The sequence below is a fragment of the Bradyrhizobium sp. SZCCHNRI20481 genome, from assembly GCF_032485055.1.
Lineage (GTDB): Bacteria > Pseudomonadota > Alphaproteobacteria > Rhizobiales > Xanthobacteraceae > Bradyrhizobium.
Map to the genome: position 1 here is coordinate 57,672 of NZ_JAUEUE010000014.1, position 56,798 is coordinate 114,469.

Annotated in this window: 55 protein-coding genes (1 of these 55 only partly in view); 24 read left to right on the forward strand and 31 right to left on the reverse strand. The window is 65.3% G+C overall.

Annotated features, from left to right (window positions below; translation table 11 throughout):
- Positions 1–959, reverse strand: partial view of a S10 family serine carboxypeptidase-like protein gene (locus QX132_RS22675; RefSeq protein WP_316162946.1) — the 5' portion only. Its footprint begins 631 nt before the window's first position; only the first 959 of its 1,590 coding nucleotides appear in the window; its start codon is at positions 957–959; the stop codon falls past the left edge of the window.
- A gap of 251 nt (positions 960–1,210) precedes the next feature.
- On the opposite strand from QX132_RS22675, the gene QX132_RS22680 reads away from it, so the two are divergent.
- From QX132_RS22680 to QX132_RS22700, 5 genes are all read left to right on the forward strand, one after another.
- Positions 1,211–1,894 carry a hypothetical protein gene (locus QX132_RS22680; protein ID WP_316162947.1) on the forward strand — a complete coding sequence of 228 codons (684 nt, stop codon included), beginning with the start codon at positions 1,211–1,213 and terminating at the stop codon, positions 1,892–1,894.
- 18 nt (positions 1,895–1,912) lie between these two features.
- Positions 1,913–4,060, forward strand: coding sequence for an adenylate/guanylate cyclase domain-containing protein (locus QX132_RS22685; RefSeq protein WP_316162948.1), 2,148 nt, complete (start codon positions 1,913–1,915; stop codon positions 4,058–4,060).
- Between the two features lie 161 nt (positions 4,061–4,221).
- The gene (locus QX132_RS22690; protein ID WP_315714654.1) at positions 4,222–5,001 is read left to right on the forward strand and encodes an NAD kinase; all 780 of its coding nucleotides are present in this window, start codon (positions 4,222–4,224) and stop codon (positions 4,999–5,001) included.
- A gap of 123 nt (positions 5,002–5,124) precedes the next feature.
- Positions 5,125–5,670, forward strand: coding sequence for a response regulator (locus QX132_RS22695; RefSeq protein ID WP_172107934.1), 546 nt, complete (start codon positions 5,125–5,127; stop codon positions 5,668–5,670).
- 124 nt (positions 5,671–5,794) lie between these two features.
- A complete protein-coding gene (locus tag QX132_RS22700) occupies positions 5,795–6,379 on the forward strand; it encodes an Hpt domain-containing protein (RefSeq protein ID WP_315754073.1) in 585 nt (194 codons plus the stop codon).
- Positions 6,380–6,550: 171 nt separating this feature from the next.
- Here QX132_RS22700 and QX132_RS22705 read toward each other — a convergent pair whose 3' ends face one another.
- The 4 genes from QX132_RS22705 to folE form a co-directional block, all read right to left on the reverse strand.
- Positions 6,551–7,726: a DUF2336 domain-containing protein gene (locus QX132_RS22705; RefSeq protein ID WP_315776675.1), complete on the reverse strand. Its 1,176-nt coding sequence runs from the start codon at positions 7,724–7,726 to the stop codon at positions 6,551–6,553.
- Between the two features lie 290 nt (positions 7,727–8,016).
- Positions 8,017–9,048: a lytic transglycosylase domain-containing protein gene (locus QX132_RS22710; protein ID WP_316162949.1), complete on the reverse strand. Its 1,032-nt coding sequence runs from the start codon at positions 9,046–9,048 to the stop codon at positions 8,017–8,019.
- Between the two features lie 149 nt (positions 9,049–9,197).
- Positions 9,198–9,626, reverse strand: coding sequence for a phosphoribosyl-AMP cyclohydrolase (hisI, locus tag QX132_RS22715; protein ID WP_315749472.1), 429 nt, complete (start codon positions 9,624–9,626; stop codon positions 9,198–9,200).
- A gap of 29 nt (positions 9,627–9,655) precedes the next feature.
- Positions 9,656–10,363: a GTP cyclohydrolase I FolE gene (gene folE, locus QX132_RS22720; protein WP_315737519.1), complete on the reverse strand. Its 708-nt coding sequence runs from the start codon at positions 10,361–10,363 to the stop codon at positions 9,656–9,658.
- Between the two features lie 227 nt (positions 10,364–10,590).
- Between folE and QX132_RS22725 the strand changes: the two genes are divergently transcribed.
- Positions 10,591–11,052 (forward strand): iron-sulfur cluster assembly scaffold protein, encoded by a 462-nt coding sequence (locus tag QX132_RS22725; protein WP_315798710.1) that lies wholly within the window; start codon positions 10,591–10,593, stop codon positions 11,050–11,052.
- Positions 11,053–11,187: 135 nt separating this feature from the next.
- On the opposite strand, the gene QX132_RS22730 is transcribed toward QX132_RS22725, so the two are convergent.
- Entirely contained in the window at positions 11,188–12,087 is a 900-nt protein-coding gene (locus QX132_RS22730; RefSeq protein ID WP_315780744.1) for a hypothetical protein, read from the reverse strand.
- A 262-nt stretch (positions 12,088–12,349) separates the two neighbouring features.
- Here QX132_RS22730 and yidD point away from each other — a divergent pair, with 262 nt between their 5' ends.
- Complete coding sequence (yidD, locus tag QX132_RS22735; RefSeq protein ID WP_315780742.1) at positions 12,350–12,700, forward strand: membrane protein insertion efficiency factor YidD; 351 nt, start codon at positions 12,350–12,352, stop codon at positions 12,698–12,700.
- Positions 12,701–12,864: 164 nt separating this feature from the next.
- On the forward strand, positions 12,865–13,077 hold the full coding sequence (locus tag QX132_RS22740; protein ID WP_315737515.1) for a hypothetical protein: 213 nt from the start codon (positions 12,865–12,867) through the stop codon (positions 13,075–13,077).
- A 10-nt stretch (positions 13,078–13,087) separates the two neighbouring features.
- Here QX132_RS22740 and QX132_RS22745 read toward each other — a convergent pair whose 3' ends face one another.
- Positions 13,088–14,326, reverse strand: coding sequence for a hypothetical protein (locus tag QX132_RS22745; protein WP_410052879.1), 1,239 nt, complete (start codon positions 14,324–14,326; stop codon positions 13,088–13,090).
- 1 nt (position 14,327) lies between these two features.
- The gene (locus QX132_RS22750; protein ID WP_315776787.1) at positions 14,328–15,701 is read right to left on the reverse strand and encodes an APC family permease; all 1,374 of its coding nucleotides are present in this window, start codon (positions 15,699–15,701) and stop codon (positions 14,328–14,330) included.
- A 316-nt stretch (positions 15,702–16,017) separates the two neighbouring features.
- On the opposite strand from QX132_RS22750, the gene QX132_RS22755 reads away from it, so the two are divergent.
- Positions 16,018–17,253 carry an alpha/beta hydrolase gene (locus QX132_RS22755; RefSeq protein ID WP_410052880.1) on the forward strand — a complete coding sequence of 412 codons (1,236 nt, stop codon included), beginning with the start codon at positions 16,018–16,020 and terminating at the stop codon, positions 17,251–17,253.
- A gap of 21 nt (positions 17,254–17,274) precedes the next feature.
- Here QX132_RS22755 and QX132_RS22760 read toward each other — a convergent pair whose 3' ends face one another.
- From QX132_RS22760 to QX132_RS22770, 3 genes are all read right to left on the reverse strand, one after another.
- Entirely contained in the window at positions 17,275–17,625 is a 351-nt protein-coding gene (locus tag QX132_RS22760) for a hypothetical protein (RefSeq protein WP_315737513.1), read from the reverse strand.
- 147 nt (positions 17,626–17,772) lie between these two features.
- Positions 17,773–18,948: an MFS transporter gene (locus tag QX132_RS22765; protein WP_316162951.1), complete on the reverse strand. Its 1,176-nt coding sequence runs from the start codon at positions 18,946–18,948 to the stop codon at positions 17,773–17,775.
- Positions 18,949–19,050: 102 nt separating this feature from the next.
- Positions 19,051–20,328, reverse strand: coding sequence for a hypothetical protein (locus QX132_RS22770; protein ID WP_316162952.1), 1,278 nt, complete (start codon positions 20,326–20,328; stop codon positions 19,051–19,053).
- A gap of 381 nt (positions 20,329–20,709) precedes the next feature.
- Here QX132_RS22770 and thrS point away from each other — a divergent pair, with 381 nt between their 5' ends.
- Positions 20,710–22,776, forward strand: a complete 2,067-nt coding sequence (gene thrS / locus QX132_RS22775; protein WP_316162953.1) for a threonine--tRNA ligase — start codon at positions 20,710–20,712, stop codon at positions 22,774–22,776.
- Between the two features lie 91 nt (positions 22,777–22,867).
- Here the strand turns inward: thrS and QX132_RS22780 are convergent, their stop codons facing one another.
- Positions 22,868–23,770 (reverse strand): hypothetical protein, encoded by a 903-nt coding sequence (locus tag QX132_RS22780; RefSeq protein WP_410052882.1) that lies wholly within the window; start codon positions 23,768–23,770, stop codon positions 22,868–22,870.
- A gap of 322 nt (positions 23,771–24,092) precedes the next feature.
- Here QX132_RS22780 and QX132_RS22785 point away from each other — a divergent pair, with 322 nt between their 5' ends.
- Entirely contained in the window at positions 24,093–24,656 is a 564-nt protein-coding gene (locus QX132_RS22785; RefSeq protein ID WP_316162955.1) for a nitroreductase, read from the forward strand.
- 203 nt (positions 24,657–24,859) lie between these two features.
- On the opposite strand, the gene QX132_RS22790 is transcribed toward QX132_RS22785, so the two are convergent.
- The 3 genes from QX132_RS22790 to QX132_RS22800 form a co-directional block, all read right to left on the reverse strand.
- Entirely contained in the window at positions 24,860–27,334 is a 2,475-nt protein-coding gene (locus QX132_RS22790; protein ID WP_316162956.1) for a putative bifunctional diguanylate cyclase/phosphodiesterase, read from the reverse strand.
- 927 nt (positions 27,335–28,261) lie between these two features.
- Positions 28,262–28,432, reverse strand: a complete 171-nt coding sequence (locus QX132_RS22795) for an RNA polymerase sigma factor region1.1 domain-containing protein (RefSeq protein ID WP_316162957.1) — start codon at positions 28,430–28,432, stop codon at positions 28,262–28,264.
- 81 nt (positions 28,433–28,513) lie between these two features.
- The gene (locus QX132_RS22800; protein WP_316162958.1) at positions 28,514–29,578 is read right to left on the reverse strand and encodes a hypothetical protein; all 1,065 of its coding nucleotides are present in this window, start codon (positions 29,576–29,578) and stop codon (positions 28,514–28,516) included.
- A gap of 273 nt (positions 29,579–29,851) precedes the next feature.
- Between QX132_RS22800 and QX132_RS22805 the strand changes: the two genes are divergently transcribed.
- Complete coding sequence (locus QX132_RS22805; RefSeq protein WP_316162959.1) at positions 29,852–30,886, forward strand: patatin-like phospholipase family protein; 1,035 nt, start codon at positions 29,852–29,854, stop codon at positions 30,884–30,886.
- On the opposite strand, the gene QX132_RS22810 is transcribed toward QX132_RS22805, so the two are convergent.
- Together QX132_RS22810 and QX132_RS22815 are read right to left on the reverse strand one after the other, a co-directional pair.
- Complete coding sequence (locus QX132_RS22810; protein WP_315737503.1) at positions 30,873–31,301, reverse strand: CBS domain-containing protein; 429 nt, start codon at positions 31,299–31,301, stop codon at positions 30,873–30,875. The genes QX132_RS22805 and QX132_RS22810 overlap by 14 nt on opposite strands.
- Before the next feature lie 276 nt (positions 31,302–31,577).
- Positions 31,578–32,375: a rhomboid family intramembrane serine protease gene (locus tag QX132_RS22815; RefSeq protein WP_315737726.1), complete on the reverse strand. Its 798-nt coding sequence runs from the start codon at positions 32,373–32,375 to the stop codon at positions 31,578–31,580.
- 523 nt (positions 32,376–32,898) lie between these two features.
- Between QX132_RS22815 and QX132_RS22820 the strand changes: the two genes are divergently transcribed.
- Complete coding sequence (locus QX132_RS22820; RefSeq protein WP_315798719.1) at positions 32,899–33,456, forward strand: PAS domain-containing protein; 558 nt, start codon at positions 32,899–32,901, stop codon at positions 33,454–33,456.
- Positions 33,457–33,514: 58 nt separating this feature from the next.
- Here the strand turns inward: QX132_RS22820 and QX132_RS22825 are convergent, their stop codons facing one another.
- The 4 genes from QX132_RS22825 to QX132_RS22840 form a co-directional block, all read right to left on the reverse strand.
- On the reverse strand, positions 33,515–36,652 hold the full coding sequence (locus tag QX132_RS22825; protein ID WP_316162960.1) for a tetratricopeptide repeat protein: 3,138 nt from the start codon (positions 36,650–36,652) through the stop codon (positions 33,515–33,517).
- 3 nt (positions 36,653–36,655) lie between these two features.
- Positions 36,656–37,930: a hypothetical protein gene (locus tag QX132_RS22830; protein ID WP_315771090.1), complete on the reverse strand. Its 1,275-nt coding sequence runs from the start codon at positions 37,928–37,930 to the stop codon at positions 36,656–36,658.
- Positions 37,931–38,021: 91 nt separating this feature from the next.
- Positions 38,022–39,185: a trypsin-like peptidase domain-containing protein gene (locus QX132_RS22835; protein WP_315737499.1), complete on the reverse strand. Its 1,164-nt coding sequence runs from the start codon at positions 39,183–39,185 to the stop codon at positions 38,022–38,024.
- A 237-nt stretch (positions 39,186–39,422) separates the two neighbouring features.
- On the reverse strand, positions 39,423–40,406 hold the full coding sequence (locus QX132_RS22840; RefSeq protein WP_316162961.1) for an MBL fold metallo-hydrolase: 984 nt from the start codon (positions 40,404–40,406) through the stop codon (positions 39,423–39,425).
- Positions 40,407–40,589: 183 nt separating this feature from the next.
- On the opposite strand from QX132_RS22840, the gene QX132_RS22845 reads away from it, so the two are divergent.
- From QX132_RS22845 to QX132_RS22855, 3 genes are all read left to right on the forward strand, one after another.
- Complete coding sequence (locus QX132_RS22845; protein ID WP_315737497.1) at positions 40,590–41,204, forward strand: PilZ domain-containing protein; 615 nt, start codon at positions 40,590–40,592, stop codon at positions 41,202–41,204.
- A gap of 334 nt (positions 41,205–41,538) precedes the next feature.
- Positions 41,539–42,165: a transglutaminase-like cysteine peptidase gene (locus tag QX132_RS22850; RefSeq protein WP_315737496.1), complete on the forward strand. Its 627-nt coding sequence runs from the start codon at positions 41,539–41,541 to the stop codon at positions 42,163–42,165.
- A gap of 447 nt (positions 42,166–42,612) precedes the next feature.
- Positions 42,613–43,524: a methyltransferase domain-containing protein gene (locus QX132_RS22855; RefSeq protein WP_315776692.1), complete on the forward strand. Its 912-nt coding sequence runs from the start codon at positions 42,613–42,615 to the stop codon at positions 43,522–43,524.
- 247 nt (positions 43,525–43,771) lie between these two features.
- Here the strand turns inward: QX132_RS22855 and QX132_RS22860 are convergent, their stop codons facing one another.
- On the reverse strand, positions 43,772–44,752 hold the full coding sequence (locus QX132_RS22860; protein WP_316162962.1) for a hypothetical protein: 981 nt from the start codon (positions 44,750–44,752) through the stop codon (positions 43,772–43,774).
- Between the two features lie 403 nt (positions 44,753–45,155).
- On the opposite strand from QX132_RS22860, the gene QX132_RS22865 reads away from it, so the two are divergent.
- The 3 genes from QX132_RS22865 to QX132_RS22875 all read left to right on the forward strand — a co-directional run bounded on the left by QX132_RS22865 (position 45,156) and on the right by QX132_RS22875 (position 47,557).
- Positions 45,156–45,578: a hypothetical protein gene (locus QX132_RS22865; RefSeq protein ID WP_315776694.1), complete on the forward strand. Its 423-nt coding sequence runs from the start codon at positions 45,156–45,158 to the stop codon at positions 45,576–45,578.
- A gap of 253 nt (positions 45,579–45,831) precedes the next feature.
- Entirely contained in the window at positions 45,832–46,347 is a 516-nt protein-coding gene (locus QX132_RS22870; protein ID WP_315754017.1) for a hypothetical protein, read from the forward strand.
- Between the two features lie 397 nt (positions 46,348–46,744).
- Positions 46,745–47,557, forward strand: coding sequence for a dienelactone hydrolase family protein (locus tag QX132_RS22875; RefSeq protein WP_410052883.1), 813 nt, complete (start codon positions 46,745–46,747; stop codon positions 47,555–47,557).
- Positions 47,558–47,652: 95 nt separating this feature from the next.
- Here QX132_RS22875 and QX132_RS22880 read toward each other — a convergent pair whose 3' ends face one another.
- The 3 genes from QX132_RS22880 to QX132_RS22890 form a co-directional block, all read right to left on the reverse strand.
- Positions 47,653–47,805 (reverse strand): hypothetical protein, encoded by a 153-nt coding sequence (locus QX132_RS22880; RefSeq protein ID WP_315737739.1) that lies wholly within the window; start codon positions 47,803–47,805, stop codon positions 47,653–47,655.
- 129 nt (positions 47,806–47,934) lie between these two features.
- Positions 47,935–48,246 (reverse strand): hypothetical protein, encoded by a 312-nt coding sequence (locus QX132_RS22885; RefSeq protein WP_315754014.1) that lies wholly within the window; start codon positions 48,244–48,246, stop codon positions 47,935–47,937.
- Positions 48,247–48,404: 158 nt separating this feature from the next.
- The gene (locus QX132_RS22890) at positions 48,405–48,875 is read right to left on the reverse strand and encodes a hypothetical protein (protein ID WP_316162964.1); all 471 of its coding nucleotides are present in this window, start codon (positions 48,873–48,875) and stop codon (positions 48,405–48,407) included.
- A gap of 98 nt (positions 48,876–48,973) precedes the next feature.
- On the opposite strand from QX132_RS22890, the gene QX132_RS22895 reads away from it, so the two are divergent.
- Positions 48,974–49,255, forward strand: coding sequence for a hypothetical protein (locus tag QX132_RS22895; RefSeq protein ID WP_316162965.1), 282 nt, complete (start codon positions 48,974–48,976; stop codon positions 49,253–49,255).
- Positions 49,252–49,410 carry a hypothetical protein gene (locus QX132_RS22900; RefSeq protein ID WP_316162966.1) on the forward strand — a complete coding sequence of 53 codons (159 nt, stop codon included), beginning with the start codon at positions 49,252–49,254 and terminating at the stop codon, positions 49,408–49,410. The genes QX132_RS22895 and QX132_RS22900 overlap by 4 nt, the downstream gene beginning before the upstream one ends.
- A 39-nt stretch (positions 49,411–49,449) precedes the next feature.
- Here the strand turns inward: QX132_RS22900 and QX132_RS22905 are convergent, their stop codons facing one another.
- Positions 49,450–49,980 (reverse strand): gamma carbonic anhydrase family protein, encoded by a 531-nt coding sequence (locus QX132_RS22905; RefSeq protein ID WP_315737487.1) that lies wholly within the window; start codon positions 49,978–49,980, stop codon positions 49,450–49,452.
- Positions 49,981–50,063: 83 nt separating this feature from the next.
- Positions 50,064–50,393, reverse strand: a complete 330-nt coding sequence (locus QX132_RS22910; protein ID WP_172115419.1) for a DUF6949 family protein — start codon at positions 50,391–50,393, stop codon at positions 50,064–50,066.
- Positions 50,394–50,587: 194 nt separating this feature from the next.
- On the opposite strand from QX132_RS22910, the gene QX132_RS22915 reads away from it, so the two are divergent.
- The gene (locus QX132_RS22915; protein WP_316162967.1) at positions 50,588–51,286 is read left to right on the forward strand and encodes a hypothetical protein; all 699 of its coding nucleotides are present in this window, start codon (positions 50,588–50,590) and stop codon (positions 51,284–51,286) included.
- Positions 51,287–51,395: 109 nt separating this feature from the next.
- Here the strand turns inward: QX132_RS22915 and QX132_RS22920 are convergent, their stop codons facing one another.
- Together QX132_RS22920 and cysE are read right to left on the reverse strand one after the other, a co-directional pair.
- On the reverse strand, positions 51,396–51,608 hold the full coding sequence (locus QX132_RS22920) for a DUF3126 family protein (protein WP_006611186.1): 213 nt from the start codon (positions 51,606–51,608) through the stop codon (positions 51,396–51,398).
- A 280-nt stretch (positions 51,609–51,888) separates the two neighbouring features.
- Positions 51,889–52,719 (reverse strand): serine O-acetyltransferase, encoded by an 831-nt coding sequence (gene cysE / locus QX132_RS22925; RefSeq protein ID WP_315737485.1) that lies wholly within the window; start codon positions 52,717–52,719, stop codon positions 51,889–51,891.
- Positions 52,720–52,889: 170 nt separating this feature from the next.
- Here cysE and QX132_RS22930 point away from each other — a divergent pair, with 170 nt between their 5' ends.
- Together QX132_RS22930 and QX132_RS22935 are read left to right on the forward strand one after the other, a co-directional pair.
- Positions 52,890–53,072 (forward strand): hypothetical protein, encoded by a 183-nt coding sequence (locus tag QX132_RS22930; protein WP_315811538.1) that lies wholly within the window; start codon positions 52,890–52,892, stop codon positions 53,070–53,072.
- Positions 53,073–53,297: 225 nt separating this feature from the next.
- Positions 53,298–54,494, forward strand: a complete 1,197-nt coding sequence (locus QX132_RS22935) for a hypothetical protein (RefSeq protein WP_316162968.1) — start codon at positions 53,298–53,300, stop codon at positions 54,492–54,494.
- 121 nt (positions 54,495–54,615) lie between these two features.
- On the opposite strand, the gene QX132_RS22940 is transcribed toward QX132_RS22935, so the two are convergent.
- Both QX132_RS22940 and QX132_RS22945 read right to left on the reverse strand, forming a co-directional pair.
- Positions 54,616–55,365 (reverse strand): alpha/beta hydrolase, encoded by a 750-nt coding sequence (locus tag QX132_RS22940; protein WP_315737482.1) that lies wholly within the window; start codon positions 55,363–55,365, stop codon positions 54,616–54,618.
- Positions 55,366–55,411: 46 nt separating this feature from the next.
- The gene (locus QX132_RS22945; RefSeq protein ID WP_410052881.1) at positions 55,412–56,563 is read right to left on the reverse strand and encodes a hypothetical protein; all 1,152 of its coding nucleotides are present in this window, start codon (positions 56,561–56,563) and stop codon (positions 55,412–55,414) included.
- Positions 56,564–56,798 lie beyond the last annotated feature (235 nt).

Consider the following 56,798-nt stretch of genomic DNA (forward strand, 5'->3'; position numbering starts at 1 on the left):
TTGACGAGGTCGAGCAGGAAGTCGCCGCTGGCGTAGCGCTCGACGTCGGCAAGATCGGCGCGGGTGACCGGCCCCTTCACCTGCTTAGCGACGGCGGCATAGCTTGGCAGGCTCGCGACATATTGCATCAGGCTCGAGCCGGAATAATCGCGAAAGTCCATCAATGGTGAGAGCAGGATCAGGCCGCTGACGCCGATCCCCTGGTCATGTTGAAGGTTGTTGACGATCTTCGGACCGCGAATGCCGCCATAGCTCTCGGCCGTGATGAATTTGGGCGAGGCGAGCCGGTCGTGCTTCTCCAGCCAGCGACGCACCACGAGCGACAGCGAGCGCACGTCGCCGTCGACCGAGAAGAACCGTTTGCGCACCTCGTCGCCGGTCGCGACGAAACGGCTGTAGCCGGTCCCGACAGGATCGATGAACACGAGATCGGTAAAGTCGAGCCAGGTGTCGGCATTGGGCATCAGCTCCGGCTTCGACGAGGGCGTCACGCTGGCCGCATCGATTCCGATCCGCCACGGACCGGCATTGCCGAGCTGCAGATAGGCGGACGAGGCACCCGGCCCGCCGTTGAAGAAGAAGGTCACCGGGCGGCTGGCGCGATCGGCCCCATCGAGCTGATAGGAGGTGTAGGCGATGTCGACCTGCGGCTCACTCTTGTCGTCGAACAGGCGGATCGAACCGGCAGTCGCCGTGAACGACAGCGTGCGATCGGGCAGCTCGAGCTTTTGGGTCGTGGTGGAGTCCGCCGGGAGCTTGTGCTGCTCGGCTGCCGATGGCGAGCTCGGCGGGCTTGCGGCGCGATTGCCGGCCGATCCGGTTCGGTGCGCGCCGGGAGCCGTGGTGTCCTGCGCCGCCGGCGGCGCGTCCTGCGCGTATACGGCTTGGCCGGCGAGCAGCGCCGTCAAGGTCAGGGCCATCACACGTGACCACACGACGGACGATCTCGAACCTGCCATCAACTCACTCCCTGGACGATGGATTGGCGCAACGCGCTACCCTTTATCGCTTGCTTTACAGACGCATGAACCGCGGCTTGGGACCAAGCTCAACCAACTCTTCCGTGATCCAGGTCACATCCGGAGCAGTGCCCGTTCTTCGTAAGGTGTGTTATGGGCTCGAACCTCTCCATCGCCTCCGGCGTCCCACCACTGGGACACCCAGGTTTGGGCCAAGAGGCGCGCCGCCGATTGCGATCACGGAGTTCATCATGAAGTTGCCGACGCTCATCATCGCAGCCCTCACCGGGCTCGCCGGACCGGCCATGATTGGACCGCCGGCGGCCTGGGCCGGTCCGCCGGCGGCGCTGGTCGAGGACGTCCAGGGGGATGTGGCCGGCGCCGAGCTGATGGACTATGTCGCGCCCGGCCAGGTGATCAAGCTCGGCCCGGATGGCGCCGTGGTGATGAGCTACCTCAAATCGTGCCGGCGCGAGACGGTCAACGGCGCCGGCAGTGTCACCGTCGGCCCCGGCGAAAGCACGGTCGACGGCGCGACGCTCAAGAGCGACATCGTCAATTGCGACGCCAGCCATGCGCAGGCCACCTCGCGTGAGACCAGCGAGGTCGCGGCCACGATCGTGCGCAGCGTCGGGCCGGACAGCGTGCCGGTGGCGCAGGCGATCATCTACAGCGCGTCGCCTATCTTCGAGGCCAAGGGGCGCGGCACGCTGATCGTCGAGCGGCTCGACCAGCCCGGCGAGCGCCAGCAGGTCGAGCTCTCGGGCCGGCAGTACAAGGGACGATTCTACGATTTCGCCGGCACCAGTCACCCGCTCACGCCCGGCGGCACCTATGTCGCGAGCTTCAGCAACTTGCGCATCGTGTTCAAGGTCGACGCACAGGCCAAGGCGGGCCCAGGCCCTGCGGTCGGGCGATTGATCCGGTTCAACTGAGACCGAAGGCTCCCGTCGGTGGCGATCGGACGCCGGACGCGCGACGCGCTTGCCGTCATCGCCATCGCGCTGGCGTGCGCGGGCCTGTTCGTGTCGCCCCTCTTCGAGCGCGGCCGCGGCCTGTCGCTGGATGCGCTGACATGGCTGCGCTTCGAGACCTTCGGCAACCGCCACGATGCAGCAGCGAGTCCGGCGGTGGTGATCGCGGTCGACGAGGAGAGCTACCAGGCGCCCCCCTTCAAGGGCGCGCCGCTGTTGACCTGGACCGGCGAGATCGGGCGCGTGCTGACGGCCGTCCTCGACGGCGGCGCCAAGGTGGTCGGCTTCGACATCGTGTTCCAGACTTCGATCGAGCAGTCGGAGATTCCGCTCGGCGACAGCACTCTCGGCGAGAAGACGCGCGGCTTCGATCGCGACTTCCTGCGCGCGCTCGCTGCCGCGGCCGCCGGCGGCAAGGTGGTGCTGGGCGAGATTTTTGCCGAGCCGCCGATCCTGCCCGCGCCCGGCCAGCGCATCGCGGTGCGCCAGCAGCAGAACCTTCGTCCGCTCAACACCTATACCGACAGCGATGATGTCGTCCGCCGCCATCCGCTGACGCTGTCGGTCGATGGCAAGGCAGTTCCGAGCATGGCGCTGGAATTGGCGGGGCGCGCAACCGGCACCGCGCCGGTCATTGCCGCTGATGGCGTCACACTCGGTGAGTACAAGGTGCCCGGCAGCGTGCCGGGCACCATGACCCTGAATTTCGCCGGCGGCGCCCAGGACATCCCGACGTACTCGTTCGCCGATTTGCGCGCCTGCGCGCTCAAGGGCGACAAGGACTATTTCCGCCGCGAGTTCGCCGGCAAGGTCGTCCTGCTTGGCACCGTCGGGATCGAGGATCGGCGGCTCACCTCGAAGCGCTTCGCGACCCGCGCCGAGGGCGCGCGCCGGCCGCGCTGCGTGCTGGACGAGCGCAGGATCACCGAGACGTTCGCCCGCAGCACCATTGCCGGCGTCTACATCCACGCCACGGCGGTGAACAATCTGGTGCGGCAGGACGCAGCCACCGAGCTCGGACGCCCAGCTATCTTCGCCATCGCCGCAACCATCGCCCTGTTGGCTGCGCTGCTCGCGCGATTGCTGCGCCCCGCCTCTGCAGCGGCCATCCTGGCAGGGCTCGCGCTGCTCTACACCGCGCTCGCCACCGCCCTCTTCGACCATGCCTACGCGCTGCCCTTGGTGGAGCCGCTCGCGGCCGGCGTGCTCGCGCTGGCTGCGACCACCGGCTATCGCTTCATGGTCACCGACAAGGACCGCAGGCTGCTGCAGAAGAGCTTTGCCTATTATCTCGCACCGCACGAGATCGACCGCATGCTGGCCTCGCGCCGGCTGCCGCAGCTCGGCGGCGAGACCCGCGAGGTCACCGTATTCTTCTCCGACATCGAGGGCTTCTCGCGCCTCGCCGAGCAGATGACGCCGGAGCAGCTCATGGCGCTCACCAATGAATATCTCTCGGCCATGACCGACGTCATCGAAAGCCACGACGGCTATGTCGACAAATACATCGGCGACTCCGTGGTCGCCGTGTTCGGCGCTCCGCTCGACGATCCCGACCATGCACGCAGCGCGGCGCGTGCGGCGCTCGACTGCAAGGCGAAGCTCGCCGAGCTCAACCTGATGTCGACGGCATTCCAGGGCATCAAGGTGGCGCAGCGCATCGGCATCAACAGCGGCGCCGCGCTGGTCGGCAATTTCGGCTCGCAACGTCGCTTCAACTATTCCGTCATGAGCGACGCCGTGAACGTGGCCTCGCGGCTCGAGGGCGCCAACAAATTCTACGGCACCACGATCATTGCCTCCGAGAGCACGGTGACGCTCGCCGGAAACGAGTTTACCTGGCGCGAGCTCGACACGATCCGGGTCAAGGGTCGCGAGCAGTCGCTGAAGATCTACGAGCTGCATGGCCGCGCAGCCGAGCTCACGCCGGAGGAACAGGCCCTCCTCACCGGCTATGCCGCAGGCCTCGCGCATTGGCGCGCCGGCGAGCTGCCGCAAGCGGTCGACTGCTTCGCGCGGGGCGCACGGAGCGATGCTCCAAGCCACTTCTTCGCGGAGCGCGTGAAATCAACCTTGGGGACCGGCTCCTTGGCCTGGGACCCCGTGCGCAGCCTGCAGGAAAAATGACGCGGCGATGACGGCCGCGCGTGCGCGCACTTCCGGGCCATATCAGCCTCATCCCGGCCCCATTGCCCCAGGATACCGGCCGCGATGGACAAGCACGGGCAAGGTCGGCTAGACGACACGGCGCCTGTCACCGGCCAACCGACCAGCGAGCCCTGCGACGCATGACCACGTCCAAGCGATATGAGCGGATCGCCTTCGTCGCGAGTCCGAGTGCCGAAGCCCAGGCCGCACTGACGCAGCTCTCCGCGCTGTACGGCAACTCCGATCCGGACCTGGCGGACGTCGTGGTCGCGCTCGGCGGCGACGGCCTGATGCTCCAGACGCTGCACGACCACATGCGGTCGGGAAAGCCGATCTACGGCATGCATCGCGGCACCGTCGGCTTCCTGATGAACGAGTTCAGCACGATCGATCTGCACGGACGGCTCGAAGCGGCGCAGGAATCGGTGATCCATCCGCTGCTGATGCGGGCGACCGATGCCGCGGGCGTCGTTCACATCCACCACGCCATCAACGAGGTCTACCTGTTTCGCCAGACGGCGCAGACCGCGCGGCTGCGCATCCTGATCGATGAGCGCGAGCGCATGCCGGAGCTGATCGCCGACGGCGTGCTGGTGGCGACGCCCGCCGGCTCCACGGCCTATAATCTCTCGGTGCAGGGCCCGATCCTGCCGATCAACGCCGCGCTGCTGGCGCTGACGCCGATCAGCGCCTTCCGGCCGCGGCGCTGGCGCGGCGCCCTGCTTCCGAACACGGCCTATGTGATCATCGAGGTGCTCGAAGGCGACAAGCGCCCAGTCGCGGCGGTGGCGGATCATGACGAGGTCCGCAACGTCCAGCGAGTCGAGGTGCTCTCGGACAAGACGATCTCGATGCGGATGCTGTTCGACGCCGGCCACAGCCTGGAAGAGCGGATCCTGAGCGAGCAGTTCGGCTACTGACATCGGGCGCTTTTCCCGCCTTTTTCCTCCTTCGCCGCCCTGGGCAACGCTTTGTTAACCCGCGGCTCCGTATGGTTAATGCGGGTATACCGCCATCACCGGTGATCCTTTCAGGCCGGCCAAATGTACCGCATCGACTTCAACAAGCTGCGCTTTCTCGTCTGCGACGACAATCCGCACATGCGCCGCATCCTGCGCACGCTGCTGCATTCGTTCGGCGCCCGCGAGGTCAACGAGGCCGAGGACGGCGCGACCGCACTCGAGATGTATACTCATTTCTCCCCCGACATCGTCATCACCGACTGGGCGATGCCGATCTTCGACGGGCTCGAGCTTGCGCAGATGATCCGGCAGCCCGAAGCCAAGGGCAACCCCTACGCGCCGATCATCATGCTGACGGGACATTCGGAGAAGCGCCGCGTCACCGTCGCGCGCGATGCCGGCGTGACGGAATTCCTTGCCAAGCCGATCTCGGCGAAGGGACTGTATCAGCGCATCCTCAACGTGGTTGCCAATCCGCGTCCGTTCATCAAGACCAAGACCTACTTCGGTCCGGACCGGCGCCGCAACACCAACACCGCTTATATCGGGCCGGAGCGTCGGATCGGCGGCGAGGCCGAGATCTTCCAGCAGCCGTCACTTCTGGATAAGGCGCGCTCCGCAGTTTAGGAGCGCGGCAGTGAGCCCGCGTTAACGCAATCCGGGGATCGACGCCCAGAGCGCCCAGTTCCTCGGCTATGAATCGGGGCAATGAGTCGATTTGCGTTGGTCGGCATCATCAGGGGATATCGAGATGGCGAAAGACAAGGCCCCGGCGATCCAGGTCAAGACCTACGCCTCGCATCACGTCATCACCCAGCCCAATCCGCTGAAGCAGGTGCTGCGCCGCGCCGAGGAGAAGGATCTCGACGATCCGATCGCGCGCGCGGAAGCCGCGCTTGCCGGGCTATCCGGCGAGTTCAAGTCGTGGATGGACACCGAGGCCGATCGCCTGACAAAGGCTTACGGTGCCGTTCTGAACAATGGCTTCGACGACGACGCCTGCGAGGAAATGTTCCGCGCCGCCCACGACATCAAGGGCGATGCCGCGACCTTCGGCTATCCCGCGGCCGCCGAGGTCGCCGACAGCCTGTGCCGGATCATCGAGCACGCGCCCGATCTCGAAAAGGTCCCCGTCGAGCTGTTCGAGCATCACGTCAACGCCATTCAGGCGATCGTGCATGATCATACGAAGTACCACAGCCCGACCGTCGCTGCCGAATTGAGCCGCCGGCTGCGCCGCGTCGCCGACGACTACCTGCTCCAGGTCAACCGCAACCGGCCGGAGCATCTCGAAGCGATCCTGGCGCCGAGCCTGGTGCCGAGCGATCAGCCGTAATCGGATGGCGATCACGTAGGGTGGGCAAAGCCGCCGCCGCAAAGCGGCGGCAGCGTGCCCACCATGGATCAGCAATCTCTGCGGCAAGTCGGTTGGCACGGCGCCACCGCGCGCTCGAACGTGGCGATATCTGCGACGCGCCTTTGCCCACCCTACGGCAGCGGACGCGCCTCACGCCGCGATCAGTCCGAACTCCAGCCCGGCCACGAAATCCTCCGCCATCACCTCGTCGCAGAACTCGCGGGCCTCGTCGCGGGCGGATTCGGTGGCGAAGCGGCGCAGCAGGATCAGCAACGGCTCGGCGGCATCACGGTCGGTGGCGCAATGGGTGAGCACGCGCTCCACCATCTTGCGGCGCAGGATCGCTGCTCCGCTCAAGGTGTCGGCAAATCCGTTCTCGCGGCAGACTTCGAGCGCGATGCTGAAGGCGTCGAAGGTGGTGTCGGGAATGCCCGCCTTGCGCAGCAGCCCCTGCAGGCTGGCGCGGCCGCGATCGTTGAGCAGCGCCGACACCCGGGCCCGCGGCATGTCGGCGAGCTCCGACAGCGCGATCTCGAACAATTCGACGTTGCCGGAGAGAAGTGCGCGCAGGATCAGGCCCGCGGTGAGTTGCGAGGTTGCACGCAGATGCTGGACCAGCCCGCGCAGCTCCTCGCCGCGCGACCGCGCCGCGATGGTAATGGTCGAGCGGTCGCGCGCCTCATTGGTGATGCGCCCTGCTTTGTCGGCACTGAGCCAATTCCTGGCGACGACGAACTGCGCCAGTGTCTCGGAGAGCTTGTCGACCAGCGCCGCCCGCGTCGCGGCCGGCAGGTCGTCCAGCACCAGCATCGCTTCGCGGATGGCGGCGAGATGGCCGTGGCGCTCGACGATGCGGTCCCAGGAGAACGGCGCTAGCTCGGCATAGGCGTTCTCGATCAGCTCGAGTGCGGCGGCGGCGCTTCCGACTTCGGCGATCGCGGCGCAGACCGGCGCCGGCAGGCCGACGCGCCGCGCGATCGCGCATTGTGTGTCGGAGTTGCCGGTCGCGACGATGTCGACGAGGTCGGCATCGATCAGCAGCGGCGAATGTTCGAGGATGATGGCGGCGACAGAAGCCTGGTCCGTGGCGAGCGCCTGGACGATGGCGGCCGGCGCCTCCTCCGAGCGGGCGAACACCTCCGCCATGGCCTGACGCACCAACGGCGACGGATCGTCCAGCAGCATGAGGAGCGCGCCCTCCGCGGCGCCGCGATCCTCATCGCAGAGATCCGACAACAACCACGCCCGCGCGAGCGCCCTGGTGGCCTCTGCCCGCTCACCGGCGGGTGCGGTTCTGACCCAACTGAGAAACTGCCGAACGATCATGGTCTTTCCGGCTTACGCAACTTGCAGACAAAGGCCACGAGGGCCTCAACAGCACCGAAAATAAACCACGACGCTTAACAAAGCGTTCACCATAAGTAGCTGGTTTTGTTGATGTTTTGTTAAGGAGGTAAATCAAAGCTATATTATATTACCTCTGAATGTCTCATTTGGCCGTAATCCAACGGGCGAAATGCGGCCGCCGCCGGCAGCGCAAGCCGTGGCGAAAGGTCGAAAATAGTTCTTTTTGATCAATGGTTCAGCGACGAGTGCGGACCGCCTTAGCCGGCACATCAGCCCGAAAAGGTGCCGTGGGGATCGCTGAACAGGTCGAGTCTGCGCTGGCCATTGCCGCCGCCATCGTTACCGCCGCCCTCCGACGAGGCCGCGCTAGCGACCGATGAGCGGCCCCACAATTCGCGGACGGTCGGCGAGACCGCCTGGCTCGACTGGCCGTCAACCTGGAATAGCGAGCGAAACATCGGGTCCGCCGGCCGGTTGGCGGCCGATGCGTCGGCCGTCGTCGAAGATGCGGCTTGCGACGAGCCGCGCGCATCCGGAAACATCGACAGGAAGGTGGCGGTGTCCGTCGTCGGCAGCGCACCACCGCCGGCCGCATTGGCCGCGACGTTCGCCGATGCCCCTCCATAAAGGGCGAGCGCCCCGCGCGTCGCCGAGGAGTTGGCGGCGCCGGCATAGCGCGTGTTCAGCACCGCATAGACCTGGGACACGCTGCGGGCTTGTCCGTCGCGATCGTAGAAGATCGGCCGGTTGGCCGCGGCGGCGCTGGGAAACATCCGCGCGGCCGACGCATTCGGCGTCTCCTGGGTGCTGGTGATCAGCTTCGCGGCGCCGCCGACACCCATGAAGTGCGCCATGTAGAGCTCGGCATCGGTCGGCCGACGGCCGATCTTGCCGGCGAGCTGGAAGCTGTTCGATTGCGTGAGCGCAGCGGCCATCGCGGACGACGCCTGCGGGTCGTCGCGCAGCTTCATGATCGCCTGCCGCATTCCGGGATCGCTGACCGTGTAGTCGCCCGACGATGTCCGGGTGATCGCGTCGGCATATTGGCCATAGCCGAGATCGGAGCCGGCTTCCTTCACGGTGCCGAGCCAGGTCTGGTCGATGAACTGGTAGAGCCCGCGCGCTGATGACGTCGAGGCGCCGGCGGTCGGATTGAAGTCGGACTCCATCTTGGCGGTCGACAACAGATATTCGAAGCTGGTGCCGACGCTGTCCGCGGCCTGCTTGATTGCGCCGGCGACCTTCGCCCGGACGCCATCGAGGAAACCGGTGGACGAGGAGTTGGATGCGTCGACCGACATGGGAAGACCCGCTGTTTGCAGATTCGCTGGCAGACGAACGCGCCGGAAACGTCCGGCAAAATGCGGCGGGTATGGTTAATGGCGGGTTAATTCGCAGGGCCCGACCGGGCCAATGAACGACCGGGCACGTCAGGACGCAGGTCGCTGGCCTACTTGCGATAGACCTCGGCGGGATCGAACAGCCTGTCGGCATCGACGAACACGAGCCGCGCGCCGCTGCCGTCATCCGATCGCTCGACCTTGCGATAGAAGCAGGAATGGCGGCCGGTGTGGCACGCCGCGCCGGCCTGCTCGACGCGCAACCAGACCGCGTCCTGGTCGCAATCGGTGCGCATCTCGACCACGCGCTGGGTCTGGCCCGAGCTCTCACCCTTGCGCCACAACGCATTGCGCGAGCGGCTGAAATACCAGGCTTCGCCGGTCGCCACCGTCTTGCGCAGGGCCTCCTCGTTCATGTGGGCGACCATCAGCACGTCGCCGCTCACGGCATCGGTCGTCACACAGGTGACGAGGCCGGCCGCGTCGAACTTGGGCAGGAAGGCCAAGCCCTCCTCGCGCTCAACTGAGGATGAAGACACGAAACTCTCTGCTCAACGGGTTGGCAGGCTTACCGTTGCGGCGACCGCACCATGGACAGGAAGCGCGACTGCTCGGCCGGATTGTCCCTGAACATGCCGGTGAAGCGGCTGGTGAAGGTGATGGCGCCGTGCTTGGCGACGCCCCGCACCGACATGCAGGTGTGCTCGGCCTCGATCATGACGGCGACGCCGCGCGGCTTCAGCACCTCGTCGATCGCAGCCGCGATCTGGGCGGTGAGATGCTCCTGGGTCTGCAGGCGGCGGGCGAAGATGTCGGTCAGGCGCGCCAGCTTGGACAGACCGACCACCCGCTCGACCGGCGTATAGGCGATATGCGCGCGGCCGTAGAAGGGCATCATGTGATGCTCGCATTGCGACGTGAACTCGATGTCGCGAATCAGCACGAAGTCGTCGTAGCCGGCGGTCTCGCCGAAGGTGCGGTCGAGCACCTCGGCCGGGCACTGGTGATAGCCCTGGTACAGCTCGTCATAGGCCTCGACGACCCGGCGCGGCGTATCGACCAGCCCCTCGCGGGTCGGATCCTCGCCGATGTAATTCAACAGCGTATAGACTGCGGCCTCGGCCTCGGCCCGCGACGGCCTGGCACGGTCGGGCCGCACGGCGGCAGCGAGAAACTCGGCGGGATCGAGCTCTGCAGCGCGAGCGTCAGTCAGCTTGGCGTCTAACGGCTTGCCCTCGGGCTTGTTCGCACGCAACGTCTTGATCAAAGTGTCCATCTCAACTCCGTTCGACCGGTCGGCGGTCCGACCGGAGTGTCACCGGCACAGCATCACCTTGAGGGCGTCACCTGCAGAGGTGCCACACGCAGGCTTGGCGCCTCTCGCGCCGGACGCCTGTGGATGTGGCTGGAATTCCTGCCAATCGTTTCCATATACTCGCAATATAGGGCGATGAAACCCGGCCGCCAAGGCCGCCACGCCGGTAATTCCGGGACGTCAGGCACATGCTGAACGACATCTACAACAAGCGCATCATCGAGCTCGCCGGCAACATTCCGCGGCTCGGACGGCTGGACCACCCGGACGCCACTGCCACCGCCCATTCCAAGCTGTGCGGCTCGACCGTCAAGGTCGACCTCAAGATGGACGGGCCCGTGGTGACCGACTTCGCCCATGACGTGAAGGCCTGCGCCCTCGGCCAGGCCTCCTCTTCGATCATGGCCCGCCACGTCGTCGGTTCCAGCGCCGCGGAGCTGCGCGAGCTGCGGGAGACGGTCCGGAGGATGCTGAAGGAGAACGGTGCGCCGCCGGAGGGCAAATGGGCCGACATTGCCCTGCTTGAGCCGGTGCGAGACTACAAGGCCCGCCACGCCTCCACGATGCTGACGTTCGACGCCGTGGTGGATGCCATCGGCCAGATCGAGGCCAAGACCAACGGCGAGCAGCCGGCCGCGGCTCAGGGCTGAGGCGGCACCGCTTCCCACCCGTGCGTGCAGACTGACAGATCCATAGCCCGCATGAGCGCACCGGCATGCGGGAGCGGTCGTCGGCAAGCTCATGATTGGACGCGGAGGCCCGGCTCGCCCCGGCGACGTCGATGCCTATTGCTGCGGCGTCGTGGCGACCGTCGCTGGCGGCAGAGCCTCGGCGGTACGCGACAGTTGCCCCTTGTCGCGGTCCAGCGCCACGGAGAAGCGGTCCTGCTGCTTGTCCTTGGCCTGCGGCTTCTGTGCGAGCTCGGCGACCGGCACGGCCCCCTTCGGCGGCAGCACCTCGGCAACCAGATCCGTGGTCACGACGTTGGTGAGCCGCAGCTCGGCGCGTGACAGCTCATGCAGGTCCTCCCAGGGCGGCACGTTCAGCGCCAGCGACAGCAGATCGCCCGCTCCGCCCATCTCGAAGGTGTATTTGGCGAGACGCCCGATGTCGCGCTCGACGATCATCAGGTCCTGCGCCGTATAGCTCGCCGCCTTGGCGTCGTCGGCGCGGTCTCCCATCCAGATCTGGTGAACGCGGACATGGGCCGTATCCGGAACATAACGCGTGGTTCCAGCCAGCAGCAGGAACACGCACATCGACTCGCAATAGGCCTCGGGCATGACGCGCGGCCGGTCACCCGCGCGGCTCGGACGCTGGGTCATGCCGACGGTGGTGCGCATCTTCAGCCCACGGAACCGGCGGCCCAAGGTGATGGCGTCGTTGACCGAGCCGCCGCTGGAGTCGAGCACCAGGGTGGCCCCCGTCAGGTCGCGATCCCTCGCGAAATCCTCGAAATCCTTCGGCGTATCGCCGGTGACGATCCCGACCGCACTGACCCAGCCGCAATTCGGCTCGCAGGCGACCCAACCGAACCGCATCGGGAGTTTGCGCTCTTCGAGCGCGCCGCCGGCGCGCGCCGTGTTTGACATGATGGTGATCGCGCTACCGACCACCGCACCAAGCGCTGCAACACCAAGTAGCATCCAGCGCAATTCACGCGACCGTAGCAATCTCACGCGCAATCCGTCCCCCTCGTCAAGCTCGGTACGCAGTTCCTCGGTTTTCTCGCGGAAAGACCTGACAACCTGGCCTCAAATCCGTTATTAGTCTGTCACATCCTTGTCGGGAAACGTATCCGGGCAATCACCGACCGTCCAGCTGCGGCGTGCTGCGGCGCCGCTGAAAACCGGCCATTGTTGCATCACATCACCACAAATGAACGCGAGCCGGGTTCCCTGCCGAGGAACCGGTCAAAAGTTCGCACATCCATCTGGCATCGCGCTCATGAAGCACTCATGCTCTGACATCGGCTGCCATTCTGCGCACATCGGGTCGCTGCTGGCCCGACTCCCGCGGCGCGCTGCTCACGCGCTGATCTGGCTGTACCGCCACACATTGTCGCCGCTGGTCGGCTACAATTGTCGGCACCTGCCGACCTGCTCGGTCTATGCCGATGAGGCCATCGAACGCTTCGGACTCTGGGCGGGCGGGTGGATGACGCTCGCCCGTCTGCTGCGCTGCCAGCCCTTTGGCACCTCGGGCATCGACAACGTCCCAACAACGGCTCCCGCAGGCGCTCACTGGTATCTGCCTTGGCGCTACGCGCGATGGCGCGGCGTCAACGGCCCGGGCTGATGTGCAGCGCAACAGACGTCGCGCTCGTCAATTGATCTGCAGCACATGACCCTGGCGAAATCTCGGGCTACGATTATTCTTACGTCACGAGCCGGCGCTCCCATCAGGAGCCGCGCTGCCTCGACCTGCATTGATGTGATGCTTCCTTCGGGAGGAAAACAACGATGCGCTGGACAATCAGCCCCAGAAGCAACCGTTCCCGCAAGAGCATCGGTCCCGATCAGGCCGGCCACCACGACGCACGCCAGGTGGATCTACTCTGCATCATCGCTTTGTTGATCGTCATTGTCGGTGCCTGGCGCTATCTTGCCGACAGCACCGCCCTGCCCCCGCCGACGACGTCCTACATCGTGCCCAGCCAGAGCGTGCACTGGTGATATTCACCCCCTACCATCTCGGCCAGAAGATGAAATCGTCGCGCCGCGGCGGCGGATAGAGAGGAACCGGCTCCAGCGGCCGCGGCACGCGCCGGGCGCGCGGCGGTGGCTGGTAATCCGTTTCTGCAGGGGCGCTCGCTTCGGCCGAGACCGTCGCGTCGGCCGGAGGCGATCTCACCGCGAGCAGGACATTCGATTCACGCGTGCGCCAACGATAGCCGATCCCGAATTCCAGCGGCTGCGCACGCTCGAACAGCCTCGCATAGCTCCTCTGGTACATGTCCGGGAATTTGTCGATCGGCCCGGCATAGCGCCCGAACGGCAGGAAACGCCAGGCCCGCGCCTCATAGCTCGCGAGCGGGATGCCGGAATCGTCCTGGATGACGGTGGCGCTGTTCTTCAGCAGCCAGCTGCGGACCTGTGCGAAGCCGTTCTCATGCAACAGATAAGACGCGCTCTTCAGGAGACTGTCGCCCGGCCCCAGCGGCTCGCAGAACTTGAACAACCCACTGGCCTTCACGCCGGAATCGGAGAGATCAGCGGAGAAGTAGTAGAGCGTCTTCGCGACCCCGTCGGCGCCGGCAAACAGGATGCGCGCGCCCTTGGTCGCATTGCGCGTCGGCGGCTCGTTGTTTCCGTGCAATCCGCCATTCTCGTCCAACCAGATCAGACTGGCCTCGCGGATCGTCTTGCCGGTGCGCGCCAGGAAGACGTAGAGGATTGGCAAGGTCCCTTCGAGTTCGCCTTCGCGCAAGTCGACCTTCATGTCCCTGGTGATAAAGAAGGAGAAACTCAGGATCGATTGCAACGAGCGTTCGACATAGGACAGCGCAGGGCCGATGCTGCCTCGGGGCAATCTGGTCAGGTCCGGGATCGGGCCGGTCGGCTCGAGCGCCACCAGGACATAGGTCGTTGCCTTCGGATGAAAGGCATCGGCATAGAGAAAATCCGGCCCGGAGAAGAAATAGAACATCGCCGGCCGCGGCGCGGCCAGATTGGCATCCGCCCAGGCCCTGATCTTCGACAATTGTCGCTGCTCGAGCTGATTGAAGGCGTTGTCGAAGAACGCCGCGTGCCGCCGCCATGCCGGATCCTGCACGAAGGGCACGAGCGGCGAGCCCGCCGCTGGCGCCATGCCCGCCAGCACCCGCGCCGTATCGTCCGGCGTGATGGTCTGAGCCCGAGCCTCGAAGCTCATGGCAAGGATCAGACATGCGACGGCGAACCAGACTCTCGAGGCCAACAGCATTTCAATCCGAACCCGATGCGAGCGTTGCGGTGATACGGCGCGATCGCGCGTGAGCGAGCCAATAGATCAGCAATCCCGACGCCATTGCGCCTGCGCCGAGCCCTGCCTGCAAGGGCCGCGTCGCGACGAGATAGTACATCATGAAGAAGGTCACGCTGAGGAAGATCAACGGCGTGACCGGATAGCCCCAGGCGCGGTAGGGTCGCGTGAGTTCGGGCTGCGCGATGCGCAGCTTGAGCAGTCCGAGCACAGCGAGAAACGAGCAGGACAAGAGCGAGAACTGGACGAGATCCAGCACCGCCTCGAAGCTCTCCGTGAACAGCATCAGGGTGGCCACCGTGAGCTGGAACAGGACGGCGTAGGCCGGCGCCCCGTTGCGCGAGCGCCGCGCGAACACCGACAGCGCCGGAATGTCCTCGCCCATTGTCATCAGCACGCGCGGGCCGATCCACATCATCGCGGCAATGGAAGGAACCAGTCCGATGCAGATCATCGCGGCCACGAAGCGCCCGCCGGTCTCGCCGAAGATATGACTGCCCGCGATGCTCGCGACCTGGAGTTGGCCCGCGAGCGCGTCCATCGGTGCGGCTCGCAGGAAAACCGCGTTGAGCGCGATGTAGAGCACCAGAACGATCACCGTGCCCAACAGCAGCGCGCGCGGCAAGGTCCGCTCCGGCGCATGCAACTCGCCGATGATGTAGGTCGCCGCGTTCCAGCCGGAGAACGCGTACATCACGAACACCAGTCCGGTCGCGAACGCCGCGCTCGTCACGTGACCGACATCGGTCACGGTTGGCAGGAACGTCACCGGTTGCGGGGTGGCGATGGTGTAGCCGGCGATCAGGAAGGCGGTGATGAGCCCGAGCTTCAGCACGGTCGACAACAGCTGGAAACGGCTCGACTGCCTGATGCCGCCGAGTTGCACTGCTGTCACGAGCCAGACAGCGCCGGTGGCGAGCAGCAGCGGCGGAGCGCCCGGGATGACGGCACGACCATATTCTCCGAACGCCATGGCCGCGAGCGCCACCGGCGCCGCGAAGCCCACCGTCGCCGAGACCCACCCGGCCATGAAGCCGATCGCCGGGTGGAACGCCCGCGTGAGAAAATTGTACTCGCCGCTCGAGCGCGGAAACATCGTGCCGAGTTCGGCATAGGACAGTGCCCCGCAGATCGACACCAATCCCCCGACCGCCCACAGCACCAGAATGGAGAAGCCCGACGGGATGTCTCGGACCTGGAAGCCGAGGCTGGTGAAGACGCCGACCCCGATCATGTCGGCGATGACGATAGCAGTCGCGACCGGAAGCGACACGGATGGAACCCGGTCGCCGTCTGTCCGGCCCCGGCCGGGATCGTCCGCCTCGGATGCAGCCATCTCGTCGAAGGACGCCCGGCGCCCCTTCCTCTGCCTCAGCCCAGGTTCCCGCCGAAGCATTCAAACATCGTTAACGGGCGTTAAATATGACCTTCATCAAGGGTATTTATGAACCGATTTCGGACAGGCTGGGCTGCGACATTGCATTGGGCCGCCAGGCGTCCCACAATCGCGACACGTTCGCGTGGTGTGTCCCGGTGCGCCCGGGGTTGGCCGGACACGATCCTTAACGCGACCTCAATTTCGGCGGCGCAGGTTGAACGAAATCCGCTGGTTGAAGAGCCGTGTTGCGGCTCGAACTCGTCTTTGGGGACGGATGATCGGGGAAGACCATAACATCTTGAGGTCTGTGCGCAGAGGTTGGTGCCTCTGGTGGCGCGCGGCTTTGGCGCTGGCGATCTGCCTTTCGTTCACGCATTGCGGCAAGGCCCCCAATCCCGAGGCGTTGGCCGCCAACGCGTCGACGGCCCAGGGGCTGACCTTCGACGATCGGTTTCCGGCGCCTGAATTCAGCGACCGGTTCCCGTCCGCGCAGGAGAGCTTTCGGCTTCACACGCCCTCCGACTTCGCCCCGAAGCCGGCGCCCTCTCAGATCGCATCGCTGGAGCCGCAGCGGCCGGGACGGCCGCAGCGTGAGGAACTGACGACCCTCGTCAGCATGAAGTCGTCGGCCTTTCCCTATTTCGGCAACAATCCGGCGTCCGACGCACCGTTCCTGAACGTCAGCAGCGGTGAGCGCCGCGGCCACCGCAGCTTCTCCGGCCGCGTCTACTGGCAGGACCAGACCTACAACGACAGCCGTGTGCTGGTGCACGTCCCCGAACAATTCGATGTGCGCAAGCCGGGCGTGATCGTCGTGTTCTTCCATGGCAACGGCGCCACGCTGGAGCGCGACGTGCGCGACCGCCAGTTGGTGCCGCAGCAGATCACCGCGGCCGGCGTCAACGCGGTGCTGCTCGCGCCGCAGATGGCCGTCGACGCCGCCGATTCGAGCGCCGGCAAGTTCTGGCAGCCCGGCGGCTTCAAGCGCTTCATGGACGAGGCCGCGGCCAGCCTCGCCCGCCTGACCGGCGATCCGGCAAGCGCGAAGACTTTCGCCGGCATGCCCATCGTAATCGTCGGCTACAGCGGCGGCTTCCTCCCCACGGCATGGAGCCTCGAGGTCGGCGGCATCAGCGACCGCGTGCGCGGCGTCGTGCTGCTCGATGCGGTCTACGGCCAGCTCGACAAGTTCGCCAACTGGATCGAGCGCAGCCGCTCCGGCTTTTTCATCAGCTCCTACACGCGCTATACCGCGCGGCATGATCAAGAACTGATGGCGATGCTGCGCAATCGCGGCATCGAAGTCTCCGAAGACATGGACCGGCCGCTGCGCCCGGGCAGCGTCGTCTTCGTCGAGACCGACGAGGGCATCACCCATCGCGACTACGTCACGCAGGCCTGGACTCGCAACCCGATCAAGGATGTGCTGGTCAAGATGGCGGCCGCCCAGCCGCCGATCCGGATTGCGGCCGGAGCCCAGGACATGTCGAACCGCGTGTCGAGCCGCTGAGAGAGCGGCCGCCGCAACGCCTCAGGACTTCGGCAGCTTCTCGACGAAGCCGTTGAAGCAGGCGAGCCGCTCGTCCTCTTCCTTGGTGAACTTGCAGTCGCCGACCGCCTTGGCCTTCATCGCCTTCGGCTTGGCGGCTGGCGGAATGACGGCGTCGTAGCAGTTCAGGCGCTCCTTGGTTCCGTCATCGATCTCCAGGCAGGCCTGGAGCTTGGCGGCCGCCGATTGCGGCTTGGCCGGCGCTGCGGCGGCGGTCTTCGTCCCCTTCGGCTTGACCTGCACCAGCGGTCGGTCACCGACCATCGGCGCGCTCTGGGCCAGCGCAGGGGTGCACAGCAGCACTGCAGCCAGGCTCAACATCATCTTCTTCATGCCATATCTCTCTCATCCGACCCGTGGGCACGCGAGGACGTCCGTCGATGCTACTCGCCGGCCGTGGCAGAATCCACGCCCCAGCAGCCCCCACGACATCGGCCTTTAATCCGGTCGGGCCGGCTTTGCCAAGCGTCAACCCGCTGCTCAGGCCGGAACCGCGATCCGCGCGCGCTGGCGGCTGGCCAGGATTGCCAGCAATGCCAGGGTCAGGAACATCAGTGCGACGTAGCCGGTGGCGCCGAGCAGGTCGCGCGCGAACAGGCTGCCGCCGATCGCGGAGCCGATGGCTTGGCCGATATAGAGCACGGAGGTGTTGAGCGACACCGAAGCTGAGGCGAGCGGCGGCGCGGCTGCCACCAGCCGAACCTGCTGCATCGAATTGGTGGACGCAAACCCCAACCCCCAGATTGCGACCGCCACCGCCATGAGGCCGTAGGTGCCTGCCGCCAGCGTCCAGGCCGACACGCCGGCGAACATCAGGCAGGTGAACAAGAGCGACGTCCGGTAGGCTCCCCAGCCATCGACGATCCGGGTTGCGATGACGACGCCGAGAAAGCCGCAGGCGCCGTAGATCGCGAACACCAGGCCGATCTGGTTGGAGTCGGCGCCAGTCAGGCGCTTCAGCAGCGGTCCCATGAAGGTGAAGATGACGAACTGTCCCGACATCTGCAGGGTCGTGACCAGGAGCAGCAGGACCACCAGGCGGTTGCGGCCGAGTTCGGTCCAGGTCTTCAACGCGACCGGCGCGCCCTTCAGGCCGGATGGCAGGCGCCACGTCAGCAGCACGAAGCTGACCGCGCCGGCCGCACCGACCGCGAGATAGGCGGCTCGCCAACCGGAATGACTGCCGATGAAGGTGATCATGGGCAGCCCCACGGCGGCCGCCAGCGACCAGCCCAGGAAGACATAGGCGATGGTGCTGCCGCGTCTCTCGACCGGGCTGATCAGCGCCGCCGTTCCGGCGGCCTGCGGTGTATAGAGAGCGCCGACCGCGAGCATCACGAGGCGCAGCGCGAGCAGGCTCGCATAATCGGGCGCAAACGCCGAGCCGAGATTGCCGAGCGTGAGCACCAAGAGCGTCGCTGCGAGCAGACGGCGGCGATCGAAGCGGCTCGTCAGCCAGGCGGTCAAGGGCGAGCAGATGCAGAGCACCACCGCGCCGAAGGTGATCAGGAGCCCCGCCGTCTGAACGCCGACAGCAAGATCCGAGGCGAGCTCCGGCAGCAGGCCGGCGGGCGCGAGCACCGAGCAGCCGGTGACGAGATTGCCGAGCATGAGCGCGGTCGGCGCAAGGCGCCCGGGAGCGGATGTGGATGTCATCGCGCCTCAATAGCAGAGAATTTCATGCATTTGCATGAAAATGTCTCATGCCGCCCATGACTTTCTCTCGTCCTGCCTCCTTCGTCCTGGCCGCCATTCTCGTCAGCGCGCGGGGACGGGCTGCGCCGCCGAGGCCTGCGGCGAGGGAATCTGCGTCCACGGAACCGGCGTACCCGTCGGACGGACGATGGCCTTGGACGGCGGGCAGCTCTCGGTCAGCATCTTCAGAGCAGATTGCAGGCCTTCGCTGCTCACCGGAAATGTCGAGACGTTGCGACGCGCGACATTCATCAGGGCATCGCTCAGCTCGGCCGACGGCATCAAGGCCAGCGTTTTCACCTGGCTTGCATTGAGGAACACGCCCCAGGTCTCGCGATCGCCCGACCGCCGCGGCGGCGAGAGGAAATTGAGCCGCATATCTCCGCTCGCCATCGCCAGCGGACCTGGCGGCGAGCCGGCCGGCGCGATGCGCTCGACGTCGAGCTCGAAGCGGTCCTGATCGAAGCAGACCATCTGCAAGCGCGTGGTCTGGAACGTGCTCTCACCGTCCTTACGGGCGAGAATGGTCTTGTAGGCAATCCCACGGCTGGCGGTCTCGAACATCCAGGGGCTTTCCACCCGCTGCCGCCTGTCGAGCGCAAACCGCGCGATCTCCTCCCGCGTCAGGATGCGCATGCTCTCGAACGGGACAGACCGCGCCACCGTCAGCAGACCGGGATCCGCGCCGAGCTTGGTGATGTAGTCGAGCACCATCTTGTCGGCCCGCGCCATCGCCTGCTGCATCGCCTGCGCCCGCATCTCGCGGGTCGGCACGCCGCCCGTGAAGTTCAGGATGACGCGCGGCGAATGCACCGCGAGCGTCGCATCCGCTGCGATGTCACGCGTGGACGCGCCGAGCAGCAAGTAGGGACAGGCCGAATTGCACATCGCCCCCCGCGTCCAGACCTCACCATGCAGCTCGCGCCCGGACAGCTTCACCTTGCTACAAGCTTCGCCCTCCTGAGGCTCGAAGCCGCACTCGCGCAAGGTGGTGCGTCCCACCCGCACGGCGGCCTTGCGCTCGCGCAGCATGTCGCCGATGGCGAGCGCCTGCTGCAGATTGCCGCCTGGAGAATTGAAGTAGATCGGCAATCTGCGCTCGCCGATCTGCTTCATGAACTTGCGGAAGCGCGCGGCGGCGCCGCCGTCGATCTTGCCTTCGGCGGCGATCCAGCTGTCACAGCCATGTCCACAGGCGTCCGAGGAGCCCTTGACGAGCGCGAACGCAATCGGCGCCGAGCCATCTGCGATCCGCGGCGACGGGGCGCGGCGCGCGGCCGGCCTGGACTCCGTTGCAGGTCTGGCCGGGGGCCTTGGCTGCGCCGCCGGCTTCGGCTGCAAAGCCTTTTGCTGCGAAAGAGGTCTCGGCTGGACCATGGATCTGGACTGGTCCGCGGGCCTTGTTGCCGCCGGAACGGCCGCGAGCGACGACAGGCTCGACAGCACGCACATGATCAGTGCGGCCCCAACATGAATGCCGCCGCGCCGACAAACGGAGAGCGGCGCCTCCCCTGCAGACTCCATCGCCAAACGCGTCCCCACGCCCCGAACACTTGAAGTTGTATCATACCGGCCCGCGGCGGCAATCTCCGCATCGCCGCACCAGCCGCAATTGGGCGGTTTTCCCGTCCCTCTCCCGGTTGCAGCCTGAAAATCCCCTGCTATACCCCTTGCTCCCGCTTACCTGCGCTCGTTCGCAGGAGTGAGCTCAAGGAGTGACCCATGTCCGATCCGAAATCGCCTGATCCCAAGTCCGACCAGCAAAAGTCCAATTTCCAATACAGCCTCAGTAACCTGAAGCCCGCCACCCCGGTCGAGAAGATCACCATCAGCTTCCCAGACGGCGCCCGGCGTGAATACCCCAGGGGCACCACCGGTCTCGACATTGCCAAGGGCATCTCGCCCTCGCTCGCCAAGCGCACCGTCGCGATGGCGCTGAACGGCGACCTCGTCGACCTCGACGATCCCATCACCGATGACGCCAAGCTCGAACTCGTCGACCGCGACGACCCGCGCGCGCTGGAATTGATCCGGCACGATTGCGCGCACGTGCTCGCCGAGGCCGTGCAATCGCTGTGGCCGGGCACCCAGGTCACGATCGGTCCGGTGATCGAGAACGGCTTCTATTACGACTTCTTCCGCAACGAGCCGTTCACGCCCGAAGACTTCGCCGCGATCGAGAAGAAGATGCGCGAGATCATCGGCCGCGACAAACCCTTCACCAAGGAGGTGTGGGACCGCGAGAAGACCAAGCAGGTGTTCCGCGACAAGGGCGAGGCGTTCAAGGTCGAGCTGGTCGACGCCATTCCGGGCAACGAGCCGATCAAGATCTACTACCAGGGCGACTGGTTCGACCTGTGCCGTGGTCCGCACATGACCTCGACGGGGAAGATCGGCAACGCCTTCAAATTGATGAAGGTGGCGGGCGCGTATTGGCGCGGCGATTCCAACAACCCGATGCTGACCCGCATCTACGGCACCGCCTTCGCCAAGCAGGAGCAGCTCGACGCCTACCTCAAGCAGATCGAGGAGGCCGAGAAGCGCGACCACCGCAAGCTCGGCCGCGAGCTCGACCTGTTCCACTTCCAGGAGGAAGGTCCGGGCGTCGTGTTCTGGCATCCCAAAGGCTGGAGCATCTTCCAGGCGCTGATCGCCTATATGCGCCGGCGTCTCGCCGGCGAGTATGACGAGGTCAACGCGCCGCAGATCCTCGACAAGTCGCTGTGGGAGACCTCCGGTCACTGGAACTGGTATCGCGAGAACATGTTCGCGGCGCAGTCCGCCGGCGACGAGGCCGAGGACAAGCGCTGGTTCGCGCTCAAGCCGATGAACTGCCCGGGTCACGTGCAGATCTTCAAGCACGGCCTGAAGAGCTACCGCGACCTGCCGCTGCGGCTCGCCGAGTTCGGCGTCGTGCATCGCTACGAGGCCTCCGGCGCCATGCACGGCCTGATGCGCGTGCGCGGCTTCACCCAGGACGATGCGCATGTGTTCTGCACCGAGGACCAACTCGCCGACGAGTGCCTGAAGATCAACGACCTGATCCTGTCGACCTACTCGGACTTCGGCTTCGAGGGCGAATTGACGGTGAAGCTCTCGACCCGGCCGGACAAGCGCGTCGGCACCGACGAGATGTGGGATCACGCCGAGCGCGTGATGGCGACCGTGCTGAACGAGATCAAGGCGCAGAGCAACCACATCCGCACCGAGATCAATCCGGGCGAAGGCGCGTTCTACGGGCCAAAGTTCGAGTATGTGCTGCGCGATGCCATCGGCCGCGACTGGCAGTGCGGCACCACGCAGGTCGACTTCAACCTGCCGGAGCGGTTCGGCGCGTTCTACATCGACGCCGACGGCGCCAAGAAGGCGCCGGTCATGGTCCACCGCGCCATCTGCGGCTCGATGGAGCGCTTCATCGGCATCCTGATCGAGCACTATGCCGGCAGCTTCCCGCTGTGGCTGGCGCCGACGCAGGTGGTCGTCACCACCATCACCTCGGAAGGCGACGAATACGCCAAGCAGGTGCTGGCGGCGTTGCGGCGTGCGGGTCTGCGGGCCGAGATCGACCTGCGCAACGAGAAGATCAACTACAAGGTCCGCGAGCACTCGCTGCAGAAGATCCCTGCCCTGCTCGTCGTCGGCAAGAAGGAGGCCGAGACGCATTCGGTCTCCGTGCGCCGGCTCGGCCGCGACGGCCAGACCGTGATGCCGACCGCGGAGGCCATCGCCGCCCTGGTCGACGAGGCGACGCCGCCGGACGTGCGGCGCCGTCAGCGCGAGGCGGCGTGAGCTGTCCCGGTTCGTAGCCCGCATGAGCGCAGCGACAGGCGGGAACAGTTTCCCCGGGTGTCGCTTGCGTTCACCCGGGCTACGGGCGCTGCTATGCTGATACGCTGGCCGCTGCATCCGTCGCGCTCCCATCCCGGCCCGCCGCCTGCCGCGCCACCTCGGCGCATTCGGCCATGTAGAGGAACATCGTCGCGAGCATCCGCTCGATCGCCTCGCGTCCCCTTGGCAGGATGGTGATGGCGTCGGTGCCGCGGACGAGCAGGCCCTTCTCCTCCGCATCCCGCAGCAAGGTCAGCACGTGCTTGCGCGACACCGAAAAGCGCGTCGCCAGTCCATTGATGGAGAGCGGCACGGGACCAGCGGGCGGGAACGGCTGGTCCGGCCCGCCCCCTTGGGCCAGGCTGAACAGGATCACCATGCCAGCGGTGCGCTCGGCAAACGGCTCCAGCTCCGGCGCGCCGTCGAGCACCCGCACGCCGGCGATGAAGCGGCGGCCAAGCTCGAGCACGAAGGTCTTCACGAAGGCCGGATCGTTCAGCGCCGCCCGATAAGCCACGGCGGCCGGCAGCACCGCGCTCATCGCGTCGAACTGCACGCCCCACCGCTCGCGATGCAGCGCGATGAGCTTGTCGGTCGGCACCAGCGGACGCCGGCGTCGGTCGAGATTGGAGGCGGACGCGACCAGCCCGGCCGCGCGCATCAGCGCCAGCATCGCCTCGCAGCGGCCGCGGCTGCACAGACCGAGCCTGACGCACATCTCCTTCATGGCGCCGACGGTGAGGCCGAGCTCGCCATCGCGCTGCTCGGCGAAGTGCAGGTACAGCGCGACATGTGGAAACAGCGCCCGCGCCCGGTCGCTCAGCAGCGCATTGAGGATGCGGTCGCCCCGGTAGAGCCTGACGGCAGCCTCGGTCGACGCCCGCATCGCCACGGCGAAACCCGGCTCGCGGCGCAGCCGCACGACGGCATCAACTGAAGGTGTCAGCGCTGTCATTCCCACCGCAAGTCTGCTGCCCCGGCCGGCCGCGAGCTGCGGTCTCCAGCGTCATCTTTTTACCGATCCACCCAAATTTCCACAATTGCCACGGCCGAGGCTGGCGGCGGACCGATGGCCGCAGCCAACCAGGCCGGGGCCGCCGTGTGAGGCGAAAGATTGCAGGATTCACGTCACGGCTGCACGGCAGCTTGAGCAGAGCGCGCGCCGCCTGCGGCTGCGGCAACACGCGGTAGAACCGATCAAAACGCCGTTCCGTGGTCTCGTTGCAGGCGAAGGCGCATGCTATCTGTCCCGCGTGCAACCAACGAGACATCACGACGTGACCGATGCGATTGAACTGCTGAAGACCCGCCGCTCCGTGAAGCCGCGCGAGATGAGCGGCCCCGGCCCCTCGCCCGCCGAGCTCGACACCATCCTGACCATCGGGGCCCGCGTGCCCGACCATGGCAAGCTCGCGCCGTGGCGCTTCATCGTGTTCGAGGGCGACGGCCGCCGCCGCGCCGGCGAGGTCATCGCGTCCGTGTTCGCCGGGAAGAACCCGCAGGCGAGCGCCGCCGAGCTCGAGGTCGAGAAGAACCGCCTCATGGAGGCGCCGCTGGTGATCGGCCTGGTCAGCTTCACCAGGCCGCATCCCAAGGTGCCGGCCTATGAGCAGGAGCTCTCCGCCGGCGCCAGCGCGATGAACATCCTGACCGCCGCCACCGCGCTCGGCTATGGCGGCTGCTGGCTGTCCGGCTGGTTCATGTTCGACCGCGACGTGATGGATGGACTCGGCCTGAAGCCGGAGGAGAAGCTGGCGGGGCTCATTCACATCGGCAGGCCGACCAGGCCGAGCGAGGACCGGCCGCGGCCCGTGCTGGCTGACATCGTCACGCGGTTCTGAGCGCCGCAATTTCCGCTGTCGTCCCTGCGAACGCAGGGACCCATAACCACCGGCGGCAGTCGCGACAGAAGCTGGTTCGACACCGCCCGTCACCACATCTCCCTGGGGTTATGGGTCCCGGATCGGCGCGCGCGTGCCGCGCGCTTGTCCGGGACGACAGTGGTGGGGGTGGCAGACATCGCGAAACTAACTAGCCTCTCCTCTCACGCTGCCTTCGACGACCGCGCGCCGAACTGCGCCAGCAACCCCGCGATCTCCGATGCCGGCTTTGCGGCGCTGAACAGAAAGCCCTGGACCTGGTTGCAGCCTTCGGCGCGCAGCCAGTCGAGCTGATCCGATGTCTCGACGCCCTCGGCGGTGGTGATGATGTTGAGGCTCTTGCCGAGGCCGGAGATAGCCCGGACGATGGCGAGGCAGTCGGAGCGCTGCGCGAGGTCCTTCACGAAGGAGCGGTCGATCTTGATCTTGTCGAACGGGAAGCTGCGCAGATAGCTCAGGCTGGAATAGCCGGTGCCGAAATCATCCATCGAGATGCGGATGCCGAGCTGGCGCAGCTGATGCAGCGTCGCCAGATTGGCCTCGGTCTCGGCGAGCAGGATCGACTCGGTGATCTCCAGCTCGAGCCGCTCCGGCGCGAGCGCCGACTGCGCCAGCGCCTGGACCACGACCTGCACCAGGTTGCGGCTGCGGAACTGCACGGCGGAGAGGTTCACCGCCACCTTGATGCCATCGGGCCATCGTGCCGCCTCGTGGCAGGCCTCGCGCAGCACCCATTCGCCGAGCGGCACGATCAGGCCAATGTCCTCAGCCACAGGGATGAAGTCGGCCGGCGAAATCATGCCCTTGTCGGGATGACGCCAGCGCAGCAGGCATTCGAAGGCAGAGATGGCGTTGGTCGCGACATCGACCAGCGGCTGGTAGTGCAGCTCGAACTCGCCATGCGCGAAGGCGCGGCGCAGATCGTGCTCCATGTCGCGCCGCTTCTGCGCCTGGCGGTCCATCTCCTTTTCGAAGAAGCGATGCACGCGGCCGCCGTCCTGCTTGGCGCGATACAGCGCCATGTCGGCGTTCTTCATCAGCTCCTCGCAGCTCGCGCCGTCGCCCGGCGACAGCGCGATGCCGATGGAGGCGCCGATCACGAGCTCATTGCCGTCGATGTCATAGGGCGCGCCGAGCGCCGCGATCAGGCGGGCGGCGCACTCGCTTGCGTCGCTGGCGCCACTGCTCTGGCTGATGATCACCGCGAACTCGTCGCCGCCGAGCCGCGCCGCCAGCTTGCCGCCATGCATCTGCTGCGTCAGGCGGCCGGCGACCGCCTGCAGCAGCCGGTCGCCCATCGGATGACCGAAGGAGTCGTTGACGGTCTTGAACAGGTCGAGGTCGATGCACATCACCGCGATGCGCCGGTCGGCCGCGCCGGCGCCGTCGAGCTCCTGCGTGAGGCGCTGCTGGAAGAACTCGCGGTTCGGCAGGCCGGTCAGCCCGTCATGGTGCGCCATGTAGGCGATGCGCGCCTCGGCGCGACGGCGCTCGGTGATATCGACGATCGCAACCAGCACGCCGTCGCGGCCATCGAAGGTGATCTCTCGGCCATAGGTCAGCACCTCGATCTCGCTGCCATCGGCCTTGCGATGGCGCCAGTCGCGATGAAACAGGTCACCGTCGGCAAGCCGCAACAGCGCGTCATCCAGGCTTTCCCATTCGCCCGGCGGCCAGAGATCCCAGACGTTCATGCAAAGGAGGTCCGCCCGGCCGTAGCCGTAGTGGCCGACCATCGCATCGTTGACATTGAGGATCTGCGCGGTCTTCGCGTCGAGAATGCACATCGGCACCGGATTGGCGTCGAACAGCAGCCGGAACGACGCCTCGCGCCGCTTCAGCGCGGTCACGTCGGCAATGGTCAATGAGATGATGTCGCCAAAGGCGTGGGCGCCGAGCCTGAGACTGCGGGCTTCGCTGTCGAGCTCGAACTGGTCGCTTCGCCCCTGCGTGACGACATCGAACAGCCGCGCCATCACCTCGGGCGTGCACAGCATGTTGCCGCCCTGCTTCAGGCGATGCCATTGCAGCGTCGCCGATGGCAGCCTGAGCAGCTCGGCCGCCGCGCGATTGTGATGGACGACCTGAAAATCGCAGGGCATGCCGACGCTGTCGCGGATGGTTGCGAGCGAGACCACGCCGTCATCCGTCGTCGAGAAGATCGCATCGAGCAGATTATATTGCGCGTCGCGCTCGTTGACATAGGTCCCGACCAGCGTGCTGCCCCACCGCGAGTTGGTCGGCAGCGCCAGGACGTCATAGCTGCGAACCATGCCGTCGCGCACGCAATGCGCATGGGCGAGATAGGGCTGGCCGCTGGCGAGCGCGCAGTTTGCGGCCTCCACCAGCACGGTGGCGCAATCCGGCGACACGGCCTCGACCGCGACGCCCGAGCGTTCGTCCTGCAACCATTGTTGGACGTAGCGGCCGCTGCGCGAAATCTGCAGACCGCCGTCTTCGTTGTTGAGCACCGCGATATGATCGGCGAGACGGCCGAGGCTGCCCAGCATGACGTCCTCGTAGCGCGGCAGGCGCTGGCCGGGCTTCAACGCGGCCTGCCATTTGCGCCTGAGCACCGGGATGTCGTCAAACAGATCGCTGCTGATCGTCGTCAACGCCTTGGTCGTCGCGGCACTCATCATTTCCACTCAATCGCCACCCTGTCGGTCCCGGCGGTATCTGAAGCAGACGCGGCTTTAACGAGCTGTAAATGCATTGGCTTCGCGCGTGGCGCGCAGCGATTGTGACAGTTTTAAGTGGTTCCATGGTTATCGCGCATTAGCGACTGTGACAGCATCGCTTCACGTTCGTCGCCTATGTCGCAACGGCGAGGTCGATACCGATACGGCATAGATGCGGATGTGAACCTGCGATCTCGCGACAATATCTGCCCGAGTTTTGCTAATCGAACCGCCCTCTTCGAACAGAGGGCGCAGGGAGAGCCGGACCTCGACTGAGGTCCGTGGCCCGCCTGCGAAAAAAAATGCAGGCGGCAGGTACCACGGGTCAGCCGGAAACCCGGCCCTCCCTGCGCGATGGCTGAACGGCTGCTTCGCGTTCTCCCTGGTGCGCCGGGCTTTCTGGCCACCATCCCCCGCACGACGCGCGAGCATCGCTGTGAGGTTGATATCAGCATCGGGATATCAGGACCGCGCGACTTGACCGTGCGCAGCGAATTGTTCGTCGGCGCGAGAGACTCGCGCTGCAATCCACCACGCCCACCGCTCCCCGCCTCGCGTCTCGTGACGACCGCGATACGCCCCTCATCTCGAGGCGGGATGCGCGGAAAGATCGACCTGATTTGCCCGACGACACAAGAACTAATAACTGCGACAAAGTAACCCGACGGGCAGATGTGGCACGACTTAGCGAGTCGTGTCGCGCACCACTGCTTCGACAATCACCGCTGTCGTCCCGGCATTGAGCCGGGCCCCATAGCCACCGGCCGCGGTGATGCGGGCCACTGACAGCGACGTCCCCCGATAGCATCCGCGGTATGGGTCCCGGCGTTCGCCGGTACGACACCCGTGGTCAGGCGCGCTCCTGCCAAAAACGCTGTTCTTGCATCACTCCTCCTCCAAACGGATGCCTGCGTCGCTCAGCGCCCGCATGATCCGCTCGATGTCCTCGGGGTCGACTGTGTTAGCCGGGCAAAGTGCGTTCAGCTCGTCGAACGTGATCCAGCCCTTGCGCTCGCCGATCTCGATGGCCTGGCGGATGATGTGGGATATCTGCATGCGGCTCTCCCGGAGACTGGCTCTCATAGATAACGGGGAGAGTCGGTGTCCTTCTGCGGGGCCATTTCGCGTGCGAGCCGCTTACCGCGCGAGCACCTCGACCTCGCCGTCGACGCCGTTGACGACGCTGAAGGAGCGCTCGAACACCTTGCCTTCGTTCTTGGCGATGGCGCGGTAGTCGCCTTCGGACAGCACGACCTTGGGGAAGGCGCCGATCGATTCCTTGATCACGTCGCCCCCGGGGTTGATGACCGACCAGGCCGTGTTGGCGAGCGCCTCGCCGCCCTTGTCGGAGACGAGCTTCAAGGTGATGACCGCGGCGCGATGCGTCACCGTGACATCGGTGAGCTTACCGGCCTGGACGCGGATGTCGGAGCGCACCACCGAGTTGGCGTCGCCATAGTTGGAGACGATGTAATAGGTCCCCTCCGGCAGCATCAGCATGTCGCCGGCGGCGACGTTCGGCACCAGCGGCGCCCGCTCGCGGCCGTCGAACTGGCTGCCCTTGTAGATGGCAAACGAGATCTGGTTCTGCGGGATCTTGCTGGTGCCGACCCTGCCCTCGAGACGCAGGCCCCCAGCCGGCAGCACGAAGGATTCGCGATCGGTCTCCGGCTTCAGGTTCACGGACCTGACCGCGCTGACGAGGCCGAGCGCGACATGAACGACATAGGTACCGGGCGGCAGCACGATGTTCGGCGTCGCGCCGCGATCCTCGCGCAGCATCTTGAAGGCGCCGGATTCGTCCGGCCGGTCGGCGAACACGCGCCAGACCAGCCCGCCATTGATGTTCGGCAGGTCCTTGCCGAACCGCGCCGACAGCGACAGCACGCCCTGATTGGGGGCTGCGGCCGGCGGAGCGGCAACCGGGGGGATCGCAGCCGGCGCGCCGGGTGGAATCGCGGCGACCGGCGGTCCCGGCACCGCCTGGGGTGCCGGCGGCGGAATGGGGCCGGAGGGTGGTGCCAGGCTGACCGCTGCCCCGGGATCGGGCACCGAGGCCGGCGGAACCGGCGGCGGCCTGTCGCTGAACAGTTGCGCTGCGGCCGGCGACATCGAGAGCCCGGTCAGCGGGCACGACAAGGCAAGCACAAGCCATAGCCGCCCGCTGCGCCGGAATCTGGTGAACCCGCGACCTGTCGTCATCGTCCTGCTTTTGACCGAAAACGCGGCAAATTCAAGCCTCTACTCAACTGTCCCCGAGGAACCGCATGGGCGGCGCGCGACTTGGTCGCATTCTCCGGCGGTGAGCGGCCGGAGCGCGCAGTTCCGTCCAGGAGAGCGTTCACATCAGCGGCATCCGATGCTTCCGTCGACCCGGCATAAAGGATGCTTCTGGTAGGCTGGTGCTAGACTGTCATGCGTCATGAGTCCGTTGCCGACTCATTGCACACAGTATGCGTAGGCGTGGAGATCTCGGTGCTGGATATTCTGAAAGGACGCCGTGCGAGCGGAACCGAAGGTTCCGATGTCGGTCTTGGGACGATCCGCAAGCCGGTCATCGGCTTGGCACTCGGCGGCGGTGCGGCGCGCGGCTTTGCCCATATCGGCGTGCTCCGAACCCTGATGGCGCACGGCATCGTGCCCGACGTCGTGGTCGGCACCTCGATCGGGGCCGTGGTCGGCGGTGCCTATGCGGCCGGCCAGCTCGATACCCTGGAGGAATGGGCGCGCAGCCTGCAGATGCGCAACATCCTCGGCTATCTCGACATTCGCCTCAATGGCTCCGGCCTGATCGGCGGCGAGAAGCTCGCCGCCCAGCTCGAAGCCTCGCTCGGCCGCGTCAGCATCGAGGAGCTGCCGATGAAGGTCGCAACCGTGGCGACCGAAATCCGCACCGGTCACGAGATCTGGCTGACCCATGGCAGCCTGGTCGATGCGATGCGCGCCTCCTACGCCCTGCCCGGCATCTTCGCGCCGGTCCTGATCGGCGACCGCTGGCTGGTCGACGGCGCCATGGTGAACCCGGTGCCGGTGTCGGCGGCGCGCGCGCTCGGCGCCGAGATCGTGATCGCCGCCAACCTGTCCAGCGACGTGTTCACGCATTCGACGACGATCTACTCGCATGGCCAGCCGGTCGAGGTGCCGGAGACGGTGATGGAGAGCGCGCCGCCCAAGCGCCGCTTCGGCAGGCTGTTCTCGCCGGAGCGCGCGGTGAAGCGGCAGTTCTTCGGCGGCGGCGGCCGGCCGGGCATCTCGTCGGTGATGGTCGATGCCTTCAACATCATGCAGGACCGCATCACCCGCGCACGTCTCGCCGGCGATCCGCCGGACCTTCTGATCTCGCCGCGCGTCGGCCAGATCGGCTGGTTCGACTTCCACCGCGCGGCCGACCTCATCGCGTTCGGCACCAGGGCGGCCGAACGTGCGCTGGATTCGATCCAGGAGACCATCGGCCAGGCGACCGGCGCGGTGACGCCGACCGGCGGCGGAGCGACGACTACGCCGTCTTGATGTACTGACGCAGGGCTTCCTGCTCGGTCTCGTATTCCTGGACGCGCCACTTCACGACGTCGCCGATCGAGATCAGGCCGACGACGACGCCGCCCTCGATCACCGGCAGATGGCGGAACTTGCCGTTCGTCATCACTTCCATGATCGAGGCGACGGTATCCGCCGGCTTGCAGCTCACCACCCGCCGCGTCATCACGTTCGACACCGGCTCGGTCAGCGCCGAGGCGCCGCGCTCGCCGAGCGCGCGGACGATGTCGCGCTCGGATAGGATGCCCTCCATCCGGGAGCCCGACATCACCAGCACCGCGCCGATCTTGCGGTCAGCAAGCCGCTTGGCGGCTTCGGCGAGTGTGGTCTGGGACTCGACGCTCTCGACCTGATGGCCCTTGATGTCGAGAATCGCACGTACTGTCATTGCTCGTCTCCTTCAGGGGCCGGTGTGCCTTCTTGCGCGAGGCGTCGTTGCGGCCGATGCTTCCAGCGATCGTCAGTCAAGCGAGTCTTCAATCAACAGTCTGGCAACGCAACGGATCCAATCCTCCCGATCACGCTTTGGTTGCATTGCACTCGGCAGGCTGGCCTGCGCGGCACAAAATGGCCTGCTTTCGTTCATCCGGAATCGTGCTCCGGTTGCAGTGGACGCAAATGATGAATGAAATCACCTGCGCTCGCAAGCGCAGGATTGCGGCAACTAACGGTCGACCACGTCGGACGGTAACGCAGGCGCAGCATCGTCACGCACATGCGGGGTGGGATCGAACAGCGCAAACAGGATCAGGCCGGCGATGAAGCCGCCGATATGAGCCTGCCAGGCGACGTCGGCGCCCTCGGCGCCGGGCGTGATGCCGCCGATGCCGAACACGATGTTGACGCCGAACCACACTGCCAGAAAGCCGAGGACGCGCGGATTGCGCAGCGCACGCGACAGCGACAACGCCGGAACCCTGGCCGCCGCCTCGGCATCTCCGCGAGTGAACGACAGGAAGCTGCCGCTCACGAAGGCAAAGCGCATCGCGGCCGCCATGGTGCCGGACACCGAGGCCGAGGCGCCGATCATCGGCGCCAGCGCGTGCTCATGGGTGAGCAGATGCGCCAGCGCACCGGCCGCCGCCGTCACCGCCATGAACAGATAGAACCGGGCCGCCCCGAAGCGGCGCGCGAGCGCGCTGCCGAATGGCAGCAGCCACAGCACGTTGAAGCCGATATGCGCCAGATTGGCGTGCAGCAGCGAATAGCTGACGAAGGTCCAGATCTTGGCCGGCGTGCCGCCGGGAAACGCCCCGTCCATCAGGGTCTGGTCGTATCGTTTCGGGACGAAGGCGAACAGGTCGATGATCCAGCCGTTCCACTCGTCCGGCAACAGCACGCGCAGATGGATCACCGCGATCAGCAGGATGTAGGCGGTCAGTGCGCCCGGCAGATTGAGGATCGGCTCCCGCGCCTGCTGGAGCGGCGGATCCTGCGTGAGGTCTGACGAGGAGGAATCCAACGGAACGCACGCCTTCGACGAGAGGAACAGATCCGTCAGATAGGCGGCTTTGGCCGGCCTGTGCAAGCGCACGGCGGCAGAGTTGATGTGCGGCGCGGTGGCAGCGGTGGAGAAAGGGCGGCGGATCCGCAAAAAGAACGAGGGAGGGTCCTGAGAAAACCCTCCCTCCGAGACTTGCCGGCCTCTGCCGCGTCCGGAGCGCCCGGGTTTGTTTTCCCCACCCCGCCCCGTCGCGACGACCAGACTTGTTTGACGCCGCCTGCGTGTACCTCACCGTATCGCGGCGGACCTTCCACCGTCCGGCCGCGATCTGATGAACGCATTGTTAACGATCGCTCGGCGGCCGCCAAGCTCATCGTTAATTTAACCTTAACGCGCGGAAGGCCGGGGGAAAGCCGGCACGATCGCACCATCGGCATGGACGCTGCACCGCCCCTCCTGCGAAAACAAACCAGGGAGGCGCCTGGACGAAAGCGGGACAGCAATGTCCTCCGTGACGTCGAGGGCGCGAGGGATCACCGAGATGAAACATCCGTCCAATCGCGAGCTCTTCGCCTATTGGAACGACAGGCGCGGCCATGCCAAGGCGCCGGAGCGCTGCGACTTCGAGCCGTCGGCCGTGCGCGAGCTGCTCGGCGACATCTTCGTCTTGTCCTGCGACGCCGACAGCGGCTTTCCGTTCCGCATGGCCGGCACGCGGCTGTGCGCCCTGCTCGGCGGCGACGTCAAGGACAGAAGCTTCCCGGCGCAGTTCGCGCCCGCCAGCCGCCGCGAGATCGAAGAGATCACGATGGTCGTGTGCGAGGAGACGCTGCCGGCGATCGCCGGCGTCAGGGCGCAGGGACCGGATCGCACGACGGCGCATTTCGAGCTGCTGCTGCTGCCGTTCGCGACGCGCGCGCACGAGCCGATCAGCCTGACCGGCCTGCTCGCCCCGTTCGAAACGCCGCGAGGCGCGCTCGGACCGCTGGAGATGGTGTCATGGCGCTACATCCATCCGCCGGCCGAGCCGATCGTGCCGCGCGCGCTGCGCAAGCTCGCGCTCGCCCGCGGCTTGATGGTGTATGAGGGCCTGCGCTGACTGCGGCGCGCGTAGTTAGGACTTCTGTGCAGAAGCAACCGCAAATACTCCAATTGCGTTACCGCGAGCGGATTGTCGTAAGGGCCGAGAGTTTCGCCTGGAACCTTTCGCGCACCTTCTCTGTCCCGCTCTTCGGGTCTTTGGCTATGAGTGCGTTGACGACGACGAGGCCCTTGCGATAGGCGTCGACGGCGTCTTGCAGCGAGCGGTCATCTTTTCCCGGCTCGCTCTGCTCGCGCGCGGCGTCACCGATGCGCTCGTAGCCTTCCGCCAGCTCAAGTTGACGCTTGCTATCGTCGGGAAACCTTCCCGCGAGCTGCAGCCGGATTTGCAGACCGGCATCATATTCCTTGAGCGCGTTTACGAAGTCGTGCTGCCTTCGCCAGGCGCTCCCAAGCCTATCGTGCGTGTCGGCTACGTCGCGCGTCCATGCCACTTTATTGAGGCCCTTTGCGGTGATCTCCTCGCGAATTGCCAGAGCACTGCGGTATTTGTCGATCGCGCCCGCCGGGTCCTGTTCTGCCACCGAATCGCCGATGATGACGTATTGCCGGGCGAGGCGAATTTTCCAGTCGACCTTGTCGGGATCGTCGCGGGCGAGGCCGGCTGAGAGGTCGACTGCCATCTGGAAGTACTTCAGTGCGTCGTCGAGCTGGTCTTGCATCTTGTGCACGCGGCCGATCTGCTCGTAGATCCTCGACAAATTGGATCGATAGACGTTGTTTTCCGGCTCCCTGCGGACCAGGGCTTCCCGTATCGTCATTGCCTGCTCGTATTCCGCCAGAGCTTCCTTCGGGCGATCGTGCGCAGCAAGGGCATCGCCGATCCGGGTCCGAGCATCCGCCACGGCCTTCTGCGCATCCGGATCGTTCGGGTCCTGAGCCAGGAGAGCGGTGCCAATCGCAAGGGATTTCCGGTACCAATCCAGAGCGCCCTTCCAGTCCGTATTCAGGAGGCTGTCCGCAATCTTGTTCTCGACGAATGCGATTCTTGGGCGCGCTGCGCCGTCCGCGGGATTCTTGTCAGCCAGCCGCTGCGCAATCCGTAGCGCGTAATCAAGTTCCGCTGCGGATCGCTTCAGGTCACGGCCCTCGAAGGCGTCTCCGAGGCGGAACGCAACCTCATAACGCAGCTTCTTCCACTCGTCGTTCTCGGCGTCGTTCTCGAGGAGCTGGTCAGCGAGGTCTTTGGCCTCTTCGACTTGTGTTAAGGCAGCGTCATGTGCTCCAACCAGCAGGTACACATCCGAGAACTTCGTCAGCAGCTTGGCGCGATACTCCATGACTTCCGGCCGATTCTCGACGGCACCGAAGATCTTCTCGGCGCCGCGCAGCAGCCGTTCAGCACTCGAAACCTGGATTGCGCCGGTATTGAGCTGATCCTGAATTACATCGAGCACGCTCCCGACGACGGAAAATGCACTTTTCGCGCTCCGCAGCGCGGATTGCTCCTCCAAATCCGCCTTTCGCCAGCCCCACACCGCAATAACAAGCAAGGCCGCCATGACAATCAGCGCGCCGTTCCTGGCGCGGGAATATCGTCGCGCCTGCACCTCGTTGTGGGCCCGACTGGCCGCCACGAGCTCCTTGAGCTCCGGCGCGCCCTCCATGTAGGACGCCGCGTCATCCAGAGCGGCGCCGGAGAGCAGATAACCGGCGTCGAAGCCGGATGCCTGCCAGCGCTGCGCAGTCGCGATGAGCTGCAGCTTCGCCTTGGACCGGTCCCGCTCGTCCTGCAGCCAGTCGCGCAATCGCAGCCAGCCGTCGATCAGCGCGCTGTGGGCCAGATCGAAGCGATCGTCGTCCCAGCCGACGCCTGGGCTGCGCCGGATGAGCTCGGCATCCACATATCGCTCCAGAACATGGTCGACGCGACCGGCAGGCGCGATCTGCACCAGAACGTCCCGCCGCACCCGGCGGCGGATGAACCCCTCCACATCGGGCTGCACCAGTTGCAGGAAGACGCACCTCGCGGCCGCCTGGTCGTCAGACGTCAGACCGGCGTAAATCGCTTCTGCCGTACGGATCAGAGCGTCTCGCGGCTTGCCCACCTTATGATAGGCTTCCCAGGTGATGCGGTTGCGCTCGCGCTGGTCCCACAGCCTTCCAAGGGCAAATTGCAGCATGGCCAGCGCGCCCGCATCGCCGGCAACACTCTTGGCGAGGTCCTCGACGATTCCCTCGTCGAACTTGAGCCCGACCGTGGTGGCCGCGCTCTCGATGATGTGCTGCACTTCGGCAGCGTTGGGCGGCGCAAGCGAGAAGCGCGCGGCCGGGTTCTCCCCGAGTGACTTGAGCGCGGCGAGCTGAAGCGCCGGTTGCTGGTACCGCTCCTCGATAATGAGGATGGTCCGGTCCGGCTGGCCACGCGCTCCGACCAGTGCCTGAACAAAGCCCTCCCTCGTCTTCTCGTCCGAGCAGATCGTAAAGATCTGCTCGAGCTGATCGACAACCATGATAACGGGGCGCCCCGGAAATACGCCGTCGAGCAAGGCGCCAAAAAGCTCTGGCGAACGTTCGAGCTTCTGCTTCTGCTCGGGGATCCATGTTTCGAGTTTGGGTAATGCGGGATTGGCAGCCGCCTCATATATGCTCGTGAGCAACGCGGCGAACGGATCTGCTCTCGGAACTACGACCAGAACGAGCGGGCTCTTGCCTTCCCCGACAATCTGCGACTTCATCCTTGGGATGGCGCCGGCCATTACAATCGATGTCTTGCCGCTTCCCATCGGGCCGGTGACGAGCACTACTCGCTGTTCGCGAAGCTGCTCCAGAAGTCTTCGGACAGCCTCCTCGCGCCCGAAAAAGCGCCCTGCGTCGCCTTCGTCGAACGGGTTCAACCCTATGTAGGGATTAGCGGCGCTGGTGAGGTCCGGGGCGTGCGACGGGTCGAAGGGGGCGAGGGCGGGCAGCGTGGCAGAGAGAGCCTCCCGATCGCCGGCCGAAAACTGATACGACGTCCAGTAGGTAATGATGTTCTGGGCGGCCTCGCGGTCGGCCGGCGAATCTATCCATCGTCCCGCCGCCTGCGCCCGATCGACGAACTTATGGACGTCGGCAAGCAGATCTTGGTCGTTCTCTCGATCGCGGGCCGCGCGCATCAACGCGATGTGTTCGGCGCGCAATTCGGTTAGCGAGGTGAATGTTGACGGCACCGGTCCTGAGGCTTCCGGCGCAACTTGGTGATCTTTCGACATGGCTCACACCTTGTCAGACAGTTCTCGCAAAGGCTCACGGATCTTCAGGATGTCTCCACACTGCGCCTTGAGATCTCGATCGACATTGAAGAAGTGAAGAAGCGCCGTATCGCGGAATAGTTTGAAATTTCTGCGCAGCGTGCCGAAATTGGTAACGTGGCTGGCGATCGTCTCGTCGACCCGGCTGGCGTACTCCTTGGCATCCTTCGCCCAGTCCGCTTCAGCCTGCGTGGATGCGATCTCGTCGACGCGCGACTTGATCGCCGGCCAGAATTCCTTGAACAGGTCGAGCGATTCCGGTGTGTTCTTTTCGATGTTGTCTTCGGCCTCCCAGAAATCCTTCTCGATTCTCTGCCATTTGTCGTGTTCCGCAACCCGGCTACTCAGTTGCGACTTGATGTTCCTCAAAGATGCGATCGCCTCTTGAAGGTCGGCAGCCGACGCATCCCCTGCCGGTTTGGCGGCGACAGCATTGGCGAGGATTTCGCTCAGCTCTCGCAACGGGAGCTCTTCGGCATATCGGTTGAGCGATGCATTGACCCTGCTCTGTTCGGAGACGATCACGCTCCGAAACGGGAACACCGCTGTGATCACATCGTGCGTATCCTCGTCGCGAACGGCCTTCCGCAATTTCGGAATCGCCGATTCGAGCTCCTCTATCCAGCCCCGCACATGCGTCCTATCGGCGCCGACCTCCGGGAGCAGTTCGGCCGCCTCGCGCACGCGGCTGCAGATTTTCGCGAGGTCGATGACGTGTTGTTGGAGCCCGAACGATGCTTGCGGATCGCGCCCCAGTTCCTTGGCACAATCGATGATCTCGCGGTAATGTCGCAATTGGATGTCGTGCAGGCAATCGTGCAGCTCCTTGTAATGAAAAAGAGCGTCGATTCTGCTGCTGACCTGGTCGAGCGTTTTGCGCGAGGCGGCGACGACGGAGCGTATCCCGGCGTCCTCCTCGACTTCCCGACGCAGGCTATTGATCCCCGTGTTGAGCGTCTTGACGCTGGCCGGGGTGGAAATGCGATCAAGGTGCTCGTCGACAACCCTCTGAAGGGCCTCGTTGGACTGTTGATCCTCCCAGTTCTTGATGCCATTGAGCAGGTCGAGAAGCCGGCCGTCCCCTTCGACCATATCCAAGAGATCGAGGACGATGTTCGGTTTCGGCTGATCCCAGGACAGTCGATTGAAAACGACTTTGCCCATCGTCGTGCGAACCAGGATCTTCAGATCGTTCATGTTGAACGCATCGCAGATGCCATGGAGCAGCTTCTTGTCCAAGAGAGAGTCCGCCCCTTTCGCGGAGCCGGCAGCGTCTGTCTCGACCATGGCCTCTACGCCCTTTCACTTGAAGCGAAGCGGACCCAGCGCATCATGGCGCCTCGAACTCGATCTTGCCTGCAAGCCGCTGGCGGATCATTCCAATCGGAATGCCCTGATTGAATTTCGGCGAGCCCCAGGCAGGGTCGCCCATGTGATGCATCGCAACCAGCGACCATTCCATATTGAAGCACGGGGACCCCGATGAGCCTCGGTCGCTGTTAGTGGCATAGCGAACCCGTGTGCCGTTGCCGTTCACGCCGAGCACAGCTTGCGTGTCCACGGCGAGCTTCAAAGGGCTCCCGTCCGGATGTTGGGCTATCAGCAGCGGCATGTCGATCTCAAGTGGCGGCTGTGTCTTGGGCATTGCGATCCAGCGCCGTCGCGGGGCACCGGAGCCGGCGTTCTTGTCGATCGGTTCGTTGCCGATGGATCGCGCCAAGCGGGCGAGTACGAAATCGAGTTCGTCGACCGCCGGAAGATCTCGGTCCGGCTGACCTTCGGCCTCGGCCTGGCTGTAACGCGCGAAGTCGATGCGCCAGTCTGAATCGTGCAGCGGCACGACAACTCCTTCCGAGCGCGAGCCATCGGTGAGAACCTTGTAATCAAAATGGCAGGCGATCGCGGCCGGACGTGCCGTCCCCTCGATCGCGGACTCGAGCACGTGATAGTTGGTCAGGATGAGATCCGGTCCGATCAAGAAGCCGGTCCCCATCGCGTTGCCGTCAAACTCAATGCGGCAAACTTGGCCCTCGATCTGTGCCATGCATCCCCGCCACACGCCCATATCGAAGGTCTTAAGTCGCGGACGCACGATCGCTTCGAGGCCGCTTGCGGTGGCACGCTCGGGCGCCGCGGTGACGGACTTGCCCGCGTTCTGTACCGACATCGTCGGCGCCATGCCGAATTTCTCGTAAAGGCGTCGTATCTTCTCGTGGTCAGGCTTCGTAAGATACGCAGCGCGGGCCAAATCGACGACGATCGTCGCGCCCTTTCGCTCCGCCCAGTCGATCAGTTGAAACGCCACGTAGTTGTTCGGACCGGGTGTAACAATGTCTTCCAGCCGTTCGTTTAATCGAACGCGGACCATCATCTCCAATTCTCTAGGATTGAACGCTGCGACAAGCGCTTCCTGGAACTCGCCGAAATCGATGCCCGGTATCATCGCACCAGATCCTGCGCGAACTGAGGTGCCCGCCCGGCCGACGATCGGCACACGACGTCTCGTTGAAGCCGATGGGCTCGTCGTCTCGGTGCCCCTCATAGCTCCACAGAACAATGTGCTGCGCTCAAACTCTACTTTCAAGAGCATTGTTTACGGTATGTAACCTCCCGCTGAAGTCACCGGAGGGACGGGAGGCCGCCAGATCCGGTCTGGAGAGTGTGGATCTTGTCGCGACGACCTGTGGTCGCATCACATGCGGGCCACGCGATCGGGGCTACGTCCCGCGCCTCACCGCGAGCCGGTCAGCGGGGTGAGCAGACTGCCGTCGGGAGCGAACGCGGCGACGTGATCCGAGATGACGAACGAAGTAAGATCGCACCCGACGACAAGCGGGCCCTGATAGGCCGTGCGCGTGCGCGCGACCAGCGCATCCTCCGGCACGTCCTGGACCGGCTTCACGGTCGCAAACACGATGTGCGAGTAGACTGCGAGCTTCGGCTTCGCCTCGCTGAAGATCCTGCCGGCCTCCTCGGGCGAGGTGTGGTGGTCCTCGATGGCGCGGTAGTTCGGGTAGGATTTCAGCAGCTCCGGATCGATCACCGCGACCTCATGGATCAGAAGATCGGCCCCCTCCGCCGCCTTCTCCACCCGCGGATCGGGCTTGGTGTCTCCGGACAGCACGACCTTCTTGCCGTCGAACTCGACGACATAGCCGAGCGCCGGCTTGATCTTCTCGCCGTGATTGACCTCGATGGCGCTGACCCTGACGCCGTTACGCTCGTAGACGACGCCCGGCCCGATATCGGTCGCGGCGAAGGCGACGCCTTCGGGCGGATAGTGCTCGTCATCGATGCGGATGCGGATGTCCTCGGAGAAGGCTTTGCTGAGATTCTCCGTCATCGCCACTGTCCCCTTCGGTCCGAACACGACCATCGGCCCCTTGCGCGAGGCCCAGGGCGTGCCGATCCATCCGCTCAGCCACATGTCCGGCAGCCCCACCACGTGATCGGAATGCAGATGGGTGAGGAAATGCGCGGTGATGCTGCCGAGTGGGATGTTCTTCTGGAACAGGCGGATCGTGGAGCCGCGTCCGAGGTCGAACAGCAGCCGCTCCGGCCCGGCCTCGATCAGGGTGGAGGCGCTGAAGCTCGACAGGCGCGGCGTCGGCGTGCCCGTCCCGAGCAGGGTCACCTTCATCTCGGCCGCCGCGGCCGGCGACGATCCAACCGCTGCGCAGACCACGACTGCCACGGCTCCCAACCAACTCCGCATGAACGTCTCTCCCGTCTTCACTGGTGTCATTGGCGCGATGCCTCGCCTGCCCATTCTATCAGCTCGTCAAAGGCCGTGGCAGCGTGCTGCAGGAGCACAACGTAACGCTGAATTAACCGTGCAGGACTTAGTTTCAACACTGGATCATCCGGCACGCTAAGAGCCGGCTTTGAGTGGCGAAACATGGCGTTGCCGAACAAAAAACTCTCTCTTCCGGCCGCCGAGGAGCGCCGCCGTTTCCAGCGGGTCAAGGTCCACCTGCTCGGCCGCTACATGCTGCCGGACCGCCGTGAGTTTCCCTGCCAGGTGATCAACATGTCGCCGGGCGGCCTCGCGCTGCTCGCGCCGGGCATCGGCAATGTCGGCGACCGCGTGATCGCCTATCTCGACCATATCGGCCGCGTCGAAGGCAAGATCACCCGCATCATCGACAACGGCTTTGCGATGACGATCGGCGCCACCGCGCGCAAGCGCGACAAGCTCGCCGCGCAGCTGACCTGGCTCGCCAACCGCGACATCCTCAACCTGCCGGAGGATCGCCGCCACGACCGTATCATTCCGCGCAACCCGATCGCGGTGCTGACGCTCGAGGACGGCACCAAGATGACCTGCCGCATCATCGACATGTCGCTGTCGGGCGCGGCGATCGCGGCCGAGACCCGGCCGCCGCTGAAATCGCAGGTCATGCTCGGGCGCGTGCAGGCGCGCGTGGTGCGAAATCTCGAAGGCGGCTTCGCGATCGAGTTCCTGCACGCCCAGATCGCCGAAACGCTCGAAGACAGCGTTACCGCGCGGTAAAGCCGCAAGCCTCTGAAATCCCGCAACTTCACGGAGCACACGGCGTCCGCCACCGCGGGCGCCGTGTGGCGTTCGGCCAGCGCACAGGTGGTCCGGCGCGGTTAATGGCTGGCGGGCAAAGCGCGGCAGACCCTGCAACGGCAGCGGTTCCCGGCTTAATGCCGCGCATTCGATTCAACCCCGAACGATTCAAATTTTAGCTAAGTTCGATTCAAGTGAAAGTCGAATAAGCCCTTTGTTTTACTTGGATTTGCGTCAAATCCATCGTGGCGATTTAGCGGCAGCGAAAAATCTTTATGAGACACATGGTCCCAACGAAAACGGGGGGCCAAAAATGGTCAAGCGGACGGGACAGGCAAAAGGGTGGGCGGTCGCAGCCTTCCTGATGGCGATGGGCGGGATGGCGCATGCCGGCGATGACCGGGTGCTCTATGCGAGCCTTGGCGACACCGCACGGGCGCCGATCGGCTGGGTCGAGTTCTGCACCGAGACGCCCGAGGAATGCCGCGGCGGCGCGTCGCAGCCCCGCGACATCGTGCTGTCCCAGACCGCCTGGCGCGATCTGCTAAAGGTCAATCGCTGGGTCAACGAGAACGTCAAGCCCATCACCGACATGGACCATTGGGGCGTGGTCGAGAAATGGTCGCTGCCGACGGACGGCTACGGCGACTGCGAGGATTACGTGCTGCTGAAGCGCAAGCTGCTGATCGATGCCGGCTGGCCCCGCGAGGCGCTGCTGATCACGGTGGTGCGCGACAAGAAGGGTGAAGGACACGCCGTCCTCACCGTGAAGACCGACAAGGGCGAATACGTGCTCGACAATCAGAACGAGAGCGTCGTCGCCTGGACCGAGACCGGCTACCGCTTCGTCAAGCGGCAGTCGCAGGGCGATCCCAACGTCTGGGTCTCGCTCGGCGACGGTCGCCCGGCAGTGGCCACCGCCAGCGCAAGAGAACGCTAAGGCGTCCGCGAACGCTGATCAGAGAGGCGAGACACGAATTCGAGTTACGCGACCCGGTCACATCCCCACCCCTCCCCGTCCCAGACCGGTTCGCGCGCGGCCAGGCCTCCCCCAAGGCCTGGCCGCAACTTTTTTGAGCCAGCCGAAATTCACGAAAACCGCTTGAATTCCACGGCTTGGCAGCACCGTTCCGGTCCCGCTCGCCGGTCCACCCGTCACTTCGGCCGCTCGGGCCAGGCCCGACTGACCTGATCGCGCAGTTCCTCGAGCCCGCACGCGAGGCGCAAGTCCATCGGTATACTCGTTCTTTTTGAGGAACTGGCGGCCGCTGCAGCCCCGCCATACAATCCAAGATCAGTGATGTTCCACATCAACACGCGAAGATTGATTGCGCTGAGACTGTGGTGCTAGAGTGCTTCTCCTTTAGCGTGGGGCATTGCTATGGGGATGAACCTCGATGCCGTGATCTACTTGCAGCGGAACGGACATCTGACCGGCAGCAAAAACAGAATTCTCGATATCGGGCCGCAGACCATCTATTTCGCACGCGCCGAGCAGATCACGGAAATCGTCGAGCGCCTGGGACAGCCGCGTCCTGACGCAATAACCGTTGATCGGCTCGTCCACTTCTCGACGCCAAGAGCGGACGAGAGAACGACGATGCTTTCCGAGATCACGGATCTCGCAAACATCGAATATGAGGCGATCGATGTTTGTCCCGGGCTGAAGAACACCAACATCCTGGATCTCAACTTCGACGAACTCCCTTCGCAGCTCCGTGGCCATTTCGACGTGGTTCTCAACTTCGGCACCACCGAGCACATCGTCAATCAGTGGAACTGTTTCGAAGTGATGCATGACGCCATGAAGGTCGGCGGCGTGATCTACCATCAGCTGCCAGCGAGCGGCTATCTCGACCACGGATACTTCTGCTACACGCCGCTCTTCTTCCGGGAGCTTGCCCAGGCCAACGGCTACGAGATCGAGTGCCTCGCAGTCACCCATGCGGGCGAAAACCGGATCGACGCTCTCGGCATCACTTGTCTCGGCGGCGATACGATGTTGAATGAGCCGGCCCATCTCGCCGACAACAATCGCGTCCCCCAGCTCAATCTTCACGTCATCCTGCGGAAGACGATCGACCAGGCGTTCCGCCCCTCGCTCGAGATCGCTACGACCCACAGCCAACTGAGCGAAAGGATGCGAGCTCGCTACAGCGACCTCCTCCAGTTGCAGGATCGCATCGAGGCGCTTGAGTCGGAACTCGGCAGAACGGTGAGCCCCCGCCTTATCCGCTGGCTGCAGAAGAACTACGCTCTGCTGCGTGGGAGTGGGCGCGCGCCCGTCCGGCTGCCATAGCGAAAGGTGGCCTACCGTTTCTCGAATTGTGATGCCAGAGAAGCGTAGCTGGCATCAGTATCTGCCATCGGGCGCAGCCGCGCCTTCAATCGACCAGGCCGTGGCAAAGGCTGCGGCCAGGATCTCTCGCGCGTCGGGCACGATCGACTGTCACCGTGAATCTCTCGACGACGCCGTGCTGAGAGCAGGCCGAGATGCAAGCGTCCGCCGTTAGAGGCCAGCGGCGATCTCGACCGTCCTAGCTCCATCACCCGCCAGGAAGCACGGAGGCTTGAGCCGGCAATGGACCATTGTTCAAGCACGTCTGCGGCAGTCGGTCGAACGCGCGAACAAACTCCGACGAGAACCGCTTCGAGCTGTCAAATGACAGATGAGCCTCGTCGACGAAGGTGAGATCGTCGCCGGTATCAGCATCGATATACATCGCCCCGATCGTCTCGGCGAGTTGCTTGGTCGGATCCGGCTTTGGCCAGATTTCGGTCGTCGGCATCGGGACCAGAACGACACAGTCGGCAGGCATGCCAATTCGCTTCAAGAAGTTGTTTGCCTCGATCGCCGAGAGCGGCACATTGACCTGAAAGTCCCGCAACTGGCTCCGACGAACTCGCGGACGCTGGCGATCCGCCATCAGCACATCCCGCCAACGAAAATAGCCATCCACTGAGGATCTGAAGGCCGTCGGCGCCATTTCGCAGTCGACAAACCGTAAATTGCATAGGGCTGGCTGGGCCCACATCTCCCCCTTCTTGACCAGAGCCCGCCCGAGCTCCCATCCATCATGCAGCGCGGCCAGGGCGGGCTCGCTTACCCGATCGTTGAAATAGGGATCGACGCCAATCACCAGCACACGCGGACGCAGATGGTGCTTCACCGCAAGCGCAGAGAAGAACGTCTGCTGGTCTTCATAGCCGAATCCGAGATTAAACTGCCGTAGACCGCGTGCGGCAAAATACGACCGCACTTCGGCCGTGCTGAAAGCAAACATCGTGCGGCTCGACCCAGTAAAGACCACATCGGCTGCCTTCAGGTTGGCAAGCGCCCTGCGCTCGATCCCGAACCAAAACGCAGCATGCTCGAAGTCTCCAAATCGGCGCGCACTGCAGTAGCTGATGAACTGATCAGGCTCCGGCGCCGGCTTGCATCCCGCGATCGAGATCCCCCTGCCGCTATATGCGATCGGAGCCGCCAGGCAGCCCGATACAACGACCATGGCAATATAGATCAACAACCAAAGTTTGTGCCCATCACGCACGCACGCGCCCCCTGCCGGCCGGAACAACGGTTAGCAAATACCACATGGTTGGCCGTCACGCGCAAAAAAATCGACTTAAGATTGAATTCAGAGTCTGACGCAATCAATAACGGTATTTTTATACTTATCTAAGCCGAGTTTCCGACAAGCCGTGGTGAGCTGCCGGAACAAAAAAAGCCCCGCGGCGCGGGGGTCGCGGACTTCGTAGTTCGGCGTCTTGCCGTGGGTCGCGGACGGTGGGAGGCACGTCATCGCCTCGCGTAAGGCCGTCTCGATGCGCAACTTTTTTTGGCCTTGCTTTGACGATATGTCGCAGGCGGGGCGCGGCAATGGCCGGCCAACCTTGTTTTCCCTCGACCGTCGGGTTTAGGTTGTCGGCATGATGATGATCCTGCGAAGCGCGACCCTGCTGGCCGCGGCCTTGACCCTGGCGAACTGCTGCATGTCCGGCACCGGCTGCTCGGGACCGCTGGCCTCGGCCGGCGCCCCTGCAGCCACGCCGGCGATGGCCGCTGCGCCCGCCGTGATTGCCGCGCAGCCGACGAGCGCTGCGGCCGACTGGGACGGCCGTGTCGCCACCTCCGACGCCGACACCGAGATGGCGACGGAGCCGGACATCGGCACGCCGCGCAAAGGCGCCAAGCGCCGTGGCGACTCGCGGGTCGACGTGATGTCCGCGCAGTCGAGCTCCGGCTATCGGGGCCGGATGAGCTGGGAGGAGGAACAGGCGGCCGACCTCGCCGACGAGGCCCGCCTCAAGCAGAAGCTCACGATCTGCCGGAACTGCAGCGCAACGCAGTAAGCATCTGTCCCGCCGCATTTTTCGGCCGGTCGCGACCGCCGCACGGAACCGGCATGGTGCATGGCGCGGCGGCGCCCTTTCGGACTTGCAGGCCTCGCTTTTGTCGGATTTCCTAATCAAACCTTGACGACTTGGTTCGTCCGTCAGACGCTCGATTTGCGGGCTGGGCGAACAGCGTTCTCTGCTCGAGTTTTCGCCTCTCCCAGTTTTCGGGAGGAGCATCCGAAGCTTTTTCAATTTGGGTGGTTTCGTGATGAATCCGGTGACGCGCGACACCAGACGCTACCCCGAGAAGCTCAGCCCGAGCCCCGTCAAGGGCGCCCAGCCGATCGCGCTCGCAGCCGCGACGCTCGTGGTGCTGGTCGCGGGCATCGGCGGCATCATGTTGTGGCGTGCCCATGGGGGCGCGCCGGAAGCCGAGCGCGGCGCGGTGACGCGGCAATTGCAGGCGCGCACTGTGCAGGCGTCCGAGCAATTGGTGGAGAAGACCAAGGGCCTGGAAGCCACCCAGCAGGAATCGATCGATCAGCTGCAGATGATGCAGGAGCAGATGCAGAGCATGCGCCGCCTGCTCGCCGCCCAGCAGGCCGACACCAAGCGGCTCTCGGACCAGGTCTCGACCTTGAAGGACTCCATCGACGGCCTGCGCCAGTCCTTCGCCAGCACCCAGAGCTCGGAGCAGGCCGCGCCGGCCCCGCGCAACCGCAGCATCCGCACCCGCGCCCATGCCAGCCGCAGCGGCCATCGGCATCGCCGCAACCGGTCCTGATATGGCCGGTCCTGACACCTGCTCGTAGAATTTCCCGCCGAATTTTCCCGGGCCCCTGTGAAGTGCTTCACAGATTGAAACCGGGAGTCACGCCATCCTGCCTTCACCGGATGGCGAGCCAATTTCAGGATGGCACAGGGCCAATTTCAATATCCGGGGCTGGCAAGGTCGTTGGCGCCATACTGCGCCGACGGCCTTGTTCTTTGTGGGATCGCGTTCGACCGCCCGGAACGGACCCGACTGCCGCGGCTCTCCGGCTGGTGACTTGCTTTTCCCAGTCAATTCTCGGCTCAATGCGCCCGTAAGACGCAGAGGAGCCCCCATGTCCGCCGATCCAGCACTGACCTCCGATGTCATCGGGCTGACCACGGTCGCCCCCTTCTCACGCCGCGGCTTCATGACCGCGTCCGCTGCCGTGACGGCCGGCTACACGCTGGCTGCCGGCCCGGTGCGGGCCGAGGTCATCACCACCGACAGCAATGGCCTGAATGCCGGAGATGCGAAGATCAAGGTCGGCGACCGCGACATGCCGGCCTATTTCGCCCGCCCCGCCAGCGCCAGCAACCCGCCCGTCGTGCTGGTCGCGATGGAGATCTTCGGCCTGCATCAGTACATCAAGGACGTGACCCGCCGTCTCGCCAAGCTCGGCGCGTTGGCCGTGGCGCCGGACTACTACTTCCGCAGCGGGACCGACCTCACCAAGATCACCGAGATCAAGGACCTGCTGCCGATCGTGAATGCCAAGCCCGACGCGGAGCTGACGTCGGACCTCGACGCGACCGTGGCCTGGGCCAAGTCGCAGGGCGGCGACACCTCGCGCCTCGGCATCGTCGGCTTCTGCCGCGGCGGCCGCAACGTGTGGGAATATGCGGCGCATAGTTCGGCGCTGAAGGCGGGCGTCGCGTTCTACGGCCCGCTGATCGATCCGCCCAATCCGGCCTGGCCGAAGAGCCCGACGCAGCTTGCACCCGAGATGAAGGCGCCCGTCCTCGGCCTCTACGGCGAAGCCGACACCGGCATTCCCGTCGCCAGCGTCGAAGCCATGAAGGCCGCGCTCGCCGACAACAAGAAGACCGCTGAGTTCAAGATCTATCCCGGCGCGCCGCACGGCTTCCACGCCGACTATCGCCCCAGCTATCGCAAGGACGCCGCCGAGGACGGCTGGGTGCAGATGCAGGCGTGGTTCAAGAAATATGGCGTGCTGAGCTGACGGCCGCCCGCCCGGGCGAGCGAACCGGGTAAGACTGCCCCCGCGAGACGTCCCGCATGTCGCTTGCGCTCATGCGGGCTCCGGGCTGTCGGCGGTTAGCGCAGGCGATGATCGTCGCGACGGATCTTCGCCAGCTGCCTGCCGCCCTGCTCGAGCTCCCAGGCCATCCAGACCAGCGCTGCGCCCAGGCCGACGACGACGCCCATGAAGACCAACGTGAGTTCAGGGGATGTGAGTGTGTTCATCATGCCTGGATCCCATGCAAGCGTTGCGCCAGCTACTTCTCCGTTGTGCGCCGCCGATCGGAGCGCCAACAAAAGGTGACGAGATGTCGTTAAGGCGAAGTGACCGGATCGGCCGGTCACCTCGCCCAAGCTTCATTCACACACCTCGACGTTCCGATAGCGCCAGCCGTGCGCCGTGCGCACGCGCTTGCGGGCGACGTAGCAGCCGCCGAGATCTTCGTAGGTGTACGGGTAGTAGTAAGGATAGCCTCCGTAACCGTAGTAGCCGGGATAGCCGAAGCCGAACCCGATTCCGAAGCCTGGACCAAAGCCATGATGATAACCGAATCCGTGATGGAAACCGCCGCCATGAAAGCCGCCCGGCCCGCGCGCCGATGCCATGCCGGGCACCATCGCCGCCGCGATCACGGCACCCGCCAGCAATCCCATCAATCTCTTGCGCATCGATCCGTCTCCAAATTCAACCGGCATGACAATGTCATTGCACTCGGTACTCTCAGCCGGATGTCTCTAAGCCGAATTTGGAACGGCGCGGGGGCAACCCCGCTCACATCTGCGCGATCTCGATGTCGTTGCGTGACGTCCGGAGCCGCGGGCAATATTCAGCAACCGCGGCAGATGCTCTTGACCTTCCGGTCGACCGTCTTGTTCTCCTGCTGAATCTGCTCATCGGTCGCATCACCGGCGTGGTTCGGTCCCGTTGCCGCGGTGCCTCCCGCCGCTCCACGACCCGTGCCGGTCGTGACGCCGGAATTGCTCGACCCCGCCCCGCTCGCGCCGGAACCGGACGACTGCGCCGTGCCGAGGCTGTTAGTCCCGTTGGTGCCTGCCGCCCCCGGTTGCGACAGCCGCGAGGGATTGTTGCCGCTTCCGGCTTCGTTCTGCGCGTTGCCGAGACCGGCGGCGTTCCCTGATCCCGCGGCGATACCGGTCGTGCCGGTGCCGGCGGCCCCCGCACCCGGCGCGCCGCCGCCAGCGCCTCCTCCACCGCCCGCACCGCCTTGCGCGAACACCGCTGTGGCCGTGCTGAGGCCTGCAATCACGATCAAAGTGCCCAACGAAGATCTGGCCATGTGACCGTCTCCCTTTACGCTTCAACCCGACCGGGCGGACCGCGTTCCGGAACGAATGTTGATCGGAGAGGATTGATGGGCGAGGAGACCGAGGAGCCGTGCGCAAGCTGATCGCCTTCGACGAGGACACGTTCGGCAAGCTCAAGCAGCTGGGCCGCGATCAGATGCTGAGTCTGCAGGATCTCGCCGACGAGGCGTTCATGGACCTGTTGGAAAAGCACGGCGTACCGGCGGATCTGAAGGACGCGCTGCGCAAGAGCGCTGCGGAGGATGGCGATGGCACAGGCAAGCCTGCGCGCAAACGGAAAAGCGAGACCGACGACAAGTCCAGAAACCAGTCGAAGCGCAAACCGAAGCAGAGAAGCAGGGCATCAGCATGAGCACCGACCCCGATCCTTTCGAGCAGGGCGAGCGCGCCGCGCGCGAGGCCGAGGCCAATCCCTATCACGACGGCAGCGAGCAGCATGCGCTGTGGGCGAGCGGCCACGAGCGTGTCGCCAGCGCAGCCGAAGCTGGCGAGTCCGAAGGGACGTGAGGGATCTCCGATAGCCCGACAGTTCGATCGGCGGCGAGGTCAGCCGATCTTCTTCAGGCCCTTGGTATAGCGCGGTCCCTTGGCGACATAGGCCTTGGCCGCGATACCCATGCGCTCGACCTGCGCCGGCTCCAGCGTGCGCACGACACGCGCGGGCGCGCCGATGATCAGCGAGTATTCCGGAAAATCCTTGCCCTCGGTGATGATGGCGCCGGCGCCGACGACGCTGCCGCGGCGGATGTGCGCGCCATTCATGATGATCGAGCCCATGCCGATCAGGGCGTCGTCCTCGACCGTGCAGCCGTGCAGGATGACATTGTGGCCGACCGTGACGTTGCGGCCGACGCGCAGCGGAAAGCCGGGATCGACGTGGCAGGTGGCGTTGTCCTGGATGTTGGAGCCTTCGCCGATCTCGATCGAGTCATTGTCGCCGCGGATCACCGCGCCGAACCAGACGGTGACCTCCTTGGCGAGCTTCACCCGGCCGATCACGGTGGCATTGTCGGCGATGTAGTAGTTGCCGTCCGCCGGCAGCTCGGGCGCCTGCCCGTCGAGTTCGTAGATGGCCATCGAGGTCTCCCGTTCGCAGGTGACCTTGGCACAGCCGCCAGAGCGATTTCAAGCAACCGCGGCGGCGGCGCCCGGCACGGGAACTAGGTCAGCACGCCCGCGGCGCGCAGCGTCATCACCACGAAGGTGCCGGACATCATGCTCCAGAAGCCGGCGATCACGGTCGCCAGCATCACGAACTCGAAGCGGCGGCGCTCGATGCGCGCGCCGCGTAGCGTGTTGCGCATGATGATGAAGGGCGCGGCGAACACCAGGAACGGCACCGCGGCGAACCGCCGGGGCGTGACGCCCTCCTGCAGCAGCTCAAAGCCCGGCGGACGTTCGGCATACGCCTGATAGCCGCTCGCCAGGGCACCGGCCAAGGCGAAACCGATGAGGAGCGAGAACAGGGAATTGAACGCCTCTGCCGACATCGTACGCACTCACACACTTGCAGAACTGCCCGATGCTGGTTTGGCAAAAAGCGCTCGCGCCCGCCACATTATCCTTAAGGAACGGTTAACGGCGGCCGCAGCCGGTGCGCGGCTCCCTGCAGGTAAGTTTCTGCAGAATGCCGCATCGCCGTGGCATAGTCGCCGCTGATTCGGCTTTGAGATCCCTGCCCGCCATGACGATGTTTTCGGTCCGCAGTGCCCGCCCTTCGAACGGACATGGCCATGCCGTGCCGATCATCCTGGGCTGCGTGCTGGCGGCGGCGGCGATCGCCCTCGTTGCCTACCTGCTCTGGCCGACCTGGCGCGCCAGCACCTTCAAGGGGCCCGAGCGCCTGCCGGTCAGCATCGGCAGCACCGTGTTCAACGTGCCGGCGGCCGCCATCCGGGTGAAGATTCAGCGCCACACCGGCCCGCAGGAGCGCGTCGATCTCGGCTTCGAATATCCCTCGCTCACGCCGCCCGAGGCGCCGCATCACGTCAGCGCCGACCAGATCGATCAGGCGCCGCACCCGATCGATCGCATCTTCGTCTCGATATCGGCGCATCACGACGCGATGTCGCCCGAGACGCGACTGAAGACAATCTATCCGCGCTACCTCAATCCAGTTGCCGTGTCGGTGCAGGACGGGCTGAGCATGCGAAGCTTCCGCGCGGGCACACCGTACGACGTGGAGGATCTGTTCACGGCCGAGCAGCCTTTGCTGGTCGCCCGCTGCACGCGTGACGCCACCACGCCCGGCATGTGCCTCAGCGAACGCCGCGTCGAGGGCGCGGATCTGATCTTCCGGTTTCCGCGCAGCTGGCTGTCACAGTGGCAGGACGTCGCCGCCGCGATGGAGCGGCTGACGGCGCAGATGCATGCGACGAAGTAGTCAGTAGTCAGTCGTAGCCCGGATGAGCGCAGCGATATCCGGGGTCTTTCGCCCAGCGCGTGTGAACCCGCATGTCGCTTGCGCTCATGCGGGCTACGCGCTCTAGGACTTACTCCACCAGATCGTCTTCCAGGATCGCCATCTGGAACTGGAACGAGCGATCGTCGTCCTCGTCGTCGACGAACAGCACGCCGATGAACTCCTCGCCGATATAGACTTCGGCGGAGTCCTCCTTCTTCGGCCGCGGCACTACACGGATCTTGGGATTGCCGAACACGCGCTTCAGATACGCGTCGAGCTTCCTGACTTCCTGAACGTCCACGGTGATCTCCAATCGACAGCGAGGTTTGCGGATGATGCGGACGTTGCAGCGCGAACGTCCGTGTCCTTGTGATTTCGACATTGTGATTTCGACATTCCGGCCCACCGATCGAGGCAAGACGAGCCGGCGATGTCGAACGACCTGAAAGGGACGCCGTGGATCTCACATTCACTCCGCCAAGACGAACGGCGGATCGTCAAATCCACAGACGCCGATGTGTTGGCACGAATTTCCCTGGATGAGAAGGTCTTGACTTCGCTGTCGCCGACGCGCTCGCGGCTCAGATCCCGATCGCGTTGATCATCTGATCCATGGTGCGCGACGGCTCCGCACAACCGGCCTCGCCGACGATCTTCGCCGGCACGCCTGCGACGGTGACGTTGTTCGGTACCGGCTTCACGACGACGGAGCCAGCAGCGATGCGCGCGCAATGACCGACTTCGATGTTGCCGAGCACCTTGGCGCCGGCGCCGATCAGCACGCCATGACGAATCTTGGGATGCCGGTCCTCGTTCTCCTTGCCGGTGCCGCCGAGCGTCACGCCATGCAGAATCGAGACGTTGTCCTCGATGATGGCCGTCTCGCCGCAGACGAAGCCGGTGGCGTGATCGAGGAAGATGCCGCGGCCGATGCGCGCCGCCGGATTGATGTCGGTCTGGAACACGGCCGAGGAGCGGCTCTGCAGATAGAACGCGAAATCCTTGCGACTCTTGCGATACAGCCAATGCGCCAGCCGGTGCGTCTGCAGCGCGTGAAAGCCCTTGAAGTAGAGCAACGGATCGATGAAGCGCGAGGTGGCGGGATCGCGATCGTAGACGGCGACGAGATCGGCGCGAAACGCATGGCCGAGGTCCGGCTCGTCGCGCAGCGCGTCGTCGAAGGTCTGGCGGATCAGGTCGCCCGACAGCGCGGAATGATCGAGACGATCGGCAACCCGGTGCACGACCGAATCCTCGAGCCGGCCGTGGTGCAGAACGGTTGAATAGATGAAGGTCGCGAGTTCAGGCTCGCGGCGCACGATCTCTTCTGCCTCGTGGCGGATCCGATCCCAGATCGGATCAAGCGTCGCCAGCTTGCTGCCCTGCTGCGGATTGGTCTGGTGCATAGCCATGGCTGCTTCTCGCAGTTTCAGTGGGCGGGCCTTATAGCACGGCGCTGGGAACGATGTCCTCCGCGGGCTGCGCGAGGCCGGCGATCCATCCCAGCCAGCCCGCCTCCCAGAGAACACGGGATTGAGACATTTCCGTTACGCCCCGCCGGTGACGTCCCGGTTGCGCCGCCATGCCGTTCGGCACCGCGTCGGCTCAAGGTGGGCAGCCGGAACCCGAAATCAAGACGATCGTGGCGGAAGAAGCGGCGGACACCGTGGCTGCGGCAAAAGGAACCACCCGGGCACAGAAGGCCGACCATTCCCCCGTTCAATCCCGGGATCGGCTTTACCATCCATCGCTCTGCGTCTACTAGTGAATATCGCCCTGACCATATTGCGGCCATGGTGCTCCTGATCGGGGGGACACGGGTATCAGTAACACTCAGATCCTGGACGAACGCACGACCGAGGCCGGATCGGCCTGGCTCCCCGTCATCGTCATCCCGCTCTTCCTGGTCGCGCCGGCGCTGTGGAACGGCTACCCGCTGCTGCAGTGGGACACCGGGGGCTATCTCGCGCGCTGGTACGAAGGCTATCTGGTGCCGAGCCGCTCGACCGTGTTCGGGCTCTATCTGCATTGGGGCGAGGGCTCGAGCTTCTGGCTCAATCTCGGTCTGCAGGCGCTGGCAACGCTCTGGATCCTGCAGCTCACCTTGCGCGTGTTGGGATTGGCCCAGCCGCTGCGCCTGCTCTGGATCGGCCTGCTGTTGGTCCTGACCACCGCCCTGCCCTGGCTCGCCAGCATGCTGCTGACCGACATCTTCGCCGGGCTGTCGGTGCTGGCGTTGTACATCATGGTCACGCAGGCACGCCGGACCTCCCTGCTGGAGAAATGCGCGCTGTTCGGCTTCGTGGCCTTCGCCTCCGCCACCCACAGCGCCACGCTCGGCGTCCTGTTCGGCCTGTGCTGCGTCGGCTGGATCGCCTATCCCCGGCTGCGCCGGCAGATCGCGCTCTCGGGCCTCGTCCAGGCCAGCATGACCATCGTCGCGGGGGCGGCGATGCTGCTCGCGGCCAACTTTGCCCTGTCCGGCCAGCTGGCGTGGACGCCGGGCGGCACCGGCGTCGCCTTCGGCCGCATGCTCCAGGACGGTATCGTGGCGCAATATCTGAAGGACCATTGCGCCCGCCAGAAGCTGAAGCTCTGCCCCTATCGCAACGAGCTGCCGCCCACCGCCGACGACTTCCTGTGGGGCAACAGCATGTTCAACAAGCTCGGCCGCTTCGAGGGCATGAACGACGAGATGGGCTTCATCGTGAAGCAGTCGCTCACGGCCTACCCGCTGTGGCAGGCCAAGGCCGCCGCGGTCGCCACGGCCGAGCAGTTGATGCATGTGGCGACCGGTGAAGGCACCAGCGGCTGGGTGCCGCACACCTATGGCATCATCGAGCGCTACATCCCCTCGCAGGTCCGGGAGATGCGTGCGGCGCACCAGCAGCATTGGGAGATCAATTTCGCCGTCGTGAACTGGCTGCACGTGCCGGTCGCGCTGGGCTCGATGCTCGCGGCAGCAGCGATCGCCGCTCACGCGATCTGGCGGCGGCGGCGCGACGACGTCGCCCTGCTCGCCAGCACTGTGACGCTCGCGCTGCTCGGCAACGCCGTGATCTGCGGCGTGATCTCCGGCCCGCACGACCGCTATGGCGCGCGGCTGGTGTGGATCGCCACCTTCACGGCGCTGATCGCAGCCGCGCGCTGGTTCGGCGGCGAGCGTGCGGACGTGCCGACGGCATGAGGGCCCCGTAGCCCGCATCAGCGGCAGCCGAAGCCGCGAGGCATCGGCGAAAGCGAGATGCGGGTTCAAACGCGCTGCGCCGGAGACCCCGGAGGCGCTGCGCTCGCCCGGGCTTCCGCGTTCAGCGCCGCGCCAGGAAATCCACCACGCCGGCCTTGTAGACCTTGTCGCCGACCGCGCGCATGTGGTCGCGGTTGGGAATGTCGAGCACCTCTGCGCCCGGGATGAGCGCACCGAGCGCGGGCCCCGAGCCCGACACTTCGTCCGTCGTGCCGACCGCGACCAGCACCGGCACCGCGATGCGGCCCGCCTCCTCCCGCGAGATCAGGCCGCGCGAGCCGCGCATGCAGGCGGCCAGCGCCAGGCGGTCCGAGCGGGTCTGGTCGGCGAAGGCGCGGAAGGTGCGGCCGACGGGATCGGTCACGTCGTCGATCGACGGCGCCTCGAGTGCCGAGGCGACGTTCTCGCCGGGGCCGCCGCCCTCGATCATCGCCATGCCGATGCCGCCGAAGATCGCCGAGCGCAGGCGTTGTGGCGTGCTCAAGGCAATATGCGCGGCGATGCGGCCGCCGAGCGAGTAGCCCATAACGTCGGCGCTGGCGAGGCCGAGATGATCCATCAGCGCCGTGACGTCGCTCGCCATCTCCGCGATCGAATACAGCGCGGGATCATACAGCTTGGCCGAATCGCCATGGCCGCGATTGTCGAGCGCGATCACGCGGCGGCCGTCCTTGCGCAATTCGGAGATCCAGGACGGATAGACCCAGTTGACGGTCTTGGTCGAGGCGAAGCCGTGGACGAGCACGATCGGATCGCCCTCCCCCTCATCGATGAAGGCGATTTCAACAGCGCCGTTGTGAAAGCTCGGCATCGGTCGCGGATCCCGGAATGTGCAAGTATTGATCTTGAGCCGCAGTCTAGCCGCAGGGCGCGGCCGCGACCAGTTCGGGACGGACCGCAGCGGCCTGCATCTGGCGCAGGCGGCGCCGCTTGCTCCGGTCGAGCCAGGCCTGGGTGGCCCGCTCGGCCATCGCCTTGAGCGACGCGACGAAGCTGAGCAGCGTCATCAACGCGCCGAACAGCCACAGCGCGAGATTGAATGCGCCCGCGGTCAGCAGCAGCGCGCCGCGACCGAGCAGCTTCAGGATCGCGCGGGTCTGCCCGCCCTTGGCCTCGGCCAGGCGGGCCGCACGGGCAATGTCCTTCGGCCCTTCGGCGAGCTTGAGCGAATCGAGCGCGCCACGCGTGCCGGCCTTTTCGGTGATGCGGCCGACATCCTTGGCGAGCCGCACCAGCGCGCCGGCCTTCTCGGCGCGGAACGCAGCCCGGATCGCGGTCGCGGTCTGGCCCGGCCGCAGCACCGAGCCCGAGGCCACCGCCTGCTGCAACAGCGGCGCATCGACAACCTCGCGCGCCGAGCGCCCGGCCCAGGCGGCGAGCCCCTCGCCGAGCCGGCCGACTTTCCGCGCGTCCTTGACCAGGGTGAGGCCCGCCCGCACCGGCGCGGCAGTCCCGACCGAGGCATAGGTCGCGGCCGTGACGGCAAGGCCCGCAGTCGCGAGACCCAGCACCAGCCGGTCGGTCTCCTCGCCCATCACCAGATGCTTGCCCTCGCGCACCGCGTCGCGGATGTCGCCGAACACGAAGAGGTCGCCGGCCACGGTGCCGGACAGGCTCGCGACGTCATCGGCCTGTCCGGTGACGAGCCCGCTGGCGAAGCGCTTGGCGACACTCCCCGGCGCCTTCTCGGCGGCCACGGCATCGCTCACCCGCTGGATCAGCGCCTCGTCGAGCGCAACGCGATGATCCTGTGCGAGCGCGACGAAACTCTCGGCGAGATCGGTATCGCCCGCCGCGAGCGCATCCTCGATGTTGCGAGCAATCCGCGCCGGATCGTTCTGCAGAACGGACGCAATCTGAAGCTCCGACAGCCTCGCCGGGTCATCCTGTGCCACGATGATGGCTCCGGCCCCATAGGCGTGCGGCCATATCGCAGCGCCGACCGCGGCGCTGACGGCAAGCCCGGCCAGCGCCAGACTGATTCCCAGCTTGATTCGCTTCGAGATCACGCCGCCTTCACGTTTTCGCGGGGACGATGCCGAAAGACATAGGATGTCCCGTGCCTGACACAACGGCCCCGACGAAAGAAGGGCTTCTCGGCGGGCCTGAGTTTGTGTCGAATCCACAGGCCACAACATAACGGCGTGCGTTGCACCAAACGCGGGTTCCCAACACTAGGAATTGGCCTTAAGGCTCAGTATGGTCGCGCCGTTTTCGACGCGTGCGGCCCTGCGACCTCAGTCC

Coding starts and splice junctions, on each gene's coding strand:
- QX132_RS22680 (WP_316162947.1), top strand. CDS start 1,211: ATGAAGTTGCCGACGCTCATCATCGCAGCCCTCACCGGGCTCGCCGGA.
- QX132_RS22690 (WP_315714654.1), top strand. CDS start 4,222: ATGACCACGTCCAAGCGATATGAGCGGATCGCCTTCGTCGCGAGTCCG.
- QX132_RS22695 (WP_172107934.1), top strand. CDS start 5,125: ATGTACCGCATCGACTTCAACAAGCTGCGCTTTCTCGTCTGCGACGAC.
- QX132_RS22700 (WP_315754073.1), top strand. CDS start 5,795: ATGGCGAAAGACAAGGCCCCGGCGATCCAGGTCAAGACCTACGCCTCG.
- QX132_RS22705 (WP_315776675.1), bottom strand. CDS start 7,726: ATGATCGTTCGGCAGTTTCTCAGTTGGGTCAGAACCGCACCCGCCGGT.
- QX132_RS22710 (WP_316162949.1), bottom strand. CDS start 9,048: ATGTCGGTCGACGCATCCAACTCCTCGTCCACCGGTTTCCTCGATGGC.
- folE (WP_315737519.1), bottom strand. CDS start 10,363: ATGGACACTTTGATCAAGACGTTGCGTGCGAACAAGCCCGAGGGCAAG.
- QX132_RS22725 (WP_315798710.1), top strand. CDS start 10,591: ATGCTGAACGACATCTACAACAAGCGCATCATCGAGCTCGCCGGCAAC.
- yidD (WP_315780742.1), top strand. CDS start 12,350: ATGAAGCACTCATGCTCTGACATCGGCTGCCATTCTGCGCACATCGGG.
- QX132_RS22740 (WP_315737515.1), top strand. CDS start 12,865: ATGCGCTGGACAATCAGCCCCAGAAGCAACCGTTCCCGCAAGAGCATC.
- QX132_RS22745 (WP_410052879.1), bottom strand. CDS start 14,326: ATGCTGTTGGCCTCGAGAGTCTGGTTCGCCGTCGCATGTCTGATCCTT.
- QX132_RS22750 (WP_315776787.1), bottom strand. CDS start 15,701: ATGGCTGCATCCGAGGCGGACGATCCCGGCCGGGGCCGGACAGACGGC.
- QX132_RS22755 (WP_410052880.1), top strand. CDS start 16,018: ATGATCGGGGAAGACCATAACATCTTGAGGTCTGTGCGCAGAGGTTGG.
- QX132_RS22760 (WP_315737513.1), bottom strand. CDS start 17,625: ATGAAGAAGATGATGTTGAGCCTGGCTGCAGTGCTGCTGTGCACCCCT.
- QX132_RS22765 (WP_316162951.1), bottom strand. CDS start 18,948: ATGACATCCACATCCGCTCCCGGGCGCCTTGCGCCGACCGCGCTCATG.
- thrS (WP_316162953.1), top strand. CDS start 20,710: ATGTCCGATCCGAAATCGCCTGATCCCAAGTCCGACCAGCAAAAGTCC.
- QX132_RS22780 (WP_410052882.1), bottom strand. CDS start 23,770: ATGACAGCGCTGACACCTTCAGTTGATGCCGTCGTGCGGCTGCGCCGC.
- QX132_RS22790 (WP_316162956.1), bottom strand. CDS start 27,334: ATGAGTGCCGCGACGACCAAGGCGTTGACGACGATCAGCAGCGATCTG.
- QX132_RS22795 (WP_316162957.1), bottom strand. CDS start 28,432: ATGCAGATATCCCACATCATCCGCCAGGCCATCGAGATCGGCGAGCGC.
- QX132_RS22800 (WP_316162958.1), bottom strand. CDS start 29,578: ATGACGACAGGTCGCGGGTTCACCAGATTCCGGCGCAGCGGGCGGCTA.
- QX132_RS22810 (WP_315737503.1), bottom strand. CDS start 31,301: ATGACAGTACGTGCGATTCTCGACATCAAGGGCCATCAGGTCGAGAGC.
- QX132_RS22820 (WP_315798719.1), top strand. CDS start 32,899: ATGAAACATCCGTCCAATCGCGAGCTCTTCGCCTATTGGAACGACAGG.
- QX132_RS22825 (WP_316162960.1), bottom strand. CDS start 36,652: ATGTCGAAAGATCACCAAGTTGCGCCGGAAGCCTCAGGACCGGTGCCG.
- QX132_RS22840 (WP_316162961.1), bottom strand. CDS start 40,406: ATGCGGAGTTGGTTGGGAGCCGTGGCAGTCGTGGTCTGCGCAGCGGTT.
- QX132_RS22845 (WP_315737497.1), top strand. CDS start 40,590: ATGGCGTTGCCGAACAAAAAACTCTCTCTTCCGGCCGCCGAGGAGCGC.
- QX132_RS22850 (WP_315737496.1), top strand. CDS start 41,539: ATGGTCAAGCGGACGGGACAGGCAAAAGGGTGGGCGGTCGCAGCCTTC.
- QX132_RS22855 (WP_315776692.1), top strand. CDS start 42,613: ATGAACCTCGATGCCGTGATCTACTTGCAGCGGAACGGACATCTGACC.
- QX132_RS22865 (WP_315776694.1), top strand. CDS start 45,156: ATGATGATGATCCTGCGAAGCGCGACCCTGCTGGCCGCGGCCTTGACC.
- QX132_RS22870 (WP_315754017.1), top strand. CDS start 45,832: ATGAATCCGGTGACGCGCGACACCAGACGCTACCCCGAGAAGCTCAGC.
- QX132_RS22875 (WP_410052883.1), top strand. CDS start 46,745: ATGACCGCGTCCGCTGCCGTGACGGCCGGCTACACGCTGGCTGCCGGC.
- QX132_RS22880 (WP_315737739.1), bottom strand. CDS start 47,805: ATGATGAACACACTCACATCCCCTGAACTCACGTTGGTCTTCATGGGC.
- QX132_RS22885 (WP_315754014.1), bottom strand. CDS start 48,246: ATGCGCAAGAGATTGATGGGATTGCTGGCGGGTGCCGTGATCGCGGCG.
- QX132_RS22890 (WP_316162964.1), bottom strand. CDS start 48,875: ATGGCCAGATCTTCGTTGGGCACTTTGATCGTGATTGCAGGCCTCAGC.
- QX132_RS22900 (WP_316162966.1), top strand. CDS start 49,252: ATGAGCACCGACCCCGATCCTTTCGAGCAGGGCGAGCGCGCCGCGCGC.
- QX132_RS22905 (WP_315737487.1), bottom strand. CDS start 49,980: ATGGCCATCTACGAACTCGACGGGCAGGCGCCCGAGCTGCCGGCGGAC.
- QX132_RS22910 (WP_172115419.1), bottom strand. CDS start 50,393: ATGTCGGCAGAGGCGTTCAATTCCCTGTTCTCGCTCCTCATCGGTTTC.
- QX132_RS22915 (WP_316162967.1), top strand. CDS start 50,588: ATGACGATGTTTTCGGTCCGCAGTGCCCGCCCTTCGAACGGACATGGC.
- cysE (WP_315737485.1), bottom strand. CDS start 52,719: ATGGCTATGCACCAGACCAATCCGCAGCAGGGCAGCAAGCTGGCGACG.
- QX132_RS22930 (WP_315811538.1), top strand. CDS start 52,890: ATGCCGTTCGGCACCGCGTCGGCTCAAGGTGGGCAGCCGGAACCCGAA.
- QX132_RS22940 (WP_315737482.1), bottom strand. CDS start 55,365: ATGCCGAGCTTTCACAACGGCGCTGTTGAAATCGCCTTCATCGATGAG.